Origin of the sequence: Limnobacter alexandrii, assembly GCF_005871185.1 — a bacterium.
GTDB classification, from domain to species: domain Bacteria; phylum Pseudomonadota; class Gammaproteobacteria; order Burkholderiales; family Burkholderiaceae_B; genus Limnobacter; species Limnobacter alexandrii.
Genome location: NZ_SWKN01000008.1, coordinates 402,732 through 452,966 on the forward strand (window position 1 = coordinate 402,732; position 50,235 = coordinate 452,966).

General features: G+C 52.0%; 55 protein-coding genes (1 of these 55 cut by a window edge). 41 read left to right on the forward strand and 14 right to left on the reverse strand.

What is annotated here, in order from left to right; translation table 11 throughout:
* Positions 1 to 31, reverse strand: the 5' portion of a protein-coding gene (locus FCS97_RS11480) for a formate dehydrogenase accessory sulfurtransferase FdhD (protein ID WP_138518555.1). 842 nt of this gene lie to the left of the window's left edge; 31 of the gene's 873 nt are visible here — the first part of the coding sequence; the start codon lies at positions 29 to 31; the stop codon falls past the left edge of the window.
* A 20-nt stretch (positions 32 to 51) separates the two neighbouring features.
* A complete protein-coding gene (moaA, locus tag FCS97_RS11485) occupies positions 52 to 1,170 on the reverse strand; it encodes a GTP 3',8-cyclase MoaA (RefSeq protein WP_138518556.1) in 1,119 nt (372 codons plus the stop codon).
* Between the two features lie 120 nt (positions 1,171 to 1,290).
* Here moaA and FCS97_RS11490 point away from each other — a divergent pair, with 120 nt between their 5' ends.
* From FCS97_RS11490 to FCS97_RS11530, 9 genes are all read left to right on the forward strand, one after another.
* Positions 1,291 to 1,758 (forward strand): DUF3305 domain-containing protein, encoded by a 468-nt coding sequence (locus FCS97_RS11490; RefSeq protein WP_138518557.1) that lies wholly within the window; start codon positions 1,291 to 1,293, stop codon positions 1,756 to 1,758.
* Between the two features lie 4 nt (positions 1,759 to 1,762).
* Positions 1,763 to 2,425, forward strand: coding sequence for a DUF3306 domain-containing protein (locus tag FCS97_RS11495; protein WP_138518558.1), 663 nt, complete (start codon positions 1,763 to 1,765; stop codon positions 2,423 to 2,425).
* A 182-nt stretch (positions 2,426 to 2,607) separates the two neighbouring features.
* Positions 2,608 to 4,725 carry a 4Fe-4S binding protein gene (locus tag FCS97_RS11500; protein ID WP_138518559.1) on the forward strand — a complete coding sequence of 706 codons (2,118 nt, stop codon included), beginning with the start codon at positions 2,608 to 2,610 and terminating at the stop codon, positions 4,723 to 4,725.
* On the forward strand, positions 4,722 to 5,348 hold the full coding sequence (locus FCS97_RS11505; protein WP_138518560.1) for a TorD/DmsD family molecular chaperone: 627 nt from the start codon (positions 4,722 to 4,724) through the stop codon (positions 5,346 to 5,348). Before FCS97_RS11500 ends, FCS97_RS11505 begins: the two co-directional genes overlap by 4 nt.
* A 14-nt stretch (positions 5,349 to 5,362) precedes the next feature.
* A complete protein-coding gene (locus FCS97_RS11510) occupies positions 5,363 to 5,581 on the forward strand; it encodes a twin-arginine translocation signal domain-containing protein (RefSeq protein WP_246066293.1) in 219 nt (72 codons plus the stop codon).
* A 15-nt stretch (positions 5,582 to 5,596) separates the two neighbouring features.
* The gene (locus FCS97_RS11515; RefSeq protein ID WP_138518561.1) at positions 5,597 to 8,536 is read left to right on the forward strand and encodes a molybdopterin-dependent oxidoreductase; all 2,940 of its coding nucleotides are present in this window, start codon (positions 5,597 to 5,599) and stop codon (positions 8,534 to 8,536) included.
* Between the two features lie 25 nt (positions 8,537 to 8,561).
* Positions 8,562 to 9,164: a formate dehydrogenase FDH3 subunit beta gene (gene fdh3B / locus FCS97_RS11520; protein ID WP_008249081.1), complete on the forward strand. Its 603-nt coding sequence runs from the start codon at positions 8,562 to 8,564 to the stop codon at positions 9,162 to 9,164.
* 1 nt (position 9,165) lies between these two features.
* Positions 9,166 to 9,429, forward strand: coding sequence for a hypothetical protein (locus FCS97_RS11525; protein ID WP_138518562.1), 264 nt, complete (start codon positions 9,166 to 9,168; stop codon positions 9,427 to 9,429).
* Positions 9,430 to 9,441: 12 nt separating this feature from the next.
* Positions 9,442 to 10,518, forward strand: a complete 1,077-nt coding sequence (locus FCS97_RS11530; protein ID WP_138518563.1) for a formate dehydrogenase subunit gamma — start codon at positions 9,442 to 9,444, stop codon at positions 10,516 to 10,518.
* Between the two features lie 85 nt (positions 10,519 to 10,603).
* Here FCS97_RS11530 and FCS97_RS11535 read toward each other — a convergent pair whose 3' ends face one another.
* Positions 10,604 to 13,561, reverse strand: a complete 2,958-nt coding sequence (locus FCS97_RS11535; RefSeq protein ID WP_138518564.1) for an Rne/Rng family ribonuclease — start codon at positions 13,559 to 13,561, stop codon at positions 10,604 to 10,606.
* Positions 13,562 to 13,982: 421 nt separating this feature from the next.
* Here FCS97_RS11535 and FCS97_RS11540 point away from each other — a divergent pair, with 421 nt between their 5' ends.
* From FCS97_RS11540 to FCS97_RS11555, 4 genes are read left to right on the forward strand one after another with little or no spacing between them, the layout of a single operon-like run.
* The gene (locus FCS97_RS11540) at positions 13,983 to 14,990 is read left to right on the forward strand and encodes an RluA family pseudouridine synthase (protein WP_138518565.1); all 1,008 of its coding nucleotides are present in this window, start codon (positions 13,983 to 13,985) and stop codon (positions 14,988 to 14,990) included.
* Positions 14,987 to 15,646 carry an HAD-IIIA family hydrolase gene (locus FCS97_RS11545; RefSeq protein WP_138518566.1) on the forward strand — a complete coding sequence of 220 codons (660 nt, stop codon included), beginning with the start codon at positions 14,987 to 14,989 and terminating at the stop codon, positions 15,644 to 15,646. The genes FCS97_RS11540 and FCS97_RS11545 overlap by 4 nt, the downstream gene beginning before the upstream one ends.
* A 6-nt stretch (positions 15,647 to 15,652) precedes the next feature.
* On the forward strand, positions 15,653 to 16,030 hold the full coding sequence (locus tag FCS97_RS11550) for a Rieske (2Fe-2S) protein (RefSeq protein ID WP_138518567.1): 378 nt from the start codon (positions 15,653 to 15,655) through the stop codon (positions 16,028 to 16,030).
* A gap of 2 nt (positions 16,031 to 16,032) precedes the next feature.
* Positions 16,033 to 16,989 carry a S49 family peptidase gene (locus FCS97_RS11555; RefSeq protein ID WP_138518568.1) on the forward strand — a complete coding sequence of 319 codons (957 nt, stop codon included), beginning with the start codon at positions 16,033 to 16,035 and terminating at the stop codon, positions 16,987 to 16,989.
* A 1-nt stretch (position 16,990) separates the two neighbouring features.
* Here FCS97_RS11555 and FCS97_RS11560 read toward each other — a convergent pair whose 3' ends face one another.
* Positions 16,991 to 17,686 carry an SAM-dependent methyltransferase gene (locus FCS97_RS11560; RefSeq protein WP_138518569.1) on the reverse strand — a complete coding sequence of 232 codons (696 nt, stop codon included), beginning with the start codon at positions 17,684 to 17,686 and terminating at the stop codon, positions 16,991 to 16,993.
* A gap of 1 nt (position 17,687) precedes the next feature.
* Positions 17,688 to 18,269 carry a Maf family protein gene (locus tag FCS97_RS11565; protein WP_138518570.1) on the reverse strand — a complete coding sequence of 194 codons (582 nt, stop codon included), beginning with the start codon at positions 18,267 to 18,269 and terminating at the stop codon, positions 17,688 to 17,690.
* A gap of 74 nt (positions 18,270 to 18,343) precedes the next feature.
* Here FCS97_RS11565 and FCS97_RS11570 point away from each other — a divergent pair, with 74 nt between their 5' ends.
* The 20 genes from FCS97_RS11570 (at position 18,344) to nagZ (ending at position 36,168) form a co-directional block, all read left to right on the forward strand.
* Complete coding sequence (locus FCS97_RS11570) at positions 18,344 to 18,934, forward strand: YceD family protein (RefSeq protein WP_138518571.1); 591 nt, start codon at positions 18,344 to 18,346, stop codon at positions 18,932 to 18,934.
* Between the two features lie 24 nt (positions 18,935 to 18,958).
* Entirely contained in the window at positions 18,959 to 19,141 is a 183-nt protein-coding gene (gene rpmF, locus FCS97_RS11575) for a 50S ribosomal protein L32 (RefSeq protein WP_008249122.1), read from the forward strand.
* A gap of 65 nt (positions 19,142 to 19,206) precedes the next feature.
* Entirely contained in the window at positions 19,207 to 20,289 is a 1,083-nt protein-coding gene (plsX, locus tag FCS97_RS11580; protein WP_138518572.1) for a phosphate acyltransferase PlsX, read from the forward strand.
* Positions 20,289 to 21,266: a beta-ketoacyl-ACP synthase III gene (locus FCS97_RS11585; protein ID WP_138518573.1), complete on the forward strand. Its 978-nt coding sequence runs from the start codon at positions 20,289 to 20,291 to the stop codon at positions 21,264 to 21,266. The genes plsX and FCS97_RS11585 overlap by 1 nt, the downstream gene beginning before the upstream one ends.
* Before the next feature lie 37 nt (positions 21,267 to 21,303).
* Complete coding sequence (fabD, locus tag FCS97_RS11590; RefSeq protein WP_138518574.1) at positions 21,304 to 22,248, forward strand: ACP S-malonyltransferase; 945 nt, start codon at positions 21,304 to 21,306, stop codon at positions 22,246 to 22,248.
* 14 nt (positions 22,249 to 22,262) lie between these two features.
* Complete coding sequence (fabG, locus tag FCS97_RS11595; protein WP_138518575.1) at positions 22,263 to 23,015, forward strand: 3-oxoacyl-ACP reductase FabG; 753 nt, start codon at positions 22,263 to 22,265, stop codon at positions 23,013 to 23,015.
* Positions 23,016 to 23,097: 82 nt separating this feature from the next.
* On the forward strand, positions 23,098 to 23,337 hold the full coding sequence (gene acpP, locus FCS97_RS11600; protein ID WP_008249131.1) for an acyl carrier protein: 240 nt from the start codon (positions 23,098 to 23,100) through the stop codon (positions 23,335 to 23,337).
* A gap of 85 nt (positions 23,338 to 23,422) precedes the next feature.
* A complete protein-coding gene (fabF, locus tag FCS97_RS11605; protein ID WP_138518576.1) occupies positions 23,423 to 24,661 on the forward strand; it encodes a beta-ketoacyl-ACP synthase II in 1,239 nt (412 codons plus the stop codon).
* A gap of 396 nt (positions 24,662 to 25,057) precedes the next feature.
* On the forward strand, positions 25,058 to 25,660 hold the full coding sequence (gene rpoE / locus FCS97_RS11610) for an RNA polymerase sigma factor RpoE (protein WP_008249133.1): 603 nt from the start codon (positions 25,058 to 25,060) through the stop codon (positions 25,658 to 25,660).
* 16 nt (positions 25,661 to 25,676) lie between these two features.
* Positions 25,677 to 26,327: a sigma-E factor negative regulatory protein gene (locus tag FCS97_RS11615; RefSeq protein ID WP_138518577.1), complete on the forward strand. Its 651-nt coding sequence runs from the start codon at positions 25,677 to 25,679 to the stop codon at positions 26,325 to 26,327.
* Positions 26,328 to 26,341: 14 nt separating this feature from the next.
* Entirely contained in the window at positions 26,342 to 27,322 is a 981-nt protein-coding gene (locus tag FCS97_RS11620; RefSeq protein WP_138518578.1) for a MucB/RseB C-terminal domain-containing protein, read from the forward strand.
* A gap of 15 nt (positions 27,323 to 27,337) precedes the next feature.
* The gene (locus FCS97_RS11625; RefSeq protein ID WP_138518579.1) at positions 27,338 to 28,813 is read left to right on the forward strand and encodes a DegQ family serine endoprotease; all 1,476 of its coding nucleotides are present in this window, start codon (positions 27,338 to 27,340) and stop codon (positions 28,811 to 28,813) included.
* Positions 28,814 to 28,937: 124 nt separating this feature from the next.
* Positions 28,938 to 30,731 (forward strand): translation elongation factor 4, encoded by a 1,794-nt coding sequence (gene lepA, locus FCS97_RS11630; protein ID WP_138518629.1) that lies wholly within the window; start codon positions 28,938 to 28,940, stop codon positions 30,729 to 30,731.
* A gap of 2 nt (positions 30,732 to 30,733) precedes the next feature.
* On the forward strand, positions 30,734 to 31,594 hold the full coding sequence (gene lepB, locus FCS97_RS11635; protein ID WP_138518580.1) for a signal peptidase I: 861 nt from the start codon (positions 30,734 to 30,736) through the stop codon (positions 31,592 to 31,594).
* A gap of 19 nt (positions 31,595 to 31,613) precedes the next feature.
* The gene (rnc, locus tag FCS97_RS11640) at positions 31,614 to 32,330 is read left to right on the forward strand and encodes a ribonuclease III (protein ID WP_138518581.1); all 717 of its coding nucleotides are present in this window, start codon (positions 31,614 to 31,616) and stop codon (positions 32,328 to 32,330) included.
* Between the two features lies 1 nt (position 32,331).
* Positions 32,332 to 33,228 (forward strand): GTPase Era, encoded by an 897-nt coding sequence (gene era, locus FCS97_RS11645; protein ID WP_138518582.1) that lies wholly within the window; start codon positions 32,332 to 32,334, stop codon positions 33,226 to 33,228.
* Entirely contained in the window at positions 33,221 to 33,955 is a 735-nt protein-coding gene (gene recO / locus FCS97_RS11650) for a DNA repair protein RecO (RefSeq protein WP_171035289.1), read from the forward strand. The genes era and recO overlap by 8 nt, the downstream gene beginning before the upstream one ends.
* Positions 33,952 to 34,692 carry a pyridoxine 5'-phosphate synthase gene (locus FCS97_RS11655; RefSeq protein WP_138518584.1) on the forward strand — a complete coding sequence of 247 codons (741 nt, stop codon included), beginning with the start codon at positions 33,952 to 33,954 and terminating at the stop codon, positions 34,690 to 34,692. Before recO ends, FCS97_RS11655 begins: the two co-directional genes overlap by 4 nt.
* Before the next feature lie 24 nt (positions 34,693 to 34,716).
* Complete coding sequence (acpS, locus tag FCS97_RS11660; RefSeq protein ID WP_138518585.1) at positions 34,717 to 35,121, forward strand: holo-ACP synthase; 405 nt, start codon at positions 34,717 to 34,719, stop codon at positions 35,119 to 35,121.
* 24 nt (positions 35,122 to 35,145) lie between these two features.
* Entirely contained in the window at positions 35,146 to 36,168 is a 1,023-nt protein-coding gene (nagZ, locus tag FCS97_RS11665; protein ID WP_138518586.1) for a beta-N-acetylhexosaminidase, read from the forward strand.
* 78 nt (positions 36,169 to 36,246) lie between these two features.
* Here nagZ and FCS97_RS11670 read toward each other — a convergent pair whose 3' ends face one another.
* The 5 genes from FCS97_RS11670 to FCS97_RS11690 all read right to left on the reverse strand — a co-directional run bounded on the left by FCS97_RS11670 (position 36,247) and on the right by FCS97_RS11690 (position 39,982).
* The gene (locus FCS97_RS11670; protein ID WP_138518587.1) at positions 36,247 to 37,029 is read right to left on the reverse strand and encodes a peptidylprolyl isomerase; all 783 of its coding nucleotides are present in this window, start codon (positions 37,027 to 37,029) and stop codon (positions 36,247 to 36,249) included.
* Between the two features lie 72 nt (positions 37,030 to 37,101).
* Positions 37,102 to 37,368, reverse strand: coding sequence for a BolA family protein (locus tag FCS97_RS11675; protein ID WP_138518588.1), 267 nt, complete (start codon positions 37,366 to 37,368; stop codon positions 37,102 to 37,104).
* Between the two features lie 2 nt (positions 37,369 to 37,370).
* Positions 37,371 to 38,006 (reverse strand): septation protein A, encoded by a 636-nt coding sequence (locus FCS97_RS11680; protein ID WP_138518589.1) that lies wholly within the window; start codon positions 38,004 to 38,006, stop codon positions 37,371 to 37,373.
* Between the two features lie 18 nt (positions 38,007 to 38,024).
* A complete protein-coding gene (gene msrB, locus FCS97_RS11685) occupies positions 38,025 to 38,438 on the reverse strand; it encodes a peptide-methionine (R)-S-oxide reductase MsrB (RefSeq protein WP_138518590.1) in 414 nt (137 codons plus the stop codon).
* 17 nt (positions 38,439 to 38,455) lie between these two features.
* Entirely contained in the window at positions 38,456 to 39,982 is a 1,527-nt protein-coding gene (locus FCS97_RS11690; protein WP_212746480.1) for a protein adenylyltransferase SelO, read from the reverse strand.
* A gap of 95 nt (positions 39,983 to 40,077) precedes the next feature.
* On the opposite strand from FCS97_RS11690, the gene FCS97_RS11695 reads away from it, so the two are divergent.
* Positions 40,078 to 41,715: a 3-(methylthio)propionyl-CoA ligase gene (locus FCS97_RS11695; RefSeq protein WP_138518592.1), complete on the forward strand. Its 1,638-nt coding sequence runs from the start codon at positions 40,078 to 40,080 to the stop codon at positions 41,713 to 41,715.
* A gap of 29 nt (positions 41,716 to 41,744) precedes the next feature.
* Positions 41,745 to 42,047, forward strand: a complete 303-nt coding sequence (locus tag FCS97_RS11700; RefSeq protein ID WP_105029050.1) for a Dabb family protein — start codon at positions 41,745 to 41,747, stop codon at positions 42,045 to 42,047.
* An 11-nt stretch (positions 42,048 to 42,058) separates the two neighbouring features.
* Here FCS97_RS11700 and FCS97_RS11705 read toward each other — a convergent pair whose 3' ends face one another.
* The 3 genes from FCS97_RS11705 to ygfZ form a co-directional block, all read right to left on the reverse strand.
* Positions 42,059 to 42,868, reverse strand: a complete 810-nt coding sequence (locus FCS97_RS11705) for an NRDE family protein (RefSeq protein WP_138518593.1) — start codon at positions 42,866 to 42,868, stop codon at positions 42,059 to 42,061.
* Positions 42,868 to 43,110: a hypothetical protein gene (locus tag FCS97_RS11710; RefSeq protein WP_138518594.1), complete on the reverse strand. Its 243-nt coding sequence runs from the start codon at positions 43,108 to 43,110 to the stop codon at positions 42,868 to 42,870. The genes FCS97_RS11705 and FCS97_RS11710 overlap by 1 nt, the downstream gene beginning before the upstream one ends.
* A gap of 71 nt (positions 43,111 to 43,181) precedes the next feature.
* Positions 43,182 to 44,081 (reverse strand): CAF17-like 4Fe-4S cluster assembly/insertion protein YgfZ, encoded by a 900-nt coding sequence (gene ygfZ, locus FCS97_RS11715; protein ID WP_171035290.1) that lies wholly within the window; start codon positions 44,079 to 44,081, stop codon positions 43,182 to 43,184.
* 142 nt (positions 44,082 to 44,223) lie between these two features.
* On the opposite strand from ygfZ, the gene mltG reads away from it, so the two are divergent.
* From mltG to FCS97_RS11745, 6 genes are read left to right on the forward strand one after another with little or no spacing between them, the layout of a single operon-like run.
* Positions 44,224 to 45,267: an endolytic transglycosylase MltG gene (mltG, locus tag FCS97_RS11720; RefSeq protein ID WP_138518596.1), complete on the forward strand. Its 1,044-nt coding sequence runs from the start codon at positions 44,224 to 44,226 to the stop codon at positions 45,265 to 45,267.
* 7 nt (positions 45,268 to 45,274) lie between these two features.
* Entirely contained in the window at positions 45,275 to 45,925 is a 651-nt protein-coding gene (tmk, locus tag FCS97_RS11725) for a dTMP kinase (RefSeq protein ID WP_171035291.1), read from the forward strand.
* Complete coding sequence (locus tag FCS97_RS11730; protein ID WP_138518598.1) at positions 45,922 to 46,917, forward strand: hypothetical protein; 996 nt, start codon at positions 45,922 to 45,924, stop codon at positions 46,915 to 46,917. Before tmk ends, FCS97_RS11730 begins: the two co-directional genes overlap by 4 nt.
* Positions 46,918 to 46,953: 36 nt before the next feature.
* Positions 46,954 to 47,337 (forward strand): PilZ domain-containing protein, encoded by a 384-nt coding sequence (locus FCS97_RS11735; RefSeq protein WP_138518599.1) that lies wholly within the window; start codon positions 46,954 to 46,956, stop codon positions 47,335 to 47,337.
* Positions 47,337 to 48,122, forward strand: a complete 786-nt coding sequence (locus FCS97_RS11740) for a TatD family hydrolase (RefSeq protein ID WP_138518600.1) — start codon at positions 47,337 to 47,339, stop codon at positions 48,120 to 48,122. Before FCS97_RS11735 ends, FCS97_RS11740 begins: the two co-directional genes overlap by 1 nt.
* Positions 48,119 to 48,793, forward strand: coding sequence for an ankyrin repeat domain-containing protein (locus tag FCS97_RS11745; protein ID WP_138518601.1), 675 nt, complete (start codon positions 48,119 to 48,121; stop codon positions 48,791 to 48,793). The genes FCS97_RS11740 and FCS97_RS11745 overlap by 4 nt, the downstream gene beginning before the upstream one ends.
* A 30-nt stretch (positions 48,794 to 48,823) precedes the next feature.
* Here the strand turns inward: FCS97_RS11745 and FCS97_RS11750 are convergent, their stop codons facing one another.
* Positions 48,824 to 50,107 carry a methyl-accepting chemotaxis protein gene (locus FCS97_RS11750; RefSeq protein WP_138518602.1) on the reverse strand — a complete coding sequence of 428 codons (1,284 nt, stop codon included), beginning with the start codon at positions 50,105 to 50,107 and terminating at the stop codon, positions 48,824 to 48,826.
* Positions 50,108 to 50,235: the final 128 nt, after the last annotated feature.

A 50,235-nucleotide genomic window follows, 5' to 3' on the forward strand; every position in this document is an offset into this window, starting at 1 on the left:
CGTGGGTAGTTTGTATTTGTGCTGCTGCCATAACTTGCTTCAATGAATTCCTTAACCGCCGATGTAAGACATTTCGATTCTATCTTTGGGCTGTGTGGTGTTCTCGGTTCGAATTTCGCTGTAGCGATCGGCCCTGACAGACCACAGGTTTCTGATTGCATGATTCAGTTGCTCACCGATTTCCTCGGGCGAGGCATTCGAGCGAATCAGCGGTTTTAAATCATGCCCCTTGCTTGCAAACAGGCAGGTGTAAAGCTTGCCTTCAGTGGACAATCGAATGCGGGTGCAGTCTTTGCAGAAGGCTTGTGTTACCGAAGAAATGACGCCAATTTCACCTGTGCCATCGCTGTACTTCCAGCGTTCTGCCACTTCGCCAGTGTAGTTTGCGTCCAGCATTTGCAACTGAGACACCTGTTGGGAAATCATGTTGATGATACGCGCCGAGGGCACTACCTCATCCATTTTCCAGCCATTGCTGCTGCCCACATCCATGTACTCAATGAATCGCAAAATGTGCGGTGTGCCTTTGAAGTGTTTGGCCATTGGAAGCACCTGGTCGTCATTCATGCCACCTTTCACCACCATGTTCACCTTGATTGGTCCCAGTCCAGCCTCATGGGCGGCTTCAATGCCGTCCAGCACTTCATCCACCGAGAAGTCCACATCGTTCATGGCTTTGAATACAGCATCGTCTATTGCATCAAGGCTGACTGTGACGCGGTTCAGTCCGGCCTCTTTCAAAATTTTCGATTTCTTGCGCAGTAATGTGCCATTGGTGGTCAAGGTGATCTCAACCGGTTTGCCGCCGGGTGTGCGCAAGCGCGCCAGTTGTTCAATCAGGATTTCAATGTTTTTGCGAAGCAGCGGTTCGCCCCCGGTGAGGCGAATTTTCTCCACACCCAGTGCGACGAATTCCTTGGCAATCTGCTCGATTTCTTCAAAGCTGAGCAAGTCTTTGTGCGGCAGGAACTGGTAGTCCTTGTCGAAAATCGACTTGGGCATGCAGTACACGCAACGGAAGTTGCAGCGGTCCGTGACAGAAATACGCAAGTCATGAAGCCTGCGATTGAAATGATCTTTTGCGGGTACTTCAATGTTTTGCGGTGCGCTGAAATTCAAAGGAATTACGCGCGAATTGTCCTGGACCAGTTGAATAACTCGGTCTGTCATCGTTCAATCCCTCGCCCCATGGGGCAAACTCCTATTGTGATACTTGTACTGTATCTTCTAATCTGTTAACCATGAATTGTGCCCTTACTGACGGGCACCGGCAACTCGCAGAGGTGTTTTTTGAGCGCAAATTTTTTGGTGCTGGGTGAACTGGCTTTGAATGTCAAAATTGGGAAGGTGATGCAAAAGTCGCCTTGGCAGCCGTTTCGTTGGCAGGTTCTGGAAATGTGCCCGGCCGATATGCCTTTAACGCAGGGCAACGAGGAATTCGTGCAAACCGTGAAGGCCGAGGTTTATCAAGACCAGTTGCAAGGTTATTTTTTGAATCTTGACACCGAAACCCCTTACATTTTTTTCTGTGTGCGTTACCCCGAGGACAACAAAAGCCTGATGCCTTCGGTGTTCGAGGCCACGTTAAGTTACGACGAAGCCGCACGCTGGATGGATTCGAATGAGGAAGTCCAAACTCTTCCCTTGCCCGCACCCGTGGCCAGTTGGCTGGCGGAGTTGGTTCAGGCCAAGTACCAACCGGAGCCCAAACAGCGCAGGCGCCCGCAGTCCTTTGTAAAACCAGGGGAGCGCGGTTAAAGCCATGAGCGACAATTTTCTAAGCAGGTGGTCGAAGCGAAAACTGGAAGCCAGGGAGCAAGAGAAGCAAACCGAAACGCTGCTGGATCAACCCAAACAGTTACCAGAGCAAGCTGTTGCGTCACAGCCTGCCGATGTCGCCAAGGCAGACAACGGTCCCTCGGTGGAGGTGCCTGAGCTTGAATTGCCTTTGCCCACCGAGGCTGATTTGCAGGCTGTGGAGCAGGGCGGTGATATCAAAGCGTTTATGGTCGACAAAGTCTCGGCTGAGCTAAAAAACAAGGCCTTCAAAGCATTGTTTTCTCGTCCGGAGTTCAATGTCATGGATGGGTTGGACATTTACATTGATGACTACAACAAGTTCACACCCTTGAGCCAAGAGGACATTGGCAAGATGACTTTGTCGAAGCAGCTGTTGAGTCGACCTGACCTTGAGCTACCGAAAATAGATGACATCAAAGAAGGTTTGAATGCTTTGGAGTTGCCAAAGGACGAATCATCAGAAAGTTCGACCCTTGTGCTAGACAAACAGGATGACGAAGCGAAGGTCGAAGAAGATGAAAACCAGATTGATGATGGGGTTAGGGTAATCCCTGATGGTTTGCAAGCCATTGATTCAAAAGAACTGTCGACAGAGCGATCGTTCGAAAATTCGCCCAAAAAATGATCTTCATTTGATACATTTTGTCGTATCAATTGTTCAAGTCGATACAGACAAAATGCACCACCCCGCTTTCTTGTATACAAAACAACCACCCTAGTTCGATGATTTTAAATAAGAAAAATTTCATGGTGTATGTGGCACAAGTTTTGCAATTAATAGACAAATAATCAAAATAGAAGTAATCAATGACCAACTCGGATGTGTTTGTGTGTGGTTGCCAGGGCAGCGGCGAGACAATCGACAAAGCGTTGAAAAACGTGAGTGTCGAAGGTGTTCGGTTTGTATCTGCTCAGCGCGCTTGTCGTGATGGCATTGCTACAGTACTTGATTCGAAAAACAGATCCAGCGGTGCTCGCTGTTTCGTGGGCTGTACTCAAGAGCAGGCCGTTTTCGAATCAGTGTCTGAAGTGTCGTCAAACTCCCAAGTCATCGAGTTTGTGAATTTGCGGGGCCTGTTGCGCGGTCAGCCAGCGGGTCAGAAGCAAGCCGATGTAGCGGCCGCCATGGCGGCACTGGCCGCTTATGAAACCGAATTCAACGTAGAGCCTGTCCCTGCGGTTCTGTTCAAGTCTCAAGGTCGGGTTGCTGTTGTGTCGCAAGGCGACAAGCAGCTTCACCATGCCCAGACTCTGGCCAATAACCTTACAGTTGACCTGTTGGTGGCAGATGCCGGCGGTGTTGTTTTGCCAGCCAAGCGTGATTTGAACGTATTGGCACTTTCTGTGGATTCCATCGAGGGTTATTTGGGGGCGTTTACCCTGAGCACCCGAAAAACGAATCCCGTGGACATGGAAATGTGTACGCGTTGTGGTGCTTGCGTCGATGCATGTCCTACAAAATCAATTTCCAAGGATTCCTTTGCCATTGACCTGAACAGCTGCGATCAAAGCGGTGCATGTATCAAGGCCTGCGGTGACTTCAAGGCTATTTCTTTCTCCGATATGGCCGCCGTAATCACCCGTGAATATGACATGGTGATTGATTGCACCATGCCGGGTTTGTTTGCCGATCGTCAGGCGCCACTGGGCTATTGGCACGTGGGCGACAGCGATCAGCTTTTGCTCGAGGCCATGCTAGACGCTGTTCAAACCGTGGGTGAGTTTGAAAAGCCCAAGTTTTTCGACTACAAGCCCGGGATTTGTGCGCACAGCCGCTCAAACAAGGACGGGTGCAGCAATTGTATTGATGCGTGTAGCACCAAGGCAATCAAGTCTGCAGGCGAGAAAATTGAGGTTAATCCACATCTTTGCCTGGGCTGTGGCGCATGCACCACTGTGTGCCCAACTGGCGCCATTCAGTTTGCCTTGAGTCCAGCCACTGCGCAGGGCAGGGCCATTAAAACTGCAGGTAAGGCTTTCCGTGCCAACCATGGCAAAAAGCTTGAATTGGTTTTTCATGGTCCCGACCTTGAACACAACTGGCTGGAGTCAGCCAGAAACATGGCCACGCTCAATTCGGGCAATTCGGCTCGCTCTGATTTCAGTTTATTGCCCATTGAGTTGAACCACAGCGCCAGTGTGGGGCCAGACTTGTGGTTGTCTGCACTCGCCTTTGGTGCTGATCGCATCACGATTCTGCAGTCTGCCGTTGAAGCAGGGCACTATGGCAGGCCATTGGGTGCACAAGTCGATTGGGTTAATGCCTTGCTTGAGGCGATGGGCCTACAGCGTCGTGTTCGTTTGCTGACAATTGAGCAAACTGGACAGTTGTTTGAACCCTCTGATTTGGCTGCTTCTGGAGTTGAGCCCGCCAGTTTTGAATTGTCTTCCAACAAGCGAACCCGCATGGAATTCGCGGTTGATCACCTCGCTGAACACGCACAAAAACACGCTGGTTTAAGCTTCGCCGAGCCAATTGCACTGCCTGTGGCCTCTCCCTTCGGCGCCGTGTTGGTGAACAAAGACAAATGCACTTTGTGCATGAGCTGTACGAGTGCATGCCCTGCATCCGCTTTGATTGACAATCCTGAAATGCCCCAGCTGCGCTTCATCGAGCGTAACTGCGTGCAGTGTGGCTTGTGCGTAGAGACCTGCCCAGAAAACGCAATGCAGTTGGTGCCTCAATTGTTGCTTGGCCCAGCAGCACGTGAAAAGCGCGTTTTGAATGAATCGCAGCCCTTCCACTGCATTAGTTGTGGCAAGGCGTTTGGCACCAAGCACATGATTGAGAATATGTTTGCCAAGCTGAGCCAGCACAGCATGTTCGAGCGCAATGCGAATCGCCTGAAAATGTGCGCGGATTGCCGCGTTACAGACATGTACAGCGCAAAGGATGAGATGACAATTTTTGAGGTGAAAAAATGATCGCCCCAGCTCAACAAGATGACAACCTGATCGCTGGTGAGGACTGGGCTCGTGCCGATTTTTATGGCCTGTTGTCCCAGTTGTTTTCTGGAAACGTGACTGACGAGTTTTTGGCCCGCTTTCGCGAAATTGACCGTGCTTCGCTCGACATCACTACTCCTCTCGGTTTTGAGTTTTCAGAGCTGATTCGAGTGGTCGGGCAATTCGACAGCAAAAAGATCAATCAGGAGTTTGTTGACAATTTCATCGGGGTCGGCCGTCCAGAAGTCATGTTGTACGGTTCTTATTACATGGCAGGCTTCTTGAATGAAAAACCCCTGATTGCTTTGCGCGATGACTTGGCAAAGTTTGGATTGACTCGCGACGAAGCTTTGGTTGAAACCGAGGACCACATCGCATTTTTGTGCGAAGTGATGCGATACCTGATTTTGGCCGATGATCCGCCCGTGTCGTTTGCCGAGCAACGTGCCTTTTTTCAGGCCCACATGGCCAGCTGGTACGGCCGCATGGCTGACGACATTGAGGCAGCCAGCAATACCGATTTTTACAAAACTGTGGGTCGTTTGACCCGCGTGTTCTTTGATGTTGAAACACAGTCTTTCGATTTTGAAAGTGCCGTTTGATTGGAGGTGATGAGATGACCAAGAAAATGATAAATCAAGACAAACCCAAGCTAGCAAGACGCCAGTTTCTGGTAGGTGCTGGTGCGGGTGTCGCTGCTGCCGGTGCTGCATTGGTGGTTAGCAAACAACCCGAAATGGCCGAGCAGGCTGCTGCCACAGGCACTGAGAAAAAATCGAAGGGTTATCAGCTCTCTGAGCATGTGAAAACCTATTACAGAACCTTGCTGGTGTAATTCAAGGAGACCAGGATGTTAAAGAGAAGAGACGACAAAACAGTGGCCAAAGTGATTCCCAATCACAACCACAGCTTGCTCAATAAAATTGGGTCACGCTTGGGCGCCACCATGGACCGCCGCGCTTTCTTGAAGCGCTCCGGTATCGGCGTGGGTGCGGGTGCCGTTGCAGGCAGCTTGCCGTTTGGCATGGTGCGCAAGGCTGAAGCGGCTGCAGAGGGCGGTACAGCTGGCGGCCCAATCGAGATCAAGCGAACCATTTGCACGCATTGTTCAGTGGGTTGCGCCACTGATGCGGTTGTTCAAAACGGCGTTTGGGTTCGTCAAAACCCAGTGTTTGATAGCCCGATCAACTTGGGCGCACACTGTGCCAAAGGTGCGGCGTTGCGTGAACACGGCCATGGCGAATACCGCCTGAAATACCCCATGAAACTGGTCGACGGCAAATACCAGAAAATTTCATGGGATGAGGCCCTTGATGGCATCACCAAGAGAATGTTGGCTTTGCGTGAAGAAAACGGACCTGACTCCGTGTTCTTCATCGGTTCATCCAAGCACAACAATGAACAGTCCTACTTGCTGCGCAAGTGGGTATCCATGTGGGGCACCAACAACACCGATCACCAGGCGCGTATTTGCCACTCCACCACGGTGGCTGGCGTAGCGAACACCTGGGGTTATGGTGCAATGACCAACTCCTACAACGACATGCAAAACACCAAGTGTGCGTTGTACATTGGCTCGAACGCTGCTGAAGCGCACCCCGTGTCTGTATTGCATATGCTGCATGCCAAAGAAACTGGCGCGAAGATGATTGTGGTTGACCCACGTTTCACTCGCACTGCTGCGCGTGCTGACGAATACGTGCGTATTCGTTCAGGTTCAGACATTCCTTTCCTGTTCGGCTTGTTGCACCACATCTTCAAAAACGGCTGGGAAGACAAGAAGTACATCAATGACCGTGTCTACGGCATGGACCAGATCAAGGCTGAAGTACTAGCCAACTGGACACCTGACAAGGTGGAAGAGGCCTGCGGTGTGGGCGAGGCCCAAATGTACAAAGTGGCCGAAATGTTCGCCAAAAATCGTCCAAGCACGATCGTGTGGTGTATGGGTCAAACCCAACATACGATTGGTAACGCCATGGTTCGCGCCTCTTGCATTTTGCAACTGGCGTTGGGCAACATTGGCGTTTCCGGCGGCGGTGCCAACATTTTCCGCGGACACGACAACGTACAGGGCGCGACCGACGTGGGTCCAAACCCAGACTCGCTGCCCGGCTATTACGGCGTTGCAGAAGGCTCCTGGAAGCACTGGTGCCGCGTTTGGGGTGTAGATTACGAGTGGATCAAGAGCCGCTACGCCGAGGGCATGTCGACCAAAGCCGGTATGACTGTGTCACGTTGGGTAGACGGTGTACTTGAAAACCCTGAGTTGATTGATCAGAAATCCGGCAACCTCCGTGGTTTGTTCTTCTGGGGCCATGCGCCAAACTCACAAACCCGTGGTTTGGACATGAAAAAAGCCATGGACAAGCTCGACTTGCTCGTGGTGATCGATCCTTATCCATCTGCAACTGCCTCTATGGCAGCCATGCCGGGTGACCCTGCCGGTTTGAATCCAAACCGTGAAGTGTACTTGTTGCCTGCGGCAACTCAATTTGAGTGCTCTGGCTCCTGTACCGCCTCGAATCGTTCACTGCAGTGGCGTGAAAAGGTAATTGAACCCATGTTCGATAGCCGCACCGACCACATGATCATGTACCAACTGGCCGAAAAGTTGGGCTTTGCAGATGAGTTCAGCCGTTCACATACGCTGGTGAAAGGCAAGGGCGGCATGATGGAACCTGAAATGGAATCCGTCTTGAAGGAAATCAACAAGGGCACCTGGACCATTGGCTACACCGGTCAAAGCCCTGAGCGTTTGAAGTTGCACATGAAGAATATGCACACCTTCAACGTTCGCACATTGAAGGCTGAGGGTGGCCCTTGCGATGGCGATTACTTCGGTTTGCCATGGCCTTGCTACGGCACCGCGGATATCAAGCACCCAGGTTCACCGAACCTGTACTCCACAGAAAAATCGGTCATGGACGGCGGTGGTAACTTCCGCGCCAACTTTGGCGTTGAGAAAGACGGTGTCAACTTGTTGGCCGAGGCTGGTTCACACCCAGTGGGCGCTGAAATTACGACAGGTCACCCCGAATTCACAGCTGATATGCTCAAGCAGTTGGGCTGGTGGGACGACCTGACTGAGGCCGAGAAGGCCGAAGCCGAAGGCAAGAACTGGAAAACCGACCTTTCGGGCGGTATTCAGCGTGTGGCGATGAAGCACGGATGCCACCCATTCGGTAACGCCAAAGCGCGTGCCGTGGTGTGGAATTTCCCGGATCCAGTGCCCAAGCACCGCGAGCCAATTTACTCCACCAAGCCTGATTTGGTAGCCAAATATCCAACACACGATGACAAAGCCGCATTCTGGCGCTTGCCGACGCTGTACAAGTCAATTCAAGAGAAGAATGCCGACATCGGCAAGTCTTTCCCCTTGATCATGACTTCAGGCCGTTTGGTGGAATACGAAGGTGGTGGTGAGGAAACTCGCTCCAACCCATGGCTTGCTGAACTTCAACAAAACATGTTTGTTGAACTTCACCCCAAGGCAGCGAACGACCGTGGCATCAAGCATGGCGATCAGGTTCGGGTCATGACACCAACTGGTGCGAAGATCCAGGTGCAAGCCTTGGTCACACGCCGTGTGGGCGAAGACACCGTATTCCTGCCATTCCACTTCTCTGGGCATTGGGAGGGCAAAGACCTTCTCCAGTACTACCCAGAGGGCGCGGCACCCGTTGTACGAGGCGAGGCGGTAAACACCGCGACAACCTACGGTTATGACGTGGTGACCATGATGCAGGAAACGAAGACCACCGTTTGCCAGATCGAAAAGCTGGTTTAAGCACTAATGCAAAGGAGATAACAAAATGGCACGAATGAAGTTTCTGTGTGATGCCGAGCGTTGCATTGAGTGCAATGGCTGCGTCACCGCATGTAAAAACGAGCACGAGGTAGAGTGGGGCATTAACCGCCGCCGCGTGGTAACCATCAACGACGGCGAACCCGGAGAGCGTTCAATCTCCGTAGCCTGTATGCACTGTTCAGACGCGCCTTGCCAGGCCGTTTGCCCTGTGAATTGCTTCTACAAAACCGATGAAGGTGTTGTGTTGCATGACAAGGATCTGTGCATTGGTTGCGGTTATTGCTTCTACGCCTGTCCTTTCGGTGCACCACAATTCCCACAGGAAGGTGCATTCGGCCAGCGCGGCAAAATGGACAAATGCACATTCTGTGCTGGTGGTCCAGAGGAAGATGCGTCCGAAGCCGAGTTCGAGAAGTATGGTCGCAACCGTTTGGCCGAAGGCAAGCTGCCACTGTGCGCCGAAATGTGTTCAACCAAGGCCTTGTTGGCAGGTGACGGCGACGTGGTCTCCGACATCTTCCGCAATCGTGTGGTTGTTCGTGGCAAGGGCGCTGAAGTGTGGGGCTGGAGTTCAGCCTACGGTCAACCTGCCAAGGAGGGCGCATAATATGGCGCTTCGCAGCAAGTTGATTCTTTCCGGGGCCTTTGCAGGCCTGGTTTTGACCACTGCTTGTTCACCCCTGGAAGACGCCAACAACGGCAAGGGGTATGCAGGCAAGGCCGACACCCCAGCGTATGAAACTGGCGGCGGTCAATACACCGCTGGTGGTTTCAAGGCGGGTGACAAGCAAAGCTGGGAAGATACCCTGAATGTCCGAGCCAAAGCGCAGAACGAATACGTTCGTACTGGCGATTCGGCAAAGGCCCAATAAGGAGAGTCGATCATGACACATTCAACCATTCGGGCTGCGGCGCAGCCAGGCACGAGCAAGGCGATGTTGGCCTTGTTTATTGCCCTGGTTTTCGCCGTATGCTCACTTTGGTCAATGGGGGCCATGGCGCAAGATGCAACCGAACGCTCGCAAGCGCAAGTTCTGAAGCAGCAAACGCAGCCCTTGAATAACGAACCGGTCTGGTCTGGTGTTGCGTCTGGTGAGTCATTCACCACCGTAACCAAGGGACGGGAAACGGGCGTTTTGATCAACAAAAGCGGTGAAACATGGCGTCAAATTCGCAATGACTGGATTTCTTACTACGGCGGCTGGGCTGTTGCAGTAATTTTCCTGTTGATTGTGGGTGCCCATTTGGTAAAAGGCCCTGTGAAGTTGCCTGAACCACGCACCGGCAAGTTGATTGAGCGTTTTACCTCAGCTGAGCGCGTTGCTCACTGGACCATGGCTTTCAGCTTTGTGGCCCTGGCACTCACCGGCTTGCTGCTGATGTTCGGCAAGTACGTGCTGGCACCGTGGATGGGACTGACACTCAATTCATGGCTTGCTTCGATCAGCATTGTCATCCACAACTTTGTGGGGCCGCTTTTTGCAGTCAGCGTCATTGTGTTCTTCATCATGTATGTGAAAGACAACATGCCTGAGAAGAACGACATTGAGTGGCTGAAAAAAGGTGGGGGTTTGCTCGGGCATGCACCAGCGGGTCGGTTCAACATGGGCGAGAAAATCTGGTTCTGGGGTGGTGTCACGGTGCTTGGCATTGTGGTTTCCGCAACCGGCCTTATTCTCAACTTCCCCAACTTCGACCAGGAACGTCTGTTGATGCAACAATCACATGTGATCCACGCCAGCGCTGCGCTGCTGTTTATCATCATGTCCATGGGGCACATCTATATCGGTTCCATTGGTATGGAAGGTGCGCTGGAAGCCATGCGTGACGGTTATGTGGATGAAACATGGGCCAAAGCTCACCACGATGCCTGGTATGAAGACATCAAGTCTGGCAAAGTGTCGCCAGTGCGCTCCAAAGAAGGTGCAACGGCCATGGGATCTCAGGTAATGGCCCAGTAAACAGTTAAGGGAATCAGCCTGAAGCTTGATGAAAAAAACCCACTCAGCAATGAGTGGGTTTTTTTATGTTCGCCTACAAACTACTTTAGTTTGAACCGCTTCTGAATTCAGGTTTTGTTTCAACCAGAACCAGATTCTCTGCAGCAATTTGAACCACTGGTTTGCGTTCACGGGGAACACGCACAGGTTTGGGCGCTGCGGCCAGGTTGGACTGAACCACAGACCATTTTTCATGGTCTGTTTCAACCCACAGCATGCCAGCATTGCTCAACATCTGTTCCAGTTCAGCCTTGTCCAGCTTTGCAGTTGGTTTGACAACTGCTGGTTTGGCTGCTGGTTCAGCTTCGGGTTGAGCTGCGGGCTCGACGCCTGACAAAGGCGCTGTATCCACTGCGGCTTCAACTTGGGCTGAGGCTGGGCTATCAACCGCGGCTTGAACCTGCTCGGTTTCGGCCACAGTCTCTTGTTCCATGTTTTCAGACTTTGTTTCTTCCTGAGGTTGGGCCACCGCAGCGATCACTGATTGAACAGCTTGTACTTCCGCACCCAAAACACTGGACTCATCGGGATTGTTCTCCGTAGAGCCCATTTGTGTTGGTTCTGCAGGTAAACCCATTTCAGAAACATTCATGCCGGTTGCTGCAATGGTTTGCTCTGCTGTCTCTTCAGAAACTTGTTCAGAGGTTTCTGAAGACTGCTCAGTGCCAGCATTGTCACGGGCTGCCCCATCACGGTTGCCACCACGACCACGGCGGCGGCGACGGCGGCGTGGCTCATCACCACTCAGTTCCTCATCGTTACCATAAGACATGGTTTCTGCAATCTTGTTGGCCAAGTCCTCGTCATCTGCTGCATCAGCGGCCTGGAAAGTATCTTCCGACTGCATGGCGGCCTGGTCTACAGCTGCTGCTGTTTCACCTTCGCCTGCGCCTCGGCCACCTCGACCACGACGACGGCGGCGGCGACCACCGGTACGTTCATTTTGCTCGGCAGAGGATTCAGATGCATCGCCAGCCACAGCTTCCACAGCGGCCAACGGTTTTACTTCCAGCACCTCTGCACCTGCTGCACGCTCATCACGTGGTTTGCCCCGGCCACCACGGTTCTGTTGACCAGAGCGTGTTTGCTGCGCATCAGCGGCTTTCACTTCGTCGCCAGTTGATGTGCCTGTAGCCTCATCATCTCGGCCACGGCCACCACGTCGGCGATTTCTTCCACCGCGACCATTGCGCTGATCGTTGCGGTCACCTTGTGAACGATGCTGTCCACGGCCACCACGATCATTGGGCTTTTGTTCGATGACCACTGCTGGTGCTTCTGCTGTAGCGTCTCGCTTGAACCAGCCAATAATTCGCTGAATCAATGAAGGGCCTACAGGCGCGGCAGCGGCAACTGCCAATTCGGTCTTGGGCTTGCGTTCCTGGTGGGGTGGTGCGGGTTGGGTGGGAATAACACCTTTGATCACCGCTTCCTGACGTTTAACAGCTTCGCCTTCAACTTTCTTCTCGTAGTAGTTGGGCTCTTCCTTGGACGTTGCCAGTTCAAAACTCTGGCGTGGGTCCTCGAGGCGTTCATCGTCATGACGCAGGCGCGTGATTTCATAGTGTGGCGTTTCCAAATGTTTGTTTGGAATCAGCAGCACGTTTACTTTCAGGCGCGCTTCAAGCTTGTAAATCTCTGAACGTTTTTCGTTCAGAAGGAATGTCGCCACATCGACGGGTACCTGCACATGCACGCTGGCGGTGCCTTCCTTCATGGCTTCTTCTTGCAAAATACGCAACACATGCAGGGCCGTGCTTTCGGTGTCGCGAATCACACCAGTGCCATTGCAGCGCGGGCAGGTGGTGTGCGAGCCTTCATTCAGGGCAGGGCGGATGCGCTGGCGGCTAAGTTCCATCAGGCCGAAACGGCTGATCTTGCCCATTTGCACGCGTGCACGGTCAAAATGCAGGCTGTCTTTAACCCGGTTTTCCACTTCTTTCTGGTTGCCGGCTTTTTCCATGTCGATAAAATCGATCACGATCAAGCCGCCAAGGTCGCGCAGTCGCAACTGACGGGCTACTTCTTCAGCAGCCTCCAGGTTGGTGCGCAGTGCGGTGTCTTCAATGTCAGTACCACGTGTAGAACGGGCCGAGTTCACGTCGATTGACACCAAGGCTTCGGTGTGGTCGATCACGATGGCACCGCCTGAGGGCAGGGGGACCATACGGCTGTAGGCCGTCTCAATTTGGTGTTCAATCTGGAAGCGACTGAACAACGGGATATCGTCGCGGTAACGTTTCACCAAATTCATCATGTCAGGCATCACATGCTGCATGAACTGCTTGGCTTGATCGTAAATTTCATCGGTGTCGATCAGCACTTCGCCGATATCCGGGCTGAAATAATCACGAATGGCTCGGATTACCAGGCTGCTTTCCTGGTAAATCAGGAAGGCACCGTTGGCTGATTTGCCTGCGCCGTCGATCGCGGTCCAAAGTTGTAACAGGTAGTTCAGGTCCCACTGCAGTTCTTCAACCGAGCGCCCAATACCTGCGGTGCGGGCAATAATGCTCATGCCCTTGGGGTATTCAAGTTTGTCGAGCGCTTCTCGCAATTCCTGGCGCTCTTCGCCCTCAATGCGGCGAGAAACACCACCACCACGCGGGTTGTTGGGCATCAGCACCAAATAACGGCCTGCCAGTGAAATGAAGGTGGTCAGGGCTGCGCCCTTGTTGCCACGTTCTTCCTTTTCAACTTGAACGAACAGTTCCTGGCCTTCCTTGACGACGTCTTGAATGCGGGCCTTGCCAGCTTCTACGCCTTCTTTGAAGTATTGACGGGAAATTTCCTTGAATGGCAAAAAACCGTGACGGTCTTCGCCGTAATTGACAAAACAGGCTTCAAGACTGGGTTCTACGCGGGTAATAACACCTTTGTAAATATTGCTTTTCCGTTGTTCACGGCCAGCTGTTTCAATGTCAATGTCGATGAGTTTCTGGCCGTCGACAATCGCAACCCGCAACTCTTCTGAATGAGTTGCGTTAAATAACATGCGCTTCATGCACACTCCAATGGCACCGCAGTGCGAAAAGAGATGCTGAAAAAGCGGAAGGAACAAAGAGATACAAAAACGAATACAACAAAGCGCCGCTCGGCTTTAACCAAGAGCGGCGATCATACTAAGGCATTGATATTTAATAATAAATATTGGTTCAAATTTCACCTGCGTAAGGTGGGCCTGCGTCGTTTTTGTTAGTACCCAGCGCTTCTTGTGCGCGCTGGTGCGTAAAAATTCTTTGTTTCCAGCTTAAGGCGGGCATTCAGCCGCGCGCCTCTTTTTCAGCCATCATTGCCACCATCCAGGGTAGGCGGCACACCCACTAAATAAAATCGCGGTGGGGCGTATCCAGAAATGATTTCGGACGCTTCCCAAGCGATAATTCGATTATATGCTGAACCCGCCCAATTGGTAAAACAAAGAATTGAAAACACAGGAAAAACCCAATCCCGACAGGGCTGTTTTGCTCGAAATTGACGAAAAACATCAAGACCAGCGCTTGGACAACTTTTTGTGCAGTGTGTGCAAAGGTGTGCCCAAAAGCCATGTATTTCGCATCATTCGCTCCGGAGAGGTTCGAATCAACCGCAAGCGCGCAGAAGCAAAAACCAAGCTATGTGTTGGTGATGTAGTGCGTGTTCCTCCCATTCAAATTATTGAAAAACAAAGTCTTGAATCCATTTCCTCAAGTAATACTTTCAATAAAACACAGTTGCTCAAGGCGGCAGCCGATATTCCTGTGTTGTTTGAAGACGAGCATATGTTGGTGGTCAACAAGCCGTCTGGTATGGCAGTTCATGGTGGCTCGGGCAATAATTTTGGTTTAATTGAATGTATTCGGGCACTTCGGGCTGAAACCCACCAGGATTTGGAGCTGGTTCATCGCATTGATCGTGAAACCTCTGGAATCTTGATCATTTCAAAAAAACGCAGTGCTCTTAGAAAGTTACAGGAACAACTTAGAGCCAGATCCTGGAAGAAGTATTACAAAACCCTGGTGCTAGGGCACTGGCCTGAAACACTCAGGCAAGTTGACCTTCCCCTGTTGAAAACACAGGCGGGCGAGAAAGAGGCAAGGGTTTTTGTGGATGAAGCGGGTGACAAAGCCTGTACAAAGTTCAATGTAATTCAAAGCTATAAATCAAATTATTCAAACTTTACTTTAATTCAGGCTCAAATTTTGACTGGTCGAACGCATCAAATCAGGGTGCACACCAGTGCCAGCAAGTTCCCGATTGCAGGTGATGATCGCTATGGCAATTTCGAGATGAACAAACAACTCGCCAGGCAAGGCTTGAAACGCATGTTTTTGCACGCAGCGCGCCTGCAACTGCTTCATCCAGCCACAAATGAAACTATAGTACTGGAGGCGCCCTTGGCCCCCGAATTGGACAGTTTTTTAAAATCGTTACAGGCAGTACAACGCAGATGACCTACAAAATGGCGGTGTTTGACTGGGATGGCACCATACTCGACTCAACCGGTGCAATCACCCGATCCATTCAACGCGCCTGTCTTGATGCAGGTTTGCCCGACCCAGGTGAAGAAATAGCCTCCTATGTAATAGGCCTTGGTTTAAGTGACGCCTTGCGCCATGCGGCCCCCGGGGCCAGCGAAGCCCAAATCGGCTTGCTGGTTGAAAGCTACCGCAAGCATTACCTGAGCAAAGATCACGAGTTGGAGTTGTTCACTGGCGCGGTACCGCTGCTGAAAGAGCTGAATGAAATGGGTGTAATTTGTACGGTGGCCACCGGCAAAAGCAGGCAGGGCCTGAATCGTGCCATGGCAAATTCAGACACAGCCCGCTATTTCATGAGTTCTCGCTGCGCTGATGAATGCCACAGCAAGCCGCATCCGCAAATGATTCTGGAGTTGATGGAAGAATTCAACACCGACCCTGCCCATGTCGTGATGATTGGCGACACCACACACGACTTGAATATGGCAAATGCAGCCGGTGTTCATGCACTTTCTGTTCAAACGGGGGCGCATCCTCCCAAACTGTTGAACCAGGTGCCGCACTTGCAGTCATTTCGTTCAATCAACGAGTTGGCCCCTTGGCTGATTCAAACCATCTCAGCCCGTTAATTCACTATGCAGCAAATTCAGGTATGTCAATCCAGTGATCTTGAAGAAGGTGGCACAGGTTATCGCTTCAGGGTCTTGTACAACAACGAGGAAACCACCGCATTCATCGTGCGGGTGGACGATGCCGTCAGGTGTTTTTTGAATCGTTGCTCCCATGTGCCTGTTGAGCTTGACTGGAATTACGGGGAGTTTCTCGATGATTCCGGGCGAATTGTGGTTTGTGCCACGCATGGCGCCAGTTATGACGCAACCGATGGAAGCTGCCTGGGTGGGCCTTGCGACGGCAACCCCTTGGTGCGATTGAATGTCGAAGAGAAAGAGGGTGTAGTGTACTGGACCCCGACCGAACTAATTACAGTGCCAGCCGATGGTATTGAGGACTGACTATGAGTGAAGAGAACAATCAATGGGAACGCAAGCTGCTTGAGAAACTGGCCTCTGAGGCACTGGTCGAACAGCGCAGAAAGCGTCGCTGGGGTATTTTTTTCAAGCTGATCGGTTTGGTGTATGTGGGCGTGTTGATTGCCTCTGTATTGGGGCTTACCTCCAGCCCAAGCCTTGAGGCCAGCCGGCATGCGGCTTTGGTCGATCTTGATGGGGTTATTTCCAGCGACAGCCTGGCCAGTGCGGATCGAATCAACTCCAGCCTTAGATCCGCGTTTGAAAGTACGGCTTCTGTCGGAGTAATCCTTCGCATCAACAGCCCTGGGGGAAGTCCTGTTCAGGCAGGCCTGATCAACGACGAAATCAAGCGCTTGCGGGCAAAATATCCAGAAAAGCCTGTTTATGCGGTGGTTGAGGAAGTATGTGCCTCGGGTGGTTATTACGTGGCTGCAGCTGCAGACAAAATTTATGTGGACAAGGCCAGCTTGGTCGGCTCAATTGGTGTGGTCATGAATGGTTTTGGCTTTACCGGCACCATGGAAAAGTTGGGCGTTGAGCGCCGATTGATTACCGCGGGAGAAAACAAAGGGTTTTTGGACCCCTTTAGCGACGCTGACCCTTATCAAACCGAATTTGCCACACAAATGGCCGAAGAAATTCACCAGCAGTTCATTCAGGTCGTGAAGCAGGGTCGGGGCGACAAGCTTGCCCAAAACCCAGAGCTGTTCAGTGGACTGGTGTGGACTGGCGCAAAAAGTGTCGAGTTGGGTTTGGCAGATGAGTTGGGCTCAATTGACACCGTTGCCCGCGATGTGCTGAAAACAGAAGACATTCTGGACTACACCGAGCAGGATTCCTTGGCCGAGCGTTTTGCCCAGCGTGTGGGTGTGGTGTTTGCTCAGGGTGTTCGCAGTGTGTTTCCTGAGTTCGGCGCCCGTCAAAGCCTTGGTTTTCAATAATTTAGCTGGATAACCACAAAAACAGGCAGGGCAACTTGCCTGGCGTGGGTGCTCGTTTTTTCCATTGCCCCACTGTTTTGGTTTGAATGTGCTGTTCGTCGCCTGTTAAATCCCAGCCGATGCACAGCAATGTTGAGTCTGAAAGTTGTTTGAGCAGTGCCTCTATCAGCTTCTCATTCCTGAAGGGCGTTTCAATCACGATTTGAGTGCATTGTTGCGCTTTCGAATCTCGTTCAGTCTGCTTGATCCACGTATCCCGCTGCCCTGGCTCTACAGGCGGGTACCCATGAAAGCGAAAGTTTTGGCCGTTCAGACCACTTCCCATCAAAGCCAACAAAATGGAGCTTGGGCCAACCAAGGGGTGAACCGGGCATTCCAGCCTGTGAGCCAGTGCCACAATTTCTGCGCCAGGGTCGGCCACGCCGGGGCAGCCAGCGTCACTCATCACTGCAACCGGTTCTCCCGCCTTACAGCGCTGAACAACATCCTGGCGTTGCTGAGGGTTCAGCTGCGCAATCTCCAGTATTTGAAGCTCGCGAATGGGCACTGGCATGTTGAATTGCGCAAGCGCCGCCCTGGCGGGTTTGGCATTTTCAACCAGCCAGGTTTTGCATTGTTGCACCAAGGGCAGGTCGGCCGCCAATATTGGTGTTTTCGGCGTTTTTTGGCTTAGCGGGCTCGGAACTAGATAAAGCATGTCAAGGCAGGGTCAGTTCAAATTGTCGAAGTGCGTTCGCCACTTCGATCAAGGGCAGGCCAATCAAGGCTGTCGGATCGCTCGATTCAATGCGTTTTAACAAGGAAATGCCCAGACCTTCGCTTTTTGCCGAACCCGCACAATCATAGGGCTCTTCTGCAATCAGGTAGCGTTCAATCTCGGCGGCGTCCAATTCTCGAAACTCGACTGAAGTCGGTACAGTAAACTCTACGGATTGAGAGGTTTCTACGCAGCACACACACACCGCCGTGTGAAACACAATTGTTTTTCCGCTCATGCTGCGCAGTTGCGCACGGGCCCTGTCGTGGGTACCTGGTTTGCTGATGGCTACACCATCCACATCGGCCACTTGATCCGAGCCAATAACAATTGCGGTAGGGTGTTCGGCTGCCACCGCCATGGCTTTTTCTTTTGCAAGTCGCTTGCAGGTGTCCAGAGGGGTTTCATCGGGTTCGGGCGATTCGTCAATTTGAGGAGATTCGCACCTGAAGTTGATTTGCAGGCGGGTCAGCAATTCGCGGCGGTACTTGGAACTGGAGGCTAGATACAGTGAACGGGTCATTTGAATGGCGTGCTGGCTTTGACAGATTACGTTAGGCAGAGTATTATCGCGCGTTTCCTGCTTTTCTTATCGGCATGCGCCAAAAAGGCCCACTAAAACAGTTTGATGAATTCGACGCATGGTCGTTTTCTCGCTTGGGCGAAAGCATTCGCAGTGAAAACGTAAAGTTTGACTTCCCCAGGCTTGTCAACGACGAGAATATTCTGGTCAGCCATGTCGAAAATTGGGAAGTGTCCGGGCGAATCAATGCCAAGTCTGAAAGTGTTATCCGGTTTAAAGGCCGGTTTACCGCAGAGCTTTCTTGTGTAGTGTGTGGTTCAGGTGTGCAGCACGCCATCGACTTTGATCGTCATTTGATTTTAATGACCTCCGAGGCGCAAGCTGACAACTACGACGAAGACACGCTCGACGAGGATACAGACGTGGTTGCCTGCCCGGGTGCGATAAACTTGCGAGACTGGCTGGAAGATGAAATTTTGTTGGCTTGCCCAATGTTTCCCAAGCATGACGCCTGCGCTGAGGTAGCCGGACGCAGCTGGCAAGAAGAGGGTGCCAACCTAGAAGATACTGACGACCATCAGGATGACACTGCTGATGGCCCAACACAGGAAGTACAGCGTCCTTTTGCCAACCTGGGCGATTTGCTCAAGGGAAGCAAGAAGTAACACTTTTATACATGGAGCTTTAAAATGGCCGTTCAACAGAACAAAAAATCACCTTCGAAGCGTGGCATGCACCGCTCACACCAGAACCTGACAGCGCCCACTTTGTCCGCTGACTCCTCTTCTGGTGAAACACACCTGCGCCACCACATCAGCCCCAACGGCATGTATCGTGGCAAGAAAGTGGTAAAAACCAAAGCTGACGAGTAATTATTTACAAATCAACAAGGCAACTGCAGTCATGTTGCCATGAAAACCAAAAGGTCTAAGAACGGATGGTTCGCATAGCGATTGATTGCATGGGTGGAGACCACGGTTTGTCGGTCACCGTCCCGGCCTGTTTGCGCTTTCTCAAGCAGCATCCCGATGTTCAACTCGTGCTTGTTGGAAAGCAAGCCGAGATTGAGGCGGCACTGGCCAAGAAAAAGGCGTTGGAGCACCCCCAAATCACCATTCGTCACGCCAGTGAAGTGGTGGAAATGGATGAGCCTCCAGCGCAGGCTCTGCGCAACAAGAAAGACTCCTCAATTCGAGTGTGTGCCAACCTGGTCAAAGACGGGCTGGCGTCTGCGTTCGTCAGTGCCGGTAACACCGGCGCACTCATGGCGATTTCACGTTTCGTGCTCAAAACCCTGGACAGCATTGATCGCCCTGCAATTGCGTCGGCATTGCCCAATATGAAAGGCAAGGGCACGCTGATGCTCGACCTGGGTGCCAACGTGGATTGCGAACCTGCTCACCTGTTTCAGTTTGCGGTCATGGGCTCAGCATTCGTGAAAGGCACCGAAGGCATTGAAAAGCCGACAGTGGGTTTGCTCAACATTGGTGAAGAAGTGATCAAGGGCAATGATGTGGTCAAAAAGGCCTCTGAATTGCTGCGCGCAAGCGAATTGAACTTCTATGGCAACGTAGAGGGCAACGATATTTACAAAGGCACCACCGACGTAGTGGTGTGCGACGGTTTTGTGGGCAATGTGGCCTTAAAAACCTCTGAGGGCCTGGCGCAAATGCTGGGCGACATAATAAAGACAGAGTTCAAGAGAGGCCTGTGGCCCAAAGTTGCTGCTGTATTTGCAGCGCCAGTGTTGCTTAGATTCAAAAAAAGGGTGGACCACCGCCGTTACAACGGAGCAGCATTGCTTGGGCTTAAAGGGATTGTGATCAAAAGCCACGGCTCGGCCGACGCTTATGCCTTCTTCTATGCGATCAAGCGCGCTTACGATGCTGCCAACGGCAATTTGCTGGACAGCATCAGGCTCACCATGTCGCACTATGTGCCATTGGCCGCACCCGCGTCCGACAGCACTCAAGAGGCAGCGGCTACTCCCGCCGAGGCAAAACCTGACCAAGTGATTTAATGTCTCAATACAGTGCAATCCTTGGCACCGGCGCAAGCCTGCCAAGGCGTGCGGTTTCAAACCAGGAGTTGACTGAGTTTCTTGCCGAGAAGGGCGTTGAAACCAGCGCTGAATGGATTGAAACGCGCACCGGAATCAAGCAAAGATACCTTTGCGAAGCCGATGAAACCAACTGTCAAATGGCCAGCCAGGCCGCTTTGCAAGCCCTGAAGGCGGCGGGCGTATTGCCTGATCAAGTGGATTTGATCGTGTTGGCTACCTCCACCCCTGATCAGGTATTTCCGTCGACTGCTTGCGCAGTTCAAGCCGAAATTGGCGCCAAAAAAGCCATGGCCTTTGACATTCAGGCTGTGTGCAGTGGCTTTGTTTATGCGCTGACTGTCGCCGATTCCATGATTCGTTCAGGCCAGGTTGGCAATGCGCTGGTGATAGGTTCCGAAGTGTTTAGCCGCCTGATGGACTGGAACGATCGCACCACCTGTGTGTTGTTTGGCGATGGTGCCGGTGCCGTGTTTGTTCAGGCCAGTGCCGAGCCCGGTATTTTGGGCTGCAAACTACACTCCGACGGCACCTTGGCGTGTATTTTGAACACAACGGGTCGCATCGATGGCGGAAAAATTGTGGGTGATCCCTTTTTGCGCATGGATGGGCAGGCAGTGTTCCGCCAGGCGGTGTCCGTGCTTGGCAGCAATGCGCTGGAATTGTTTGAAAGTTTGAATTTCAAGCTTGAAGACCTGGATTTTCTGGTGCCACACCAAGCCAATGTGCGCATTTTGCATTCCGTTGCGAAAAAATTGAAGCTGCCCGAAGAGCGGGTCGTCATCACCGTTGGAATGCACGGTAACACCTCGGCAGCCTCGGTTCCATTGGCTTTGAACCACGCAATTGAGCAAAAACAGATTAAAAAAGGCGATAACGTGCTGTTACAAGGTGTCGGGGGTGGTTTTACATGGGGCAGCGTGCTCGTTCGCATGTAAAATAGCGCAAATTGCAAATTAGATGAATTCCTCGAAAATGACAAAAAAAATTGCCTTCCTTTTTCCAGGGCAGGGTTCGCAAGCAGTGGGTATGCTGAATGCATTCAAAAACAGCAATGCCACAGCCAGCCTTTATGCCAAGGCCGCCCTCGAAGCTGAGCAGGCGCTGGGACAAGACCTTGCTTCATTGATTGAACAAGGACCCGCAGAATCACTCAATTTAACCGCGAACACGCAGCCGGCCATGTTGATGGCGGATGTGCTGGTTTTGCGGGCTTGGCTCGCCGCTGGCGGCGCAGCACCCAATTTGGTTGCGGGGCATTCCCTTGGCGAGTATGCCGCACTGGTTGCAGCGGGTGTGTTCAGTCTTTCCGAGGGTTTGGGCTTGGTTCGCATTCGTGCCCAAGCCATGCAAGAGGCCGTTCCAGTGGGCCAAGGCGGCATGGCTGCCATTTTGGGTTTGACCGATGAGCAGGTGAAACAGGCTTGCCAGCAGGCCAGCGTAAACGGCGAGGTGGCTGAGGCTGTGAATTTCAATGCACCCAGCCAGGTGGTAATTGCCGGTAGCGCCCAAGGTGTGAAAGCCGCTTGCGAGGCTGCCAAGGCATTGGGTGCCAAGCGTGCCTTGGAATTGCCCGTGTCGGCGCCATTTCATTCCAGTTTGATGAAGCCTGCTTCTGTTAAATTGGCGGCGGCTTTGGCCAATACAAACTTCAACGCCCCCACAATGCCGGTGTACAACAACATTGATGTGGCTGTAGAATCCGATCCCGCGAGAATTCGTGATGCGCTGGTGCGCCAGGCTTATGGTCCGGTTCGCTGGGTTGAAACCATTCAAACCATGACTGCGGCAGGTACCACCCTGTTTGTGGAATGCGGGCCAGGCAAGGTTTTGGCGGGTTTGGTAAAGCGAATCAGTGATGTGCCTGTGGTCAATATTTTTGATCCAGACAGCATTCAAGCGGCGCTTGGCGCCGAATAAAAGGGATTAGTCGAATGACCATGTTTGATTTAACCGGAAAAGTTGCCTTGGTAACTGGTGCCAGTCGCGGCATTGGCCGTGAAATCGCGATTACTTTGGGCAAGGCGGGTGCAACTGTAGTGGGCACAGCCACGTCTGAGGCTGGGGCAGCCGACATTTCTGAGGGCCTGAAAGCCGCTGGTGTAAAGGGCTTTGGTGCAGCACTTAACGTGACCGACGGCGAAAGCCTGGAGCCCTTGTTTTCTAGAATTGCTGACGAACTGGGGCCACTGTCAATTTTGGTCAATAATGCCGGAATTACCCGTGACCAGCTTTCCATGCGCATGAAAGACGAAGATTGGGATGCCGTCATCGCCACCAACCTGTCAGCCGTGTTCAAATTGTCCAAGCTGGCCATGAAACCCATGATGAAGGCGCGCACTGGTCGCATGATCAACATCACCTCAGTGGTGGGCACCAGTGGAAACGCCGGGCAGGCCAATTATGCAGCGGCCAAAGCCGGCGTGGCTGGAATGACAAAAGCGCTTGCGCGTGAACTGGGAAGCCGCAATATCACGGTAAACTGTGTGGCGCCCGGATTCATCCAAACTGACATGACTGATGCACTGAATGAAACTCAGGTGGGTCAGTTGAAGCAACAAATCCCGTTGGGCCGTATGGGGCAGGTAGGCGACATTGCTGCGGCAGTGTTGTACCTGGCCAGCGACCAGGCGGGGTATGTAACTGGAACCACATTACACGTGAATGGTGGAATGTGGATGGGCTAATGGCAAGGCATTTAGAATATGATCTGTCATATCGCTTTGCTATTCTCACTCGATTTTATTAAAAACCCACGGAGGCTCCGTAATGGAAAACATTGAACAGCGCGTTAAAAAGATTGTGGCCGAGCAACTCGGCGTAAAAGAAGAGGAAATCAAGAACGAATCCTCTTTCGTAGATGATCTGGGCGCTGATTCCTTGGACACAGTGGAATTGGTCATGGCTTTGGAAGAAGAATTTGAAACAGAAATTCCTGACGAAGAAGCTGAAAAGATCACCACAGTTCAACAAGCAATTGACTACGTTAAGACGAACTCTAAGTCTTAATGGCTGAACTTGAAGGGGTGCGGAGGAAGTTTTGGCTTCCTCGGCCCCTGTCCGTTCAAGCAAACATTGGATAAAGGGAGGGCTTGTGAGCCGTAGACGTGTTGTTATTACCGGTTTGGGCATCATCAGCCCTGTGGGTAATTCTGTGAGCGAGGCTTGGACAAGCCTGACCCAAGGCAAATCTGGCATTTCGACCATTACCCGGTTCGAAACAGAGGCTTTGTCTGCAAAAATTGCCGGCGAAGTCAAAGGCTTCGATGTGGCAGAGTACATTCCTGGCAAAGAAGCCGCCCGCATGGATACCTTTATCCATTATGGTTTGGCTGCAGGAATTCAGGCATTCAAAGACTCCGGTCTTGAAGTGACCGAACAAAATTCTGAACGAATTGGCGTGAGCATTGGCTCGGGCATTGGCGGTTTGCCGATGATTGAAGACACCCACACCGATTTGATCAACAAAGGCTACCGCCGCATTTCCCCATTTTTCGTGCCAGGCAGCATCATCAACATGATTTCCGGCCACATGTCCATCATGTACGGCTTGAAAGGGCCAAATATTGCCATGGTGACGGCTTGTACCACGGGTACGCATTCCATTGGTGAAGCCGCACGCATTATTGAGTACGGTGATGCGGATGTCATGATTGCTGGCGGTGCTGAATCAACTGTGTCACCTCTGGGTATCGGTGGCTTTGCAGCCATGCGTGCCTTGTCCACCCGCAACGATGACCCCACAGCGGCAAGCCGCCCCTGGGACAAAGACCGTGATGGCTTTGTATTGGGCGAGGGCGCAGGTGTTCTGGTGCTTGAAGAATACGAGCATGCCAAGAAGCGTGGTGCCAAAATTTATGGTGAAGTGGTGGGCTATGGCATGAGTGCAGACGCAAGCCACATGACCGCACCTTGCACAGATGGCGACGGTGCAGCGCGTTGCATGAAAGCTGCTTTGCGCAATGCAGGCATGAACCCTGACGATGTAAATTATGTGAATGCGCATGGTACGTCCACTCCCCTGGGAGATGTCGCCGAAACCATGGCAGTGAAACGCGCACTGGGCGATCATGCTTACAAAACCGTGGTCAACTCCACCAAAAGCATGACGGGTCATCTCTTGGGCGCTGCCGGTGGTATCGAGGCAGTGTTCACGGCCCTGGCTGTTCATCACCAGGTTTCGCCACCTACCATCAACCTGATTGAGGCTGGTGAAGGTTGCGACCTTGATTACTGCGCAAACACGGCCCGTGAGATGAACATCAAACTGGCCTTGTCTAACTCCTTTGGCTTTGGCGGTACCAACGGTACTTTGGCCATTGCACGGGTGTAACGGGGCGCTCCTTGTCAAACACACGGTCGGGCAGCATGTTGAATGAGTTCGCATTCGCTGCCCGAGTAGTATCTGTTTCGCGCAAACCTGAAAAGCTTGTTTTCAAATTCACCTCAGAATGCGACTCGGGCATGCACGTCAAATTTGACCCCAGGTTTTTTCTGCTTCGCTCAACAATGGCTGGCCATGAGCAACACATGGTGTCTTTCTATCGCGCCTGGGTTTTGCCCTTCGGTATCTTCTTGTTTCCACAACAGTCCGCCTTGCTCAAAGCCAGGGCCTTGTTTGTGTCTGCGTCCTCTTCTGCTTTTCGGCAGTTGCGGGTTTTGGTCTGCCGCTTGCAATCCCATGAAAATGCGGATAAGCCTTCACTTTCCAGCTATTTTTGGAGGATGAATGTCCTCCGATAAAGACGATGATTTGCTGATCGTTCAGCGTGTTCAGGCTGGGGACAAACTTGCGTTCAACTTGTTGGTGAACAAATACCACAGGCGAGTGGCCCGATTGCTGACGCGCATGGTTCGCAATCAGGAAGACATTGAGGACGTGGTGCAGGAAACCTTCATCAAAGCCTACCGGGCCATTGGCAATTTCCGTGGGGACAGTGCGTTTTACACCTGGATCTACCGCATTGCCATCAATACGGCCAAGAATTTGTTGGTGACTCAAGGGCGGCGTCCTTCTACCCTGAAAGAATCAAATGACGGGGACAGTGAAACTTTTGAAGACAATGCTGCTCTTAGTAACATTGATACGCCGGAATCGCTCTACCAAACCAAGCAGATCGGTGAAGCGGTCAATGAGGCCATGGCGGCGTTGCCTGAGGAGTTGCGGTCGGCAATTGTCATGCGCGAGATTGATGGCCTGAGTTACGAAGAGATTGCTGCAGCAATGGATTGCCCAATTGGCACGGTTCGATCGCGAATCTTCCGCGCTAGAGAATCTATTGCAGCAAAAATCAAACCTTTGTTGGAACCCAAAGGCAGCAAGCGTTGGTAAACCGGTGAGTGTAGAAATGAACAGAAACGAACAAATTTCCGCGATGTTGGATGGCGAGCTTGATGAGCTTGAGCTCAAGCGCCTTCTTGAGTCCATGGAAGCTGAAGAAGCCGAAGCCTGGCAAGGTTACTGTGCGGTGGGCGACTTGATTCGTTCCAGCGAGATGATTTCGTTTCACTCCCCGGGTTTGGTAGGGCGCATTGCCGCCAGCCTTGAAAGAGAACCCACTGTAGTTGCACCTGTACTGGCTGCCAAAATTGATCGGCAAACCGCCTTGCAGCGTGTATTTTCAGCGGGACGTTCGCGTCGTTTGCTGGCCTCGGTGGCTGCGGTGGGGTTTTTCAGCTTTGCATTGAACCAGGCAGTTCCGCCCCTGGACAGCCAGGTTCAAATGGTTCGAACGCAAGCAGTCGAAAACACATTTACGGATCAAGAGCTGGCACTTTGGCAAGAGTATTTCATGGCCCATCAGCAAAACAGCATTCGAGGCGGGTTGTCCGGTGTGTCCCCTATTGCCCGGGTGGAAGCTGATCGCCCGATGCTGGACAATACAGAAACCATCATCGTGAACAATTCTGGCGCTGGTGAATGGATGAATGTGTGGGAACCTTCCCCATACAGCACGGACCCCAGCGTTGAGTTCAACTACGTTTCATCCAGCCGCTAAATGACATTGAAACCATGAAGATGTACCGCCCGTTTCACTTTGCCAAACACATTGCAACCGGCGTTTTTATGGCTTCGGTGGCTTTTTCCGCGCAAGCTGAGCAAAGTCTTTGGAGTTTGGTGTGGGCCAGCCACGATCAAGCCAAAACGCTCAGTTATTCCGGTTTGCTGATTACCGAGTCTGGCAAACATTCCCAAACCAGCAAATTGTTGCATCAGGCAACAGCGGGTGGTGAGTTCGAGGTTCTAGAGCGCCTGGATGGGCAACCCGCAAAATGGATTCGGCACAATGATCAAATTCAATGTGTGATCCCCGACCGAAAAATGATTCTCACCGAGAGACGCCATACCTCGATTGCGTTTCCCCGAGTGCTGGCGGGTGCTGACGGCTCAAATTCTTTGGAAAAGCTTTACACCATTGACGAAATGCCGGGGCGCCGCGTGGCTGGCCGTGCGGTTAGAGTGCTGAAGTTGACTCCGAAAGACGATCTGCGTTACGAATATCGGCTGTATGTTGATCGTGAAAACAAACTGTTGATGCGTTCAGAGCTTTATTCGCCGCAAGGTGAAGTGCTTGAAAACGTGGGTTTCAAGGAAATATCATTTGAGCCGGCCTTGATTGAAAATCCGTCTTTGGCCAAAGCCGGCCCTGGCTGGAGGACAAGCAGCACCGAGGTGCGCAAGTTAAGCCCTGAAGAATTGGCCTATGATTTGCCCGACTTGGCGTTTGGTTTCAGGAAAGCAGACACCGTGTGTCGAGTGAAGTCCAAAGACGATCAAATTCATCAAACCGTGTATTCGGATGGCTTGTCCACCTTGTCGGTGTTTATTCAAAAAGTTCAGGCCAATCACTCCATGCCGCAAGTGCCCATGAGCCACGGTGCAGTGATGTCGAAGTCTGAAACTCAGGGCGAGCACTTGGTCACTGTGCTGGGTGAAGTTCCTGAGAAAACCTTGGGACTTTTTTTAAAGTCCGTTCGTTGGAAGTCTCAATAACAAGGAAATTTTTAAATGAGATCTGAAGTGTTGAATTCCCGAAACTTTGTATGGATGGCCTTTTTTTTGCTGGCCGCAGTGTTTTTTGCAGACTCGGTGCCTGCACATGCGCAGACCAATGCGCGCGGCTTGCCCGACTTTTCTGATTTGGTGGATCGCGTCGGCCCTGCAGTGGTCAACATTCGTACCACTCAAAAAGTAAGCCAGAATCCGCAAGGTTTTCCCGGTTTTCCGGGTATGGATCCCAATGATCCATTTTTCGAGTTTTTCCGCCGCTTTATGCCACCAGGCACACCCATGCCCGGGCAGCCTGGCCAGGCACCGCGCGGTGGGCAGCAAGCTCCTGAGCGTGAAGTGCCCAGTGGTGTGGGCTCAGGCTTTGTCATCGATTCCGATGGTTTCCTGCTGACCAACCACCACGTGGTAGATGGTGCGGAATCCATTATCGTGACTTTCCCGGACAAGCGGGAATTCAAAGGCAAGGTCATTGGTTCAGACCAGCGAACCGACGTTGCCTTGGTCAAAATTGAAGGCAAAAACCTTCCCTTCCTGAAAATCGGGAATGTGGCCAACACCAAGGTGGGTCAATGGGTGGTGGCAATTGGGTCGCCGTTTGGCCTGGAAAACTCGGTGACAGCCGGTATTGTGAGCGCCAAAGGCCGAGACACTGGTGAATATTTGCCCTTTATTCAAACCGACGTTGCCGTAAACCCAGGAAACTCGGGTGGCCCCTTGTTGAATCTCGATGGTGAAGTGATCGGCATTAACTCCCAGATTTACAGCCGCACTGGCGGCTTCATGGGTATTTCTTTTGCCATTCCAATTGACGAAGCCATGCGTGTGGCCAAACAGCTGCGTGAAACTGGCAAGGTAAGCCGTGGTCGCATTGGTGTGGGCATTGGTGAGGTTGACAAAGACGTGGCGAAGGCCTTGGGCCTGGACTCTGCCGTGGGTGCCTTGGTGGGCTCTGTGGGCAAAGACAGCCCAGCGGACAAAGCGGGCGTGATTGCAGGCGACATTATTTTGCGGTTTGATGGCAAAAAGGTGGAGAAAGCCTCTGATTTGCCACGCATCGTGGGTGAAACCAAGCCGGGCAGCAAGGTCAACATGGTTTTGTGGCGCAAGGGCGCTGAAAAAACCGTGTCGATTACGGTAGGAGAATTTGAGAATGAGGCTGCCAAACCAGCAGCTGCGCCTGCTGAAAAACCAAAGGCTGCTGAGGCCGATAAACTGGGTTTGACAGTGACTGATCCTACTGCCCAGGAAAAGTCGGCGTTGAACCTGAGCGGTGGCGTGGTCGTGCGCAACGCAGTGGGTATGGCTGCATCTGCGGGCATTACGGTGGGTGACGTCATCCTGCGTGTGGGCCGAACCGATATCACTTCGGCCAAACAGTTTGCAGACTTGGTCAAGGCCATTCCAAAAGGACAGGCCGCCCCAATGTTGGTGCGCCGCGGCGAGAACTCTTTCTTCGTGGTGTTGACACCCTGAGCCTTAAGTTCTGAACAACTCGGCGGGCCTGGCGAAATATGCTGTAAAGCAAGGCCTGATCGGGTAAAATGACACGTTACCGAAATTTTCAGGGGGCCGAGCAGCCCCCTTTTTAATGATGCAAATGCAGCACATACGCAATTTTTCGATCATCGCCCACATTGATCACGGGAAATCTACGCTGGCCGATCGCCTGATCCACAAATGTGGCGGCCTGAGCGATCGGGAAATGGATTCTCAAGTGCTTGATTCTATGGACATTGAGCGGGAGCGTGGCATTACCATCAAGGCCCAAACCGCAGCACTTACCTACAAGGCCAAAGACGGCAACACCTATTTGCTCAATCTGATCGACACGCCAGGGCACGTCGACTTTTCTTATGAAGTAAGCCGGTCACTATCTGCTTGTGAAGGTGCATTGCTGGTTGTGGATGCCTCGCAAGGGGTTGAAGCCCAAACTGTGGCCAATTGCTACACAGCCTTGGACCTGGGCGTTGAAGTTTTACCGGTGTTGAACAAAATTGATTTGCCGCAAGCTGACCCTGAAAATGCGAAGTCTGAAATTGAAGACGTCATTGGCATTGATGCATCCGAGGCCATTGCAATTTCAGCCAAAACCGGGCTTGGCGTTGAGGATGTACTTGAGCTGATTGTGAACAAGGTACCACCTGCGCGCGGCAGCCGTGATGCACCTTTGCAAGCCCTGATTATCGATAGTTGGTTTGACAATTATGTGGGCGTGGTGATGCTGGTACGTGTCATCAATGGCGTGCTGAACCGCAAAGACAAAATCAAGCTGATGGCTACAGGCGATACCTACATTGCCGACGACGTGGGTGTGTTTACGCCAAAGTCGGTTGCGCGTGAATCGCTGTCTGCTGGCGAGGTGGGGTACATCAACGCGGGTATCAAGTTGCTTGAAAGTGCGAAGGTTGGTGACACAGTGACCTTGGCGGGCAAGCCTGCCGACAAACCTTTGCCTGGTTTCAAGGAAGTGCAGTCCCAAGTGTTTGCTGGTTTGTTCCCCGTAGAATCAAACCAGTACGAGGCTTTGCGTGAGGCGCTGGACAAACTGCGCTTGAACGATGCCGCTTTGAATTACGAGCCTGAAGTATCGCAGGCCCTGGGCTTTGGTTTCCGTTGTGGTTTCCTGGGTATGTTGCACATGGACATTGTGCAAGAGCGCCTGGAGCGTGAGTTCGACATGGATTTGATTACCACTGCTCCAACAGTGGTCTATGAAATCAAACAGCGTGATGGCACCATTCTGCGGGTAGACAATCCCTCCAAGATGCCCGACCTGAGCAAGGTTGATGAAATTCGCGAACCGATTGTAACCGTGAATTTGTTGATGCCCCAAGAGTATGTAGGCTCGGTGATGACGCTGTGCACAGGGCGGCGCGGCACACAAACCAATATGGTTTACCACGGGCGTCAAGTGCGAATTACGTTTGAGATGCCCATGGCCGAAATTGTGCTCGACTTCTTCGATAAACTGAAGTCGACCTCACGTGGTTATGCGTCAATGGACTATTCCTTCAAGGAATACAGGCCGGCAGATATCGTGAAGGTTGATATGCTGATCAACGGTGAAAAAGTAGACGCTTTGTCGATCATGGTTCACCGAAGCAATGCGGTTTATCGTGGCCGTGCTGTGGCTGGCAAAATGCGGGAAATCATTTCTCGCCAAATGTTTGATGTTGCGATTCAAGCGGCAATTGGCGCCAATATTATTGCCCGTGAAACAGTGAAGGCTTTGCGAAAAAACGTGTTGGCCAAGTGTTACGGTGGCGATATTTCACGCAAGAAAAAACTGTTGGAAAAGCAGAAGGCAGGCAAGAAGCGCATGAAGCAGGTTGGTAATGTGGAAATTCCACAAGAAGCGTTTTTGGCCATTCTCCAAGTGGAAGACAAATAACAATGAATTTTTCCCTGATCCTGTTTTTGCTGGTGTTGTTCACCGGCTTTTTCTATGCGCTTGATGTGTTTGTGTTCAAGCCAAAAAGAAAAATGGCAGCAGAGCAAGCCCTTGCCGGTTCAAGTGCAGGTGTGGGTGGCGACACTGAAAGACGCATTCGCCAGCAGTACATGAAGCAGCCTTTGTGGCTTGAATACAGTGCAAGCTTTTTTCCAGTCATTTTGTTTGTGTTTGTGTTGCGCTCGTTTGTGGTGGAGCCGTTTAAGATTCCATCAGGTTCCATGATCCCTACGTTGTTGATTGGTGATTTGATTTTGGTGAACAAATTCACCTACGGCATTCGCTTGCCGATTGTCGACAAGAAAATAATTCCCATCAACGACCCTCAGCGTGGCGATGTCATGGTGTTTCGTTATCCTCTTGACCCCTCGCTGGATTACATCAAGCGTGTGGTGGGTGTGGGTGGCGACGTGGTGGAATATCGCAACAAGAAGCTGTCGATCAATGGGCAAGTATTGCCTGTAAAAGAGCTGGACAAATACTACGATCCGAACAGTTTTTCATATTCGCTTCAGTTTCAGGAAACTTTGGGTGGCAAGAAACACCTGGTGCTTAATGATGAAGATGCGCCACCTTATGTGATTGGTGCGCAGACCTTCAAGAATCGTGATAACTGCAAATACGATGTGACTGGTTTTCGCTGTGTGGTGCCGCAAGGACATTACTTCATGATGGGGGACAATCGGGACAATTCCAGCGACAGTCGTATTTGGGGCTTTGTTTCAGATGAGCAGGTAGTTGGCAAGGCATTCTTGGTGTGGATGAACTTCAATGACTTTTCCCGAATTGGCTTGTTTCACTAAAGCCAGCTGGAGGTATTGAGTGGACAGTTCAAAGTATTCAAGTCTTGAAGCTGCATTGGGGTACTCGTTCAAAGACCAGGCTTTGCTTCGCCTTGCCTTGACTCACCGCAGCTACAGCAGCCATCACAACGAGCGTCTGGAATTTCTGGGTGACAGTGTGTTGAATTGCGCAGCCTCCATTTTGTTGTTCGAATCGCATCCAGACATGGATGAGGGCAAGATGTCGAGGGTGCGCTCGCACCTTGTAAAACAGGACTGCCTGGCCATGGTGGGCCGCAACTTATTGCTTGATCAATACCTGTTTTTGGGGGCTGGCGAGCTGCGCAGTGCAAAAGCGATCAAGGACAGCATCGTGGCCGACGGTCTGGAGGCCCTTTTTGGCGCCATTCTTCTGGACTCAGGTTTTGAGGCAGCCCGCGATTGTGTGGTGCGTTTGCTCAAGCCTGTAATGCTTGAAACCCCGATTGAGTCCATGGGCAAAGACCCCAAAACCCGCTTGCAGGAATTGCTGCAAGGCAAACGCTTGAAGCTGCCAATCTACCGCGTGTTGGTGGAGGGGGGCACCTCGGCCAGTCCCGAATTCAGCGTGGAATGCTCGGTTGAAGATCTTGAAATTACCAAGGTTGGACAGGGACATTCTCGCAGGGTGGCCGAGCAGCACGCCGCGCAAGCGGTGCTTATCGAATTGCTTGAACGGGAGTATTCTGACCCCAACCAAGCCAGCAGGAGGCAATAACATGGCCGAATCAAAGTGCGGCGTGATTGCCGTGGTGGGACGCCCGAATGTGGGCAAATCCACCCTGATGAACGGAATGATTGGCGAGCATTTGTCGATTACGTCCAGCAAACCACAAACCACCCGTCACCGGGTGCTTGGGGTAATGACTGAAACCATCAAAGACGTGCCCACCCAGTTTATTTTTGTGGATACACCTGGCTTTCAAACCAAGCATTCAAACGCCTTGAATAAAACCATGAACCGCGCTGTGCTGACCGCGCTGGCCGATGTGAACGTGATTTTGTGGGTCATTGAGCAAGGCAAATTGACCCCGGCGGACATGAAAGTACTGGAGCTGTGCCCCAAGGGTGTGCCGTTGGTGGCGGTGGTTAACAAGGTGGATTTGCTTGAAAAGAAAGCGGAGATACTGCCTTTTCTTGAGAAGGTAAGTGGGCAACGCAATTTTGATGCGATTGTGCCCTTGAGCGCGCAAGCCATCAAAAACCTGGATGCACTGAAAGAGGCTGTTTCTGCCTTGTTGCCCGAGCAGCCCTTCTTTTACGACGAAGATACTTTGACCGATCGTCCGGAAAAGTTTCTGGCAGCTGAGCGTATTCGAGAAAAGCTGTTTCGTTTGGTGGGCGACGAATTGCCTTACACCTGCACTGTGGTGATTGATAAATTCGAGATTGAGGATGGTCGCCGGCTTATTTATGCTTCCATTCTTGTTGATCGTTCTTCTCACAAAGCCATGATTATTGGCAAGGGTGGCGAAAAGCTGAAGCGAATTGGCTCCGAGGCGCGCCAGGACATGGAGCGCTTGTTTGGCGGCAGCGTGCACCTGGAAACCTGGGTGAAAGTGCGCAGCGGTTGGGCGGACAATGCAACCTTGCTTCAAAGCCTGGGGTATGAATAACACTCGATCCAACACGGATTTTGCCTATGTACTGCACAGTGTGCCGTACAAGGAAACCAGTTTGATTGTCGAGCTGTTTTGCAAGGAACACGGGCGTTTGCCCGTGGTGGCGAAAGGCGCAAAAAGACCCCATTCGGGTTTGAGGGCTGTGTTGGTCAGCTTTCAGCCACTTTCAGTGCGTTTTGCCGGGAAGTCGGAGGTAAAAACCCTGATGCAGGCCGAGTGGTTGGGCGGTTTGATGTCGCCCGATGGCAAAGCCCTGTTTGCTGCTTACTATCTGAATGAACTGCTGATGCGCGGCTTGAGTCGTGAAGACACTCACCCTGACCTGTTTGATCTGTACCAAAACACTTTGCTGGGATTGGCCAGCGGTGATGACATGAATGTTTGCATTCGCCAGTTTGAGGTTGGTTTGCTTCAATCCCTGGGTTATGGGCTTGACTGGCAGCAGGACAAGGCAGGCCTTGCAATTGACCCCGAACGCCATTACGTGTGGCAAGAGCAGGAAGGCTGGGCTCCCTCAGACGGGGGAAATGTAAACAATTCGATGAACAGCAGCGTTGAGCAGCTTGTCCAAGGCTTGTGGATTGCTGAAATTCAGAATGGCATTTGGTCAAAGTCTGCGGCCAGTGCCTTAAAACCGATTACCCGAAAGCTGTTGATGACGCACATTGCGCCTAACGGTTTGATGTCTAGAGTCTGGATGGAGCATTTGTTAAGAGCATGATAGAACTCGGTGTCAACATTGATCACGTGGCCACAATTCGCCAAGCCCGCAGGGGGCATGAGCCTGACCCGTTGAGGGCGGCTTTGCTGGCCGAAGAATATGGGGCGGATGCAATTACCGTGCACGTTCGGGAAGATCGACGCCACATGCAAGATGACGATGTGCGGAGGATTCGGCCGTTGATCAGCACGCGCATGAATTTCGAATGTGCGGTGGTTGAGGAAATGATTCGCCTGGTGGAGGATGTAAAACCCCAGGATGTCTGTTTTGTGCCAGAACGCCGGGAAGAGGTGACAACCGAGGGTGGTTTGGATGTGATTGGTGGTTTTCACCTGATTGCGCCAGCAGTTGCCCGGTTGAAAGACCAGGGCATGCGAATTTCATTGTTCATTGACCCGGACATGGATCAAATTGAGGCAGCGCTGAAATGTGGCGCGGACGCCATTGAGTTGCACACGGGGCGTTATGCCCATGCCCTGGGGCCCGCGGTTGAGCTTGAGCTGTCGAGAATTCGAAAGTCGGCCAATTTTGGCGTGGCCGAGGGTTTGAGGGTGAATGCCGGGCATGGTTTGAATTATGAAAATGTACAGCCTGTGGCTGCGATTGAAACCATTTCAGAATTGAACATCGGCCACAGCATTGTGGCCAATGCGGTGTTCATGGGCTGGGAGGGCGCAATCAAGAAAATGAAAGAACTTATGATTTCGGCGAAGTTGGAAGCAATTAGACCGCGTTAATTTAAAAATGGGTTCAAATGCCTCATGATCGACAATATTCTAGGTTTGGGTTGTGACATTCTCGAGGTCGCCCGACTTGAGAGTTTGCTGCGCAAGGGCAGGGAGGTGTTTATCAAGCGAGTGCTGACACCTGCCGAAATTGATGAGTATGAACGCAGGTCTGATAAATCGGCCATTCGAGGCACCCTTTTTATCGCTACACGCTATTGCGCCAAAGAAGCGTTTTCAAAAGCCATGGGCACCGGAGTTGGCGCGCAGTTTTCATTTCAGGATTTGTCGGTGTTGAACAGTGAATCGGGGGAACCCGTTTTGGTTTATTCCGAGCATCTGCAGAATTGGTTAAAGTCACGAAGGGCTCTGGCAAAAATTTCAATCAGTGATGAACAAAATTACGTGATGTCTACGGTTATTTTGTTTTCAAAACAATAATTTAATTTAAGGAATTCACGCGTTATGTTAGGTCCATTCATCATTGGTTTGACGGGTTTGACTTTGTCCCAAGAGGATATTGCACGCATTCAAAACCCGGCCGTTGGCGGACTTATTCTTTTCACAAGAAACTTTGAAAGTAAGGCCCAACTGATTGATTTAGTAGAGTCTATCAGGGCCAATGGGGGCTTGAGCAAGCCTGTTTTTGTGGATCATGAGGGTGGCCGAGTGCAGCGTTTTCGGGATGGCTTCACTGCCATTCCTTCGATGCGGCAAATTGGTCAAAGGGCTGCAACAGATTTCGACGATGCGGTGCTTTTGGCCCGGGAAGCCGGCTTTGTGATGGCTGCAGAGTTGCGCGCTTGTGGCATCGACATGAGTTTTGCACCAGTTTTGGATCTGGATTGGGGCAATAGCGAAATTATTGGCGACCGCTCTTTTGGCAAGGATGCCAGACTGGTGTCCCGCTTGTCTTCGGCTTTGATGAATGGCATGGCCCTGGCAGGCATGCAAGCCTGTGGAAAACACTTTCCGGGCCATGGCTGGGTAAGTTTGGACAGCCATTTGGCCTTGCCCCACGACAATCGCCCTTTGAATGAAATTTTGAAGGTGGATGCGCTGCCGTACCAACTGAATTCAACCTTGAATATGGCCAGTATTATGCCGGCCCATGTGGTGTATTCCGAGGTAGACCCCATGCCTGCATGTTTTTCCAGCTTCTGGATTCAAGAGGTGTTGCGGGTGAAGTTCAGCTTTGATGGGGCCGTGATCAGCGACGATTTGGACATGGTGGGTGCGCATGGTGTGGGTGATATTCGAGCCCGAGCCAGCGCGGCTTTGCAGGCCGGTTGCGATGCAGTGCTGGTGTGCAACAATTTTGACGACATCGACACCTTGGTGAACAATCCAGTGCCCGAGGTTCATGAAAACATGGAAGTGCGAAACCGCCGCTTGAGCCGACTGCTTTCGGCGCAGTCGCTGGATTGGGATAGTTTGCGACAAAGCTACATGTATCAGGCTGCAATCGACCGAATTACCAATGCCTGATTTGCTTGTTTGAACGAGCAATGAAAAAAGCCGCCAACTGCTGTAGTTGGCGGCTTTTTTGTTGTTGAGCAGCAGGCTTTACTTCACTTTTGCGCTGGACAACAGTTTGCCTTGATACTCTTCCCACTTGTCGTTGATCATTTTCTGCTCAAGCTGTGGACGAATTTCTTCAAGTTTGGGTGCTGTGGCCTCGCGGGTGTCTGCCAACAGAATAACGTGGTAACCAAACTGGCTTTTCACGGGCGTTTTGGTGTACTCACCTTTTTTCAGGCCTACCATGGCCTGAGAAAACTCGGGTACAAAGCTGTTGGGGTTGGCCCAATCCAGATCGCCACCGTTGGGTGCTGAGCCAGGGTCTTTGGACTTGGCCTTGGCGATGTCTGCAAACTTCCCGCCTTTGCCCAACTGGTCGATAATTGCTTTGGCCTCGGCTTCTTGTTCAACCAGAATGTGGCTGGCGCGGAACTCGCTGCCGCCCATCATTTTGGCGATTTCCGCATACGCCGTTTCGACTTCTTTGTCGGTCAGTTTGGTGTTTTTGTAGAAGTCTTCACGCAGGGCGTTGGCCAGAATGGCCTGATTCATCATCTGCACCTGGTACTTCACTTCGGGGCTGCTTCCCAAGCCTTTTTTCACGGCTTCCTGCTTCATCACTTCCTGATTGATCAGTTCTTGACGAATGGTGGCGCGCATTTCAGGCGAGGCTGCCTGGCCACGCTTTTCCTGCTCGGCCATGATGAAGTCGATCAAGGCGCTGGGAATGGACTGGCCATTGACCACAGCGGCATTTTGAGCATAAACGGGGTTGCCCAGAACCAGTGCGGCGGCCAGACAAGTTGCTTTCAGGGTGGTTTTCAACATAACAAATAAACCTTGTGTCTCAGAGAGTTAAAACAATGGGCTTGGCTCGGATCCCGATGGCGCGTCTTCTGTTTAATCCACAACGGATTCCTCAGTGGAATCTATGGCCAAAGCATGGATTTCTTTTTTCATCCATTCTGCCAAAGCATCATACACGAGACGATGGCGCGCTAATGTTCTTAGCCCATTGAAGCGTGCAGACTTCAGTTTGACGCGGTAATGTCGACCGCCAGACTTGGCCCCTTCGTGGCCTGCGTGCAGGTGCGACTCGTCAATGACTTCGACTTCAGCATCGAGTGCGGTTTCAAGCCGCTTTTTGATGTCTTCGCTGGTGACCATGCTTACTTCACCTCGCTGCTTTGCTCATTGCTTTGCTTCATGTGTTTGGACATGTAAAAGCCCTGCCCGAATACAAATACTAGCGTGGCACCCAGTGAACCGAACAATTTGAAGTCCACCCACACCTCGGTTGAAAAGGAGTAGGCAACCGCAATATTCAAAACGGCCATGAGTACAAAAAAGCCTACCCATGCCCACAATAAATTCACCCAGACCGGCGCAGGAAGGTCGACTTGACCTTTCATCATGAGTTCGATGGGGTTGCGCTTGAAGGCATAAGCGATCAGGAAGCCAGCTGCCATGGCCAGGTAAAGCACCGTGGGTTTCCATTTGATGAAGGTTTCATTCTGCAAAACAAGTGTGGCCCCGCCAAACACTGCAATCAGGATGAGGCCGATCCACTGCATGTTTTCTACTTTTTTGCCGGTAGCTTTTTGATAAATGATTTGCAGCACAGTGGCCAGAATGGCCACCACGGTCGCCAGCAAAATCGGCAATTGGGCTGTTTGTACTTCTGCATTGGAAATACTGCCCAAGATGGGCTCCAGCATGGCTTGGGCCTGTTCGGGGTTACTGCCAGCCCATTTAAAGCTGACAAAGAACAGAACAATTGGTAGAAAATCGAGTAGCAGTTTCATGTTGTAGTTGTGGTGTGGTTATGCCGATGAGTCGGATGCAAAAGGCTCAAATGCCAAACTGACCGAGTTGATGCAGTAGCGCAGGCCTGTGGGCGCGGGTCCGTCTTCGAATACATGGCCCAAGTGCGAATCGCATATTTTACAGGTCACTTCAGTGCGAGTCATGCCGTAGCTGCGGTCTACGTGTTCTTCAATGTTGTCTGGGTTCAGTGGGGCGAAGTAGCTTGGCCAGCCACAGCCTGAATCGAATTTCGTGTCGGATGCAAACAAGGGCGTTCCGCAACAAATGCAGCGATAAATTCCCGGTTCATGGTGGTCCCAATACTGGCCTGTAAAGGCACGTTCGGTGCCTTTCTTGCGGGTGACTTCAAAGCTGGTGGGGGTCAGTTCTTCGCGCCACTGAGCTTCTGTTTTGACTACTTTTTCAACCATGATTCAGTCTCCGCAATTCAAGAAGAACAACTCAGCACCAGTGATTTTGCCCAGTCTGGTGGCTGCGCCGTGTACTCCGCTGGCAGTTGTGCCGCATTGTAGGGGTCAGACAACGCGGTGAACAATCGGTTCACCTCAGAAAACTCACCTTTCTGGGCTTGTTCAATGGCGTGTTGCAACAAGTGGTTGCGCAGCACAAATGCCGGGTTGATGTGATCAAGCCTTGTGCGCCATTCTTCGGCATTTTCCGATGCCTTATTGCTCATTGCGAGCCACTGTGCAAGCCATGCATGGGCATTGGTGACTTGCTGTTCATTCCCCAAAGCCAGAGGGAAAAAATCGCTTCTTTGCCACAAGGCGAAATTTTCAGCGGCACTAATTTGAGGATCCAAGGCTGACAATGATCTGAAAAACCTTGTGAAATCAAGGGTGTGTTCATGCATGAATTTCAGGGTGGTCTCAATAAGACCATCAACCGCATCACCCTGGGTTTTAGCCAAGCCAAGCTTTTGCGCAAATAGAGCGCTGTGCTCTGCGTGAAATGCATCAGCAAAACCATCCAGCAAGTTTTGAAGTGTTTCCTTGCTGTCAGGAATCAGCGGGCTTAAGGCTTGGGCCAGGGCGTACAGGTTCCAATGGGCGATGCGAGGTTGATTGCGATAGCTGTAGCGACCCTGGTGGTCGGAATGATTGCAAATGTGGTCAATGTCAAAGCCGTCGATGAAGCCGTAGGGGCCGTAATCGATGGTCAGGCCCAGCAAACTCATGTTGTCGGTGTTCATCACGCCGTGGCAAAAACCTACGGCCTGCCACTGGGCCACCATTTTTGCTGTGCGTTCAATTACCACGCCCAACCATTGCAACAAACCCTTGTGGAAACTGGCCTCTGTTTCTCCAAGGTCAATTTCAGGGTGGTGTTGTTCGATGTGCCAGGTCAGCAGGTTTCGCAATGCATCGAGCTGGTTGGTGTAACAAAAAAATTCCACGTGCCCAAAGCGCATGAAGCTTTCGCTGACGCGGCACACCACCGCAGCTGTTTCAGTGGTTTCACGAAACACGGGATCGGCACTGGCGGTCAGGCTGAGCGCACGCGTGGTCGGAATGCCCAAAGCATGCATGGCTTCAGAGGCCAGGTATTCACGAATGGATGAACGCAATACAGCCCTACCATCCGCATGCCGGGAGTAGGGCGTGGGGCCTGCGCCTTTGAGTTGCAACTGGCGGTATTGTTTGCCCTTGCGCACCTCGGCCACCAACAGGGCCCGGCCGTCACCCAGTTGCGGCACAAACACGCCGAACTGATGGCCGCAGTAAACACTGGCCCGGCTTTTGTAATCCGGAAATGGCGCGTTACCGGAAAGGAAGTCTATTCCTGGGGAACTGGCCAGTTGTTCCGCGTTCAAACCTATTTCATTGGTCAAGGTTTTGTTCAAGTGAACCAGACCAGCTTCGGTGCGAAGAGGCGTGGCTGGTACCTCGGCCAGGTAAGGTGCGCCCAAACTTGCGTATTCTTGAACCAAAATAGAATCGTGATTATGAAACAAAGGGTGGTCCTGAAGTATAGTTTCGTTAAACAACCCCACCATTGTAGTCGGGGAAGACCGCAGAACAAACGTAATACCTGGAGGAGAGAGCGCAAATGCAAGGTTTGATGATGAATATGCCCCTGTTGATTTCATCGGTGATGGAACACGCAGAGCGGCACCACCCGCATGTTGAAGTCGTGTCACGCCGTACGGAAGGTGACATTCATCGAACCACCTATGGGGAAGTGGCCAAACGAACCAAGAAGCTGGCCAATACCCTGACCAGCCTGGGCGTACAGCAGGGTGAAAACATTGCCACACTGGCATGGAACGGTTATCGCCATGTTGAAATTTATTATGCGGTGTCTGGCATGGGTGCTGTGGTGCACACCTTGAACCCGCGCCTGTTCCCCGAGCAACTGGTGTACATCATCAACCATGCGAAAGACACCATGGTGTTTTTTGACAGCACCTTCGCGCCCCTGATTAAAGCCATTGCACCTGCTTGCCCCACCGTGAAACGCTGGGTACAAATGTGTGATGAAGCGGTAATGCCCGCTGAGCCAGCAGTGGCCGGTTGCCTGAACTATGAAGCCCTGATCAAAGATGCTTCGGACCAGTTTGTTTGGCCGCAGCTGGATGAAAACGCAGCCTCGGGTCTGTGCTACACATCGGGCACCACAGGTAACCCCAAAGGTGCCTTGTATTCACACCGTTCAACAGTATTGCATGCCATGGCCGCCTGTACGCCCGATGCCTTGGGCCTGAGCAGCCGCGATACCATTTTGCCCGTGGTGCCCATGTTCCACGTCAATGCCTGGGGCATTCCGTACATTGCCTTGATGACCGGTGCAAAAATGGTGATGCCGGGCGGGGCTTTGGATGGCGCATCCATTTACGAATTATTGGAAAGCGAGAAGGTAAACTTCTCCGCAGGCGTACCCACGGTGTGGCTGGGCCTGTTGAACCATGTGCAGCAAAACGGATTGAAGTTCAATTACTTCAACCGCACGGTGATTGGTGGTTCGGCTGCGCCAGCGGCCATGATCAAAACACTGAACAGCCTGGGTGTCGAAGTAATTCATGCCTGGGGCATGACTGAACTTTCGCCCTTGGGCACGGTGTGCCGTTTAAAGGCCCAGCACATGGATTTGTCGCTGGAAGAAAAGCAGAACATCATGCAGAAGCAGGGCACCGCAATTTTCGGCGTGGACATGAAAATTGTCAGCGATGATGGCGAGGAATTGCCCTGGGATGGCGAGGCCTTTGGCGACCTGTTGGTGCGTGGTCACTGGGTGATCGACAGCTACTACGGTGGCGAGGGTGCCAAAGCTTTTACCACGGACAAAGAAGGCAAGAAGTGGTTTGCCACTGGCGATGTGTCCAAGATCAATCGCGAAGGCTTCATGCAGATTACCGACCGCAGCAAAGACGTGATCAAGTCGGGCGGCGAATGGATCAGCTCGATTGACCTGGAAAACGTGGCCATGGCTCACCCTGCGGTGCATGAGGCGGCAGTCATTTCTGTTTACCACCCCAAGTGGGATGAACGCCCGCTGTTGGTGGTGGTGAAAAAGCCCAATGTGGAAGTGAGCAAAGAAGAGCTGCTGAATTTTTATGAGGGCAAGGTTGCAAAATACTGTTTGCCCAACGATGTGGCTTTTGTAGACGAATTACCGCACACGGCGACTGGTAAAATCCAGAAACTGAAATTGCGCGAGCAATTCAAAGACTATCAGTTACCCAACTGAGATTACCCAACCAAATCTAGAGAAGTTCAATGATCAAGCACATCGTATTCTGGCAGTTGAAAGACGAAGCCCTTGGCAACACCAAGGCCCGCAACATGGAACTGGTGAAGGAAAAGCTGATGGCTTGCGCCAACATCGTGCCCGGCATTGTGGACTTTGAAGTGGGTTTGGGCGGTACCAGCCTGGAATGCACTTATGACGTGGTGTTGTACTCGACCTTCGAGAACAAGGCGGCTTTGGATGCCTATGCGGTGCACCCCACGCATGAAGCCATCAAAAGCTTTATTGGTGAAGTGCGCACGGCACGCCAGTGCATGGATTACGAAGTTTAAATATTGATTTGTTAAAGCTTGGGCGGCAAGGGTATTTCAATCCTTTGTCGCCCAATTTCATTTCCGGCCGGGTCGAATGTAATTTCCGTGAAATGAACAGTGTTGTACCGGTCGAGCAAAATGACCGCGCTTGAGCGTGTGCCATACAAAGGCGACACAATTTTCACAGCCGAGAGCATTTTTTCCCATTCGTAAGGCACGCCAGTGCTGGGCAACTCAGCATCCTCGGCAAGCCCTGTGTGTGCAAGCAGCCCCAGCAGCTTGTTTTCAAAAGCAGCGCCTGCTTCGTGATTGGACAAGTTCACGTCAATTTCTTGTTGCAAACCTGTTTTTAACAAGCGTGATTTGGGCCAGGGTGCGTTCAAATGGCCGTTGGACAGGCTGTACAAGCCTGTTTGCAGTGCGGTGGTGAAATCAAGCCCGTTGCCAAGTTTGATGCCTTGGTTGCTGGTGCAGCGAAGGTTCAAGCGTTGCAGGTTGCCATGAATCAAATTAAAACCCGCAAACGCAAGCGAGGCTTTTTCATCGGGCGCTGTTCCTGTTTGAATGGCATCAAGGACCAACAGGCCACGTGAAGGAGCCGTGCCGGGCATGTTCAGGGTGCTGTTTCTGACATTCGTTAACAGCGCAAATTCTGCATTGCTGCCAATGCCCAGCCAGGTACCGCCCGATTGCAGGTCTTTACCCGCCCAAAGCGAGCCATGGGGGGTTGACCATGCATGCAACGGTGCCGTGGGGCGATTGTGAAACTCATCCCGATTGGCCAGGCAAATGAATGGATAGTCGGGGTGAGCATTGATCGCGAGCACGGCCAGGCACATTAGCCGTTCACCTCGTCAGGCAACTCAGTGAACAGCTCAAGGTGGCGGCTGGGCAGGCTTGGCAAATCGGTAAAACACGTGGCTGCCATTTTCTCCACTTTCTCGGTGAACAGTGCCGTGCAGTCTGAAAATTCAGGGGCAGGGTATATCACTTCCATCAAGGTGAAGTAGGGTTTGTCCACTTCTTCACGTTGAAACAATTGGCTGTGACCCAATCCCTGTTGTTTGAGTTGGGTTGCCAAGCGCCTGGCACACCGTAATCCCAGAGCGATGTCAGCTTTGGGGATTCGGTAGTAAATGAAAAGCTGGCGCTTCATTCAAACACGCTGCCTTTCTGGTGCACATCATAGGGTGGAGGCTGAACTTTCAGTTGTATTTCACCCGCCTCGTTTTTGACCGTGAAGGTGGCACCGTTTTGATCCGCGTCTTCCACAGGCAGTTCGACCAGCAAATGCTGCTGGCCATTGAAACCCACCACTGTGGCCACAGATCCCGCGGGTTCGTTTTCTTTGCCTGACAGCCATACATCCAGGCCCGCTGTAAGCGTGGGGGCCCCAGCCGCAGTGGCTTGGAATACACGTCGCTTCACCTTGCCCAGATAGTGGCTTCTAGCCACAATTTCCTGGCCAGGGTAGCAACCCTTGCTAAAACTGACCCCGCCCACCAAATCAAAATTAATGGCTTGCGGCACAAACATTTCAACTGTGGCTTGCGACACATAGGCGATACCCAGTTGCTGCAGGGCATACTCAAATTCATCGTCTGCATGGCCTCGCTGTGCCTGTTCAGTGCTGGCAGCAATTTGAAAACCAGGCATTGAATCGCCGATTGGGCGAAGGCTTGCCTTGGCATTGCCCTGTTCGTCCCACTGAACCCGCATGGGCGAGGCCAGCGTCGAGTTTGACAAAAATGACACCTGATATTCAGCCGTGCAGTCACGTACTTTGCATTTGCTGCGCAACACAAACATGCTCAGGCGTTTGACCAAAGCTGCAATGGTTTCTTTGCGGCACACCAACAACACCTGCTTGCCCTGACGCAATACGAAAAAACTACCCAGCAAGCGGCCTTTGGCTGTGCACAGACCCGCCATACGCAGCTGGCTTTCAGCCATGCCCGCAACGTCGTTGCTGAGTTGTGATTGAAGAAAAGTCACTGCGTCGTCTCCGTCCACGCCAATGACACCCCAACGCGATAAAAACTGTGCAGACATGCTCAAATCCTTTGTAACAAACAAAACAAACAATGTCGGTAAGCCATGGAAAAACTTTCCCGCTATCATGAAAGGCAATCTCCACATTGTAGTGGCTTCTGGTAAGGTCTCGCCTTCCAATAACCCAAGGTGAAGCAAAGTCGTGCGCAAAGGTAAAAAAACAAAGAAGGCATTGAAAAAAACGGTGTCTGGCAGGCAATGGTTCAAACGAATGGTGATCGCTGGTGTTGTTGTACTGTCAGCGATTATTGTGGGTATTTATTTTGTGTTGAATATGCCGATAGACCGCAGTCAACCCCGTGTGGATGCCCATGTAAGCAGTGGTTTGGGCGCACGCGCGATTGCCAACGAATTGATTCAGCAGGGGCTGGATGTGAGCCCTGATTTGTTTGTATTGGCTGCGCGGTTAAGCGGTAGCGCCGGCCAATTGAAAGCGGGCCGATACGACTTGCCTGAGGGAATCAGTATCCTGGGTTTGGTGGACTATTTGAGCAAAGGGCAGGGGGTTCTAAGCAGTGTGGCATTGGTGGAGGGGCAAACCGCACGTGCTTTGCTTGCCAGGTTGCGTGCACAGCCAGATTTGATTGATGATTTGCCGGGCATGGACCACCGCGCAATTGCTCAAAAAATGGGCCTTGAAGGCGCAAGCCTCGAAGGCTGGATATACCCGGACACCTACAAATACTCACCGGGGTCGAAGTTATCCGAACTGTTGAGCAGGGCCGTGCGCCTGCAACAGGTGGAACTTGAGAAGGCGTGGGCTCAGCGCGATCCGCAAACCCCTTTGAAAACTCCCTACGATGCCTTGAAAATGGCTTCGATTGTTGAAAAAGAAACAGGCTTGGCCAGCGATCGTGGCAAAGTGGCGAGCGTGTTTGTGAACCGCCTGCGTGTGGGCATGTTATTGCAAACCGACCCCACAGTAATCTATGGTGTGGGCGAGGCTTTTGATGGCAACCTGACACGCAAACACCTTCAAACGGATACCCCCTACAACAGCTACACTCGGGCTGGTTTGCCGCCAACGCCCATTTCAAATCCGGGCAAGGCGGCTTTGTACGCGACGGTGAATCCAGACAAAACCCCGTATTTTTATTTTGTGGCCAAGGGTGACGGCGGCAGTTATTTCAGCAAGAATCTGAATGAGCACAACAACGCGGTACGCAAATACCAACTTAGGCGGTGACGGCTTCATGAAAAAGCACAAACAGGGTTACCTGATCAGCTTCGAGGGTGTGGATGGTGCGGGGAAGTCTTCGCACATTGCGCGGGTGAAAACACGGCTGGAAGAATTGGGTTTTGAATGCCTGCAAACACGAGAACCGGGCGGCACCCCTGTGGGCGAGGCCATTCGAGAACTGGTGTTACATCACAATATGGACGTGAACACAGAACTGCTGCTGATTTACGCTGCGCGCAGGCAGCACATGGTTGAAACCATTCAACCGGCACTTGATCGTGGTGTGTGGGTAATAACAGACCGGTTTGAAGACAGCAGTTTTGCTTACCAGGCTGGTGCAGGCGGTGCCAGTTGGGAAGACTGCCAACAATTGAGCAAGTGGGCGTTAAAGGGGTTCGAGCCCACATTGACTTTTTTGTTTGATTTGCCGATTGCCGTGTCGCAAAGCCGCATACAGGGCAGGGCAGGGGTTAGCGACAAATTTGAAGAAAAGCCGGCAAGTTATTTCGAGGCAGTGCGTGCCGGTTTTATTAAACGCTCACAGTTGAACCCGCGCCGCATTCGATTGATTGACGCTCAACCTCCCGAAGCGGAAGTGGGTGAAACGGTATTGGCAGAACTCGACAAGTTCATGCGAACCCATTTAAACCTGGGCTTGTCATGAGCACAGCTAGCTGGTTGTTGCGCGCCCAAGCGCAATTGGGCAATTTGATGCAAGCCACCACCGCACCAATTCTGATCCATGGTCATCAACCCAAGGGGCTTTACGACCTGGTGGGGCAGCACCTTGCTGAACTGCTTTGCGAGACGCCTACTGGCAAAAAGCCCTGCCTGCAATGCCCAGGCTGCCACATGCGACTTGCCGGCAATCACCCCGATTTGCGTTACCTGATGCCACAGGCCGTGGCGCTTGAGCTTGGTTTCAATGTGGACGTAAAAACTGGCGTGAAACCCAGCCAAGACATTCGAATCGACGATGTGCGGGATCTTCAAAACTACTTCAATACGGCGTCAAGCCGCGGCGCCTCCCGTTACGTGGTGGTGTATCCCTTCGACAACATGAATGCCAACACCGCCAATGCGCTGCTTAAAACGCTCGAAGAGCCCGCCAACGGCCTTCGGTTTGTGCTGGTGGGTAGTCGGGTTGACAAGTTGTTGCCCACCATCCGCTCTCGCTGTCAGGAATTGACCATGCCCATGCCGACGATTGCAGAGTGTCTCGCCTGGCTCGAGGCGCAGGGTGTGCAGCAGCCGGATGTGGCTTTGGGTGTGGCCATGAACGATCCGTTTGAGGCACTCAGCCTGGCACAAACAGCGGCAGACCAACTTGATTTGCGCAAAAAGTTTTTGGAGTGGCTTGCCAATCCCGACCAACATGCCAACCCGCCGACCGGGCTTGAAAAGGTGGGTTTGCCAGTAGTGCTTGAATTGGCCATGCGTTTGTGTAGCGACTGTGTTTCACAAGCCCACGGCCTGAAAGGCAGTAATTTTCCGTGGTTGGCACCCAAACTCATGTGGGTAAAGTCGATAGGCCTGGAACGTTTCAGCCTGCTGTACCAAAGTTTGCAGAAAGAATTTCGCTTGGCGAATCATCCAATTAACCCCCGTTTGGCGCTAGAGTATGTGGGGCAGCAGTGGCAAAATTTAACGAAGTAATTCATTGAAGAATTCCCTTTTCGGACAGCACACGCCATGACCAGTAACTTGATGAACAACCCGCGCAGCAACAAAGAAGCCAGCCGTCCCTGGATGTTGTCCCTGACTTTGGGCGACAAAAACACGGCAGCAAGCCTATATATGCCTTTCATCAAAGGCGGTGGTGTATTTGTGGAAAGTGCCAAGGAATACAATTTGGGCGACCCTGTGTTTGTATTGCTGACCGTGGGTGAGGAAGCGAAAAAGTTTCCCATCAATGGCAAAGTGGTGTGGATTTGTGGTGCGAATGCGCGTGGCGACAAAGCACAGGGCATTGGCGTGCAGTTCCCGAAAGACGACAGTGGAGAGGGCGCGCGGGTGGCAATTGAGCAAATGATTGGTAAAATGCAAAATTCCATGAAAAAAACAGCAACCTTGTAGTGTTTACTGATTCACATTGTCATCTTGATTTTCCCGGTCTGGTCGAGCAACTCCCAGACATTCTGAGTCGAATGCAGGCAGCGCAAGTGAACCGTGCCTTGTGCATTTCCGTTCAGCTTGAAGATTTCCCCAACGTACTGGCGCTGGCCGAAAACCATGAGCAATTGTGGGCCACTGCAGGCGTGCATCCTGACTACGAAGACATCACCGAGCCTACAGTTGAAAAACTGCTGGAGCTGACCGACCACCCCAAGGTGATTGGTATTGGTGAAACAGGGCTGGATTATTTTCGCTTGAAAGGCGACCTTGAATGGCAACGCCAACGCTTTCGTGTGCATTTGCGCGCAGCCAATGTGTGTAAAAAGCCTGTGATTGTTCACACCCGTGCAGCGGGTGACGACACCTTGAAAATTCTTGCCGAAGAGAACGTTCAAGGCTGTGGTGGCATTATTCACTGTTTCACAGAGACGCTTGAATTCGCACGCAAGGCGCTTGATTTGGGCATGTATCTGTCGTTCTCGGGCATTGTCAGCTTCAAGAATGCTGCCGACCTTCGCGAGGTGGCTCGGTTTGCGCCCATGGATCGAATTCTGATTGAAACCGACTCGCCTTACCTGGCGCCGGTTCCTCACCGTGGCAAAACCAATGAACCCAGCTTTGTGCCCCACGTGGCCAAAGTTATTGCGCAAGAGAAGGGGGTTGCTGTGGAAGAAATTGGTATGCAAACATCGGCCAACTTTGACCGCTTGTTTGGGTTTGTAAGCAGCGGAGCGGCCACAGTTTGAAGCGGCGTGCCTTTCTGGGCAGCTTGTTTTTACTTGCCCTGCCAGGTGTGTCGCTGGCCGGTGCGTTCGAAGATTTTTTTCTGGCCATTCAGTTTGACGACGAATACCGGCTGAAATCCCTTTTACTGAAAGGCATGGACCCCAACACGGTGAATGAGCTTGGCTTTCCGGCCATTACCTACGGCATGATGCAAGACTCGCCCAATGCCGTGCGTGTGCTCTTGTCTTCTGGCAAATTAAACCCCAACCAAGCGGACCGCCGCGGTGAAACCCCCCTGATGGTGGCCTGCACCCTGAACAAGCCGCAGTGGGTTGCCGCCTTGTTGGCCAAAGGTGCCACAGCCGGTGAACATGGCCAGTGGACTGCCTTGCACAATGCTGCTGCCTCAGGGTCGACGGAATCGATCGAGTTGCTGGTGAAATCAGGCGTTCCTGTGAACCTGTTGTCACCCAATGACACCACTCCTTTGATGATGGCAGCGCGCGAGGGCAGGGAGATGGCCGCCCGCACCCTGCTGAAGCTTGGCGCAAACCCCAGTCTTAAAAACCAGGCCGGCTACAATGCCGCAGGTTACGCCATGAAGGCTGATCGAAAAGAACTTGCTTTCGAGATCATGAAAAAAGAAAGGGCGCTGAGAACAGCGCCCTTGAAGCCTAACAAGGCGAACTAAAGCATTCGCCTGATTGACGGGTGAAATTATTTACAGGCTCGCCTCAAAATGCTTCACAAGGGTGCGCAAGTCGCCCGACGTTGAAGCCAGCTGCTTTGCAGAATTGTCCAGATCATTAATCGCGGCCACATTGCTTTCAGTCAAGGAACTCATGCGTTCCATGCTGTTGGCCACTTCAAGCGATGCCTGGGATTGTTGCTCCAGCATGGCGGAAATGTCTTTGGCCGATTGGGCAACCCCGCGGCTGGCCACTTTAATGGCTTGAAGGCTTTCGCCTGCTTCCAGAATTAGCGTGGTGCCAATATTGACCTCGTCTACAGCACGGCTCATGGTTTCCAGGCCCTTGTTTGTACCGCTTTGAACCTCTTGCACCGTGGCTGAAATCTCAGTGGTGGACTGGCGTGTCATTTCGGCCAGTTTGCGCACTTCGTCGGCAACCACTGCAAATCCACGGCCCGATTCGCCGGCCCGTGCGGCTTCAATGGCCGCGTTCAATGCCAGCAAGTTGGTTTTCTCGGCAATTTCGGTAATGGTGCGGGTCACGTTGCTGATCTTCACCACTGCACGGTTCAATTCTTCAATATTTTCTTTGGCGTCTTGAACCACCTGCGCAACCTTCTGGGTGGCCTGTGTGGATTTGTCCATGCTTTGTGCGCCAGTGTCCACCACATCCATGGCGTTCTTGGCGTGCGCAGAACTTTTCCCGGTGGCCTCAGAGATTTCTGAAACCGACACCGACAATTCTTCAAGCGCCGCTGCAACCCCGTTAATGCCGTCAGATTGTTGTTGCGAACGTGTCATTAGATTAATCGCCAGTTGGCTCAATGCCTCAGCATTGTTCTTGACCTCCGAGGAACTGGAGATCACGTCGGCAATAATCGCGCGCAAGTTCACCTGCATGCTTTTGAACGCCGTGTGCACTTTGTTGAACTCGCGTGTACCCGATTCCGGAATTTCATGTTTGAAATTGCCCTCAGCAAGGTTGCGCATCGCATCCAGCATGGCCTTGTTGGTGTGTTCTACACGGCTTTTCAGCCAGAACAGGCCCAAAGCGGCCACTACGAAGGAGGCAGCAGTGCTGCCATACACCACGGCCGGAATATCGATCAAAGAGAGCAGGGCGATGAGCACTGGCAAAAAGGCCACCACTGCCAAATCCACAACAAAAGGGCGCCCTTTCGCTGGTTTTGTAAACGGGAATGTGGCGCTACCGGCGTTCACGGCCTTGTACAGGTTTTCGGCTTCGGATTTCTGTGTATCGCTGGGTTTGGAGCGCACAGACATATAGCCAATTTTTTCGCCATTTTGCGTCAACCGACTGTTCTACTAAAACTGTAACGATCTTTTGTATAAAACTGTAAAGAGCTGATTTATTTCGATTAAATCTGTAAAGAAGAAATATTTTTTGTAACCCTCTAGCCTACCTCAGGATAGGACACCGA

Excerpts from the sequence above, each read along its gene's own strand:
- rpmF (WP_008249122.1), top strand. The coding sequence starts at position 18,959 with ATGGCCGTTCAACAGAACAAAAAATCACCTTCGAAGCGTGGCATGCAC.
- FCS97_RS11565 (WP_138518570.1), bottom strand. The coding sequence starts at position 18,269 with ATGACCCGTTCACTGTATCTAGCCTCCAGTTCCAAGTACCGCCGCGAA.
- recO (WP_171035289.1), top strand. The coding sequence starts at position 33,221 with ATGAATAACACTCGATCCAACACGGATTTTGCCTATGTACTGCACAGT.
- FCS97_RS11525 (WP_138518562.1), top strand. The coding sequence starts at position 9,166 with ATGGCGCTTCGCAGCAAGTTGATTCTTTCCGGGGCCTTTGCAGGCCTG.
- rpoE (WP_008249133.1), top strand. The coding sequence starts at position 25,058 with ATGTCCTCCGATAAAGACGATGATTTGCTGATCGTTCAGCGTGTTCAG.
- FCS97_RS11505 (WP_138518560.1), top strand. The coding sequence starts at position 4,722 with ATGATCGCCCCAGCTCAACAAGATGACAACCTGATCGCTGGTGAGGAC.
- ygfZ (WP_171035290.1), bottom strand. The coding sequence starts at position 44,081 with ATGTCTGCACAGTTTTTATCGCGTTGGGGTGTCATTGGCGTGGACGGA.
- FCS97_RS11615 (WP_138518577.1), top strand. The coding sequence starts at position 25,677 with ATGAACAGAAACGAACAAATTTCCGCGATGTTGGATGGCGAGCTTGAT.
- FCS97_RS11535 (WP_138518564.1), bottom strand. The coding sequence starts at position 13,561 with ATGAAGCGCATGTTATTTAACGCAACTCATTCAGAAGAGTTGCGGGTT.
- FCS97_RS11625 (WP_138518579.1), top strand. The coding sequence starts at position 27,338 with ATGAGATCTGAAGTGTTGAATTCCCGAAACTTTGTATGGATGGCCTTT.
- FCS97_RS11545 (WP_138518566.1), top strand. The coding sequence starts at position 14,987 with ATGACCTACAAAATGGCGGTGTTTGACTGGGATGGCACCATACTCGAC.
- FCS97_RS11530 (WP_138518563.1), top strand. The coding sequence starts at position 9,442 with ATGACACATTCAACCATTCGGGCTGCGGCGCAGCCAGGCACGAGCAAG.
- lepB (WP_138518580.1), top strand. The coding sequence starts at position 30,734 with ATGAATTTTTCCCTGATCCTGTTTTTGCTGGTGTTGTTCACCGGCTTT.
- FCS97_RS11560 (WP_138518569.1), bottom strand. The coding sequence starts at position 17,686 with ATGCTTTATCTAGTTCCGAGCCCGCTAAGCCAAAAAACGCCGAAAACA.
- fabG (WP_138518575.1), top strand. The coding sequence starts at position 22,263 with ATGACCATGTTTGATTTAACCGGAAAAGTTGCCTTGGTAACTGGTGCC.
- FCS97_RS11675 (WP_138518588.1), bottom strand. The coding sequence starts at position 37,368 with ATGGTCACCAGCGAAGACATCAAAAAGCGGCTTGAAACCGCACTCGAT.
- FCS97_RS11700 (WP_105029050.1), top strand. The coding sequence starts at position 41,745 with ATGATCAAGCACATCGTATTCTGGCAGTTGAAAGACGAAGCCCTTGGC.
- FCS97_RS11705 (WP_138518593.1), bottom strand. The coding sequence starts at position 42,868 with ATGTGCCTGGCCGTGCTCGCGATCAATGCTCACCCCGACTATCCATTC.
- FCS97_RS11730 (WP_138518598.1), top strand. The coding sequence starts at position 45,922 with ATGAGCACAGCTAGCTGGTTGTTGCGCGCCCAAGCGCAATTGGGCAAT.
- nagZ (WP_138518586.1), top strand. The coding sequence starts at position 35,146 with ATGTTAGGTCCATTCATCATTGGTTTGACGGGTTTGACTTTGTCCCAA.
- tmk (WP_171035291.1), top strand. The coding sequence starts at position 45,275 with ATGAAAAAGCACAAACAGGGTTACCTGATCAGCTTCGAGGGTGTGGAT.
- acpP (WP_008249131.1), top strand. The coding sequence starts at position 23,098 with ATGGAAAACATTGAACAGCGCGTTAAAAAGATTGTGGCCGAGCAACTC.
- FCS97_RS11570 (WP_138518571.1), top strand. The coding sequence starts at position 18,344 with ATGCGCCAAAAAGGCCCACTAAAACAGTTTGATGAATTCGACGCATGG.
- moaA (WP_138518556.1), bottom strand. The coding sequence starts at position 1,170 with ATGACAGACCGAGTTATTCAACTGGTCCAGGACAATTCGCGCGTAATT.
- FCS97_RS11620 (WP_138518578.1), top strand. The coding sequence starts at position 26,342 with ATGAAGATGTACCGCCCGTTTCACTTTGCCAAACACATTGCAACCGGC.
- FCS97_RS11680 (WP_138518589.1), bottom strand. The coding sequence starts at position 38,006 with ATGAAACTGCTACTCGATTTTCTACCAATTGTTCTGTTCTTTGTCAGC.
- fabD (WP_138518574.1), top strand. The coding sequence starts at position 21,304 with ATGACAAAAAAAATTGCCTTCCTTTTTCCAGGGCAGGGTTCGCAAGCA.
- acpS (WP_138518585.1), top strand. The coding sequence starts at position 34,717 with ATGATCGACAATATTCTAGGTTTGGGTTGTGACATTCTCGAGGTCGCC.
- FCS97_RS11510 (WP_246066293.1), top strand. The coding sequence starts at position 5,363 with ATGACCAAGAAAATGATAAATCAAGACAAACCCAAGCTAGCAAGACGC.
- FCS97_RS11735 (WP_138518599.1), top strand. The coding sequence starts at position 46,954 with ATGACCAGTAACTTGATGAACAACCCGCGCAGCAACAAAGAAGCCAGC.
- msrB (WP_138518590.1), bottom strand. The coding sequence starts at position 38,438 with ATGGTTGAAAAAGTAGTCAAAACAGAAGCTCAGTGGCGCGAAGAACTG.
- FCS97_RS11495 (WP_138518558.1), top strand. The coding sequence starts at position 1,763 with ATGAGCGACAATTTTCTAAGCAGGTGGTCGAAGCGAAAACTGGAAGCC.
- fdh3B (WP_008249081.1), top strand. The coding sequence starts at position 8,562 with ATGGCACGAATGAAGTTTCTGTGTGATGCCGAGCGTTGCATTGAGTGC.
- era (WP_138518582.1), top strand. The coding sequence starts at position 32,332 with ATGGCCGAATCAAAGTGCGGCGTGATTGCCGTGGTGGGACGCCCGAAT.
- FCS97_RS11500 (WP_138518559.1), top strand. The coding sequence starts at position 2,608 with ATGACCAACTCGGATGTGTTTGTGTGTGGTTGCCAGGGCAGCGGCGAG.
- FCS97_RS11695 (WP_138518592.1), top strand. The coding sequence starts at position 40,078 with ATGCAAGGTTTGATGATGAATATGCCCCTGTTGATTTCATCGGTGATG.
- FCS97_RS11585 (WP_138518573.1), top strand. The coding sequence starts at position 20,289 with ATGTCTCAATACAGTGCAATCCTTGGCACCGGCGCAAGCCTGCCAAGG.
- FCS97_RS11555 (WP_138518568.1), top strand. The coding sequence starts at position 16,033 with ATGAGTGAAGAGAACAATCAATGGGAACGCAAGCTGCTTGAGAAACTG.
- FCS97_RS11515 (WP_138518561.1), top strand. The coding sequence starts at position 5,597 with ATGTTAAAGAGAAGAGACGACAAAACAGTGGCCAAAGTGATTCCCAAT.
- plsX (WP_138518572.1), top strand. The coding sequence starts at position 19,207 with ATGGTTCGCATAGCGATTGATTGCATGGGTGGAGACCACGGTTTGTCG.
- FCS97_RS11670 (WP_138518587.1), bottom strand. The coding sequence starts at position 37,029 with ATGTTGAAAACCACCCTGAAAGCAACTTGTCTGGCCGCCGCACTGGTT.
- FCS97_RS11655 (WP_138518584.1), top strand. The coding sequence starts at position 33,952 with ATGATAGAACTCGGTGTCAACATTGATCACGTGGCCACAATTCGCCAA.
- FCS97_RS11550 (WP_138518567.1), top strand. The coding sequence starts at position 15,653 with ATGCAGCAAATTCAGGTATGTCAATCCAGTGATCTTGAAGAAGGTGGC.
- lepA (WP_138518629.1), top strand. The coding sequence starts at position 28,938 with ATGCAGCACATACGCAATTTTTCGATCATCGCCCACATTGATCACGGG.